Annotated in this window: 56 protein-coding genes and 1 CRISPR repeat array; of the genes, 8 read left to right on the top strand and 48 right to left on the bottom strand. The window is 36.5% G+C overall.

What is annotated here, in order from left to right:
• Positions 1-229 precede the first annotated feature (229 nt).
• The 10 genes from FYJ79_RS07015 to FYJ79_RS06970 all read right to left on the bottom strand — a co-directional run bounded on the left by FYJ79_RS07015 (position 230) and on the right by FYJ79_RS06970 (position 10,539).
• Entirely contained in the window at positions 230-568 is a 339-nt protein-coding gene (locus FYJ79_RS07015; RefSeq protein ID WP_154515985.1) for a hypothetical protein, read from the bottom strand.
• Positions 569-701: 133 nt separating this feature from the next.
• Positions 702-2,498 (bottom strand): ABC transporter ATP-binding protein, encoded by a 1,797-nt coding sequence (locus tag FYJ79_RS07010; protein ID WP_154515982.1) that lies wholly within the window; start codon positions 2,496-2,498, stop codon positions 702-704.
• Positions 2,495-4,300, bottom strand: a complete 1,806-nt coding sequence (locus tag FYJ79_RS07005; protein WP_154515979.1) for an ABC transporter ATP-binding protein — start codon at positions 4,298-4,300, stop codon at positions 2,495-2,497. The genes FYJ79_RS07010 and FYJ79_RS07005 overlap by 4 nt, the downstream gene beginning before the upstream one ends.
• Before the next feature lie 67 nt (positions 4,301-4,367).
• A complete protein-coding gene (locus tag FYJ79_RS07000) occupies positions 4,368-5,138 on the bottom strand; it encodes an amino acid ABC transporter ATP-binding protein (protein WP_154515976.1) in 771 nt (256 codons plus the stop codon).
• Between the two features lie 12 nt (positions 5,139-5,150).
• Positions 5,151-5,801, bottom strand: coding sequence for an amino acid ABC transporter permease (locus FYJ79_RS06995; protein WP_154515973.1), 651 nt, complete (start codon positions 5,799-5,801; stop codon positions 5,151-5,153).
• Positions 5,802-5,842: 41 nt separating this feature from the next.
• Positions 5,843-6,628 carry an amino acid ABC transporter substrate-binding protein gene (locus tag FYJ79_RS06990; protein WP_154515970.1) on the bottom strand — a complete coding sequence of 262 codons (786 nt, stop codon included), beginning with the start codon at positions 6,626-6,628 and terminating at the stop codon, positions 5,843-5,845.
• 47 nt (positions 6,629-6,675) lie between these two features.
• A complete protein-coding gene (locus tag FYJ79_RS06985; protein WP_154515967.1) occupies positions 6,676-6,996 on the bottom strand; it encodes a MerR family transcriptional regulator in 321 nt (106 codons plus the stop codon).
• 15 nt (positions 6,997-7,011) lie between these two features.
• Entirely contained in the window at positions 7,012-8,214 is a 1,203-nt protein-coding gene (locus tag FYJ79_RS06980) for a class I SAM-dependent rRNA methyltransferase (protein ID WP_154515964.1), read from the bottom strand.
• 56 nt (positions 8,215-8,270) lie between these two features.
• Positions 8,271-9,143 (bottom strand): YitT family protein, encoded by an 873-nt coding sequence (locus FYJ79_RS06975; protein ID WP_154515961.1) that lies wholly within the window; start codon positions 9,141-9,143, stop codon positions 8,271-8,273.
• Position 9,144: 1 nt separating this feature from the next.
• Positions 9,145-10,539 (bottom strand): MATE family efflux transporter, encoded by a 1,395-nt coding sequence (locus FYJ79_RS06970; RefSeq protein ID WP_154515958.1) that lies wholly within the window; start codon positions 10,537-10,539, stop codon positions 9,145-9,147.
• 150 nt (positions 10,540-10,689) lie between these two features.
• On the opposite strand from FYJ79_RS06970, the gene FYJ79_RS06965 reads away from it, so the two are divergent.
• From FYJ79_RS06965 to FYJ79_RS06950, 4 genes are all read left to right on the top strand, one after another.
• Complete coding sequence (locus tag FYJ79_RS06965; protein WP_154515955.1) at positions 10,690-11,388, top strand: deoxynucleoside kinase; 699 nt, start codon at positions 10,690-10,692, stop codon at positions 11,386-11,388.
• Entirely contained in the window at positions 11,381-12,013 is a 633-nt protein-coding gene (locus FYJ79_RS06960) for an HD domain-containing protein (protein ID WP_154515952.1), read from the top strand. Before FYJ79_RS06965 ends, FYJ79_RS06960 begins: the two co-directional genes overlap by 8 nt.
• A 54-nt stretch (positions 12,014-12,067) precedes the next feature.
• Positions 12,068-12,580 (top strand): ECF transporter S component, encoded by a 513-nt coding sequence (locus FYJ79_RS06955; protein ID WP_154515949.1) that lies wholly within the window; start codon positions 12,068-12,070, stop codon positions 12,578-12,580.
• 74 nt (positions 12,581-12,654) lie between these two features.
• Complete coding sequence (locus tag FYJ79_RS06950) at positions 12,655-13,359, top strand: gamma-glutamyl-gamma-aminobutyrate hydrolase family protein (RefSeq protein WP_154515946.1); 705 nt, start codon at positions 12,655-12,657, stop codon at positions 13,357-13,359.
• 16 nt (positions 13,360-13,375) lie between these two features.
• On the opposite strand, the gene FYJ79_RS06945 is transcribed toward FYJ79_RS06950, so the two are convergent.
• Complete coding sequence (locus FYJ79_RS06945; protein ID WP_154515943.1) at positions 13,376-14,323, bottom strand: AEC family transporter; 948 nt, start codon at positions 14,321-14,323, stop codon at positions 13,376-13,378.
• The gene (locus FYJ79_RS06940; protein ID WP_195837033.1) at positions 14,316-16,037 is read right to left on the bottom strand and encodes a glycoside hydrolase family 2 protein; all 1,722 of its coding nucleotides are present in this window, start codon (positions 16,035-16,037) and stop codon (positions 14,316-14,318) included. Before FYJ79_RS06940 ends, FYJ79_RS06945 begins: the two co-directional genes overlap by 8 nt.
• 91 nt (positions 16,038-16,128) lie before the next feature.
• Between FYJ79_RS06940 and FYJ79_RS06935 the strand changes: the two genes are divergently transcribed.
• Positions 16,129-17,502 (top strand): aminopeptidase, encoded by a 1,374-nt coding sequence (locus tag FYJ79_RS06935; RefSeq protein ID WP_154515937.1) that lies wholly within the window; start codon positions 16,129-16,131, stop codon positions 17,500-17,502.
• 27 nt (positions 17,503-17,529) lie between these two features.
• Here the strand turns inward: FYJ79_RS06935 and nudC are convergent, their stop codons facing one another.
• Both nudC and FYJ79_RS06925 read right to left on the bottom strand, forming a co-directional pair.
• Positions 17,530-18,360, bottom strand: a complete 831-nt coding sequence (gene nudC / locus FYJ79_RS06930; RefSeq protein WP_154515934.1) for an NAD(+) diphosphatase — start codon at positions 18,358-18,360, stop codon at positions 17,530-17,532.
• Between the two features lie 217 nt (positions 18,361-18,577).
• Positions 18,578-19,393: a TIGR02452 family protein gene (locus tag FYJ79_RS06925; RefSeq protein ID WP_154515931.1), complete on the bottom strand. Its 816-nt coding sequence runs from the start codon at positions 19,391-19,393 to the stop codon at positions 18,578-18,580.
• Positions 19,394-19,613: 220 nt separating this feature from the next.
• Here FYJ79_RS06925 and FYJ79_RS06920 point away from each other — a divergent pair, with 220 nt between their 5' ends.
• Complete coding sequence (locus tag FYJ79_RS06920; RefSeq protein WP_154515928.1) at positions 19,614-20,462, top strand: AraC family transcriptional regulator; 849 nt, start codon at positions 19,614-19,616, stop codon at positions 20,460-20,462.
• Between the two features lie 41 nt (positions 20,463-20,503).
• Here FYJ79_RS06920 and FYJ79_RS06915 read toward each other — a convergent pair whose 3' ends face one another.
• Positions 20,504-20,911 (bottom strand): C-GCAxxG-C-C family protein, encoded by a 408-nt coding sequence (locus tag FYJ79_RS06915; RefSeq protein WP_154515925.1) that lies wholly within the window; start codon positions 20,909-20,911, stop codon positions 20,504-20,506.
• 104 nt (positions 20,912-21,015) lie between these two features.
• Between FYJ79_RS06915 and FYJ79_RS06910 the strand changes: the two genes are divergently transcribed.
• Positions 21,016-21,552, top strand: a complete 537-nt coding sequence (locus tag FYJ79_RS06910; RefSeq protein ID WP_195837032.1) for a hypothetical protein — start codon at positions 21,016-21,018, stop codon at positions 21,550-21,552.
• 48 nt (positions 21,553-21,600) lie between these two features.
• On the opposite strand, the gene epsC is transcribed toward FYJ79_RS06910, so the two are convergent.
• The 26 genes from epsC to hcp all read right to left on the bottom strand — a co-directional run bounded on the left by epsC (position 21,601) and on the right by hcp (position 41,971).
• Positions 21,601-22,527 (bottom strand): serine O-acetyltransferase EpsC, encoded by a 927-nt coding sequence (gene epsC, locus FYJ79_RS06905; RefSeq protein WP_154515919.1) that lies wholly within the window; start codon positions 22,525-22,527, stop codon positions 21,601-21,603.
• Positions 22,528-22,605: 78 nt separating this feature from the next.
• Positions 22,606-23,007, bottom strand: coding sequence for a hypothetical protein (locus tag FYJ79_RS06900; protein ID WP_154515916.1), 402 nt, complete (start codon positions 23,005-23,007; stop codon positions 22,606-22,608).
• Between the two features lie 87 nt (positions 23,008-23,094).
• A complete protein-coding gene (locus FYJ79_RS06895) occupies positions 23,095-23,451 on the bottom strand; it encodes a tetratricopeptide repeat protein (RefSeq protein ID WP_195837031.1) in 357 nt (118 codons plus the stop codon).
• Between the two features lie 61 nt (positions 23,452-23,512).
• Complete coding sequence (locus FYJ79_RS06890; protein ID WP_033162906.1) at positions 23,513-23,833, bottom strand: PTS sugar transporter subunit IIB; 321 nt, start codon at positions 23,831-23,833, stop codon at positions 23,513-23,515.
• Between the two features lie 107 nt (positions 23,834-23,940).
• On the bottom strand, positions 23,941-24,792 hold the full coding sequence (locus FYJ79_RS06885; RefSeq protein ID WP_154515910.1) for a hypothetical protein: 852 nt from the start codon (positions 24,790-24,792) through the stop codon (positions 23,941-23,943).
• Between the two features lie 71 nt (positions 24,793-24,863).
• A complete protein-coding gene (locus tag FYJ79_RS06880) occupies positions 24,864-25,430 on the bottom strand; it encodes an NUDIX hydrolase (protein ID WP_195837030.1) in 567 nt (188 codons plus the stop codon).
• A gap of 13 nt (positions 25,431-25,443) precedes the next feature.
• Positions 25,444-26,292 (bottom strand): DUF2971 domain-containing protein, encoded by an 849-nt coding sequence (locus FYJ79_RS06875; RefSeq protein WP_154515904.1) that lies wholly within the window; start codon positions 26,290-26,292, stop codon positions 25,444-25,446.
• A gap of 71 nt (positions 26,293-26,363) precedes the next feature.
• Positions 26,364-26,933 (bottom strand): nitroreductase family protein, encoded by a 570-nt coding sequence (locus FYJ79_RS06870; protein WP_154515901.1) that lies wholly within the window; start codon positions 26,931-26,933, stop codon positions 26,364-26,366.
• Between the two features lie 519 nt (positions 26,934-27,452).
• Positions 27,453-28,049 (bottom strand): uracil-DNA glycosylase family protein, encoded by a 597-nt coding sequence (locus FYJ79_RS06865; RefSeq protein ID WP_154515898.1) that lies wholly within the window; start codon positions 28,047-28,049, stop codon positions 27,453-27,455.
• Between the two features lie 62 nt (positions 28,050-28,111).
• Positions 28,112-28,498, bottom strand: coding sequence for a DUF956 family protein (locus tag FYJ79_RS06860; protein ID WP_154515895.1), 387 nt, complete (start codon positions 28,496-28,498; stop codon positions 28,112-28,114).
• A gap of 15 nt (positions 28,499-28,513) precedes the next feature.
• Positions 28,514-29,431 (bottom strand): PTS system mannose/fructose/sorbose family transporter subunit IID, encoded by a 918-nt coding sequence (locus tag FYJ79_RS06855; protein WP_154515892.1) that lies wholly within the window; start codon positions 29,429-29,431, stop codon positions 28,514-28,516.
• A 17-nt stretch (positions 29,432-29,448) separates the two neighbouring features.
• Positions 29,449-30,267, bottom strand: a complete 819-nt coding sequence (locus FYJ79_RS06850) for a PTS mannose/fructose/sorbose transporter subunit IIC (RefSeq protein WP_154515889.1) — start codon at positions 30,265-30,267, stop codon at positions 29,449-29,451.
• A gap of 19 nt (positions 30,268-30,286) precedes the next feature.
• Positions 30,287-31,276, bottom strand: a complete 990-nt coding sequence (locus FYJ79_RS06845) for a PTS sugar transporter subunit IIB (RefSeq protein ID WP_154515886.1) — start codon at positions 31,274-31,276, stop codon at positions 30,287-30,289.
• Between the two features lie 666 nt (positions 31,277-31,942).
• On the bottom strand, positions 31,943-32,689 hold the full coding sequence (locus FYJ79_RS06840; RefSeq protein ID WP_154515883.1) for an SGNH/GDSL hydrolase family protein: 747 nt from the start codon (positions 32,687-32,689) through the stop codon (positions 31,943-31,945).
• A gap of 240 nt (positions 32,690-32,929) precedes the next feature.
• Complete coding sequence (locus tag FYJ79_RS06835) at positions 32,930-33,793, bottom strand: urease accessory protein UreD (RefSeq protein ID WP_154515880.1); 864 nt, start codon at positions 33,791-33,793, stop codon at positions 32,930-32,932.
• Positions 33,757-34,371, bottom strand: a complete 615-nt coding sequence (ureG, locus tag FYJ79_RS06830) for an urease accessory protein UreG (RefSeq protein WP_154515877.1) — start codon at positions 34,369-34,371, stop codon at positions 33,757-33,759. The genes FYJ79_RS06835 and ureG overlap by 37 nt, the downstream gene beginning before the upstream one ends.
• A 9-nt stretch (positions 34,372-34,380) precedes the next feature.
• Positions 34,381-35,067, bottom strand: coding sequence for an urease accessory protein UreF (locus FYJ79_RS06825; RefSeq protein ID WP_154515874.1), 687 nt, complete (start codon positions 35,065-35,067; stop codon positions 34,381-34,383).
• Positions 35,060-35,530, bottom strand: coding sequence for an urease accessory protein UreE (locus FYJ79_RS06820; protein ID WP_154515871.1), 471 nt, complete (start codon positions 35,528-35,530; stop codon positions 35,060-35,062). Before FYJ79_RS06820 ends, FYJ79_RS06825 begins: the two co-directional genes overlap by 8 nt.
• A gap of 19 nt (positions 35,531-35,549) precedes the next feature.
• Positions 35,550-37,271, bottom strand: a complete 1,722-nt coding sequence (ureC, locus tag FYJ79_RS06815) for an urease subunit alpha (RefSeq protein ID WP_154515868.1) — start codon at positions 37,269-37,271, stop codon at positions 35,550-35,552.
• Positions 37,268-37,615, bottom strand: coding sequence for an urease subunit beta (locus FYJ79_RS06810; RefSeq protein ID WP_154515865.1), 348 nt, complete (start codon positions 37,613-37,615; stop codon positions 37,268-37,270). Before FYJ79_RS06810 ends, ureC begins: the two co-directional genes overlap by 4 nt.
• Before the next feature lie 11 nt (positions 37,616-37,626).
• Positions 37,627-37,929, bottom strand: a complete 303-nt coding sequence (locus FYJ79_RS06805) for an urease subunit gamma (RefSeq protein WP_154515862.1) — start codon at positions 37,927-37,929, stop codon at positions 37,627-37,629.
• A gap of 15 nt (positions 37,930-37,944) precedes the next feature.
• A complete protein-coding gene (locus FYJ79_RS06800) occupies positions 37,945-38,463 on the bottom strand; it encodes an AmiS/UreI family transporter (RefSeq protein ID WP_154515859.1) in 519 nt (172 codons plus the stop codon).
• Positions 38,464-38,468: 5 nt separating this feature from the next.
• Positions 38,469-38,783 (bottom strand): hypothetical protein, encoded by a 315-nt coding sequence (locus FYJ79_RS06795; RefSeq protein ID WP_154515856.1) that lies wholly within the window; start codon positions 38,781-38,783, stop codon positions 38,469-38,471.
• On the bottom strand, positions 38,780-39,160 hold the full coding sequence (locus FYJ79_RS06790) for a hypothetical protein (protein WP_154515853.1): 381 nt from the start codon (positions 39,158-39,160) through the stop codon (positions 38,780-38,782). Before FYJ79_RS06790 ends, FYJ79_RS06795 begins: the two co-directional genes overlap by 4 nt.
• A 281-nt stretch (positions 39,161-39,441) precedes the next feature.
• Positions 39,442-40,206: an alpha/beta hydrolase gene (locus FYJ79_RS06785; protein WP_154515850.1), complete on the bottom strand. Its 765-nt coding sequence runs from the start codon at positions 40,204-40,206 to the stop codon at positions 39,442-39,444.
• A gap of 133 nt (positions 40,207-40,339) precedes the next feature.
• Positions 40,340-41,971 carry a hydroxylamine reductase gene (gene hcp, locus FYJ79_RS06780; RefSeq protein ID WP_154515847.1) on the bottom strand — a complete coding sequence of 544 codons (1,632 nt, stop codon included), beginning with the start codon at positions 41,969-41,971 and terminating at the stop codon, positions 40,340-40,342.
• A gap of 143 nt (positions 41,972-42,114) precedes the next feature.
• On the opposite strand from hcp, the gene FYJ79_RS06775 reads away from it, so the two are divergent.
• Complete coding sequence (locus FYJ79_RS06775; protein WP_154515844.1) at positions 42,115-42,387, top strand: PF20097 family protein; 273 nt, start codon at positions 42,115-42,117, stop codon at positions 42,385-42,387.
• Positions 42,388-42,456: 69 nt separating this feature from the next.
• Here FYJ79_RS06775 and FYJ79_RS06770 read toward each other — a convergent pair whose 3' ends face one another.
• The 7 genes from FYJ79_RS06770 to cas9 all read right to left on the bottom strand — a co-directional run bounded on the left by FYJ79_RS06770 (position 42,457) and on the right by cas9 (position 55,270).
• Positions 42,457-44,325 carry a DUF2075 domain-containing protein gene (locus FYJ79_RS06770; protein WP_154515841.1) on the bottom strand — a complete coding sequence of 623 codons (1,869 nt, stop codon included), beginning with the start codon at positions 44,323-44,325 and terminating at the stop codon, positions 42,457-42,459.
• Positions 44,322-44,636, bottom strand: a complete 315-nt coding sequence (locus tag FYJ79_RS06765; RefSeq protein ID WP_154515838.1) for a nucleotide pyrophosphohydrolase — start codon at positions 44,634-44,636, stop codon at positions 44,322-44,324. The genes FYJ79_RS06770 and FYJ79_RS06765 overlap by 4 nt, the downstream gene beginning before the upstream one ends.
• A gap of 105 nt (positions 44,637-44,741) precedes the next feature.
• On the bottom strand, positions 44,742-45,347 hold the full coding sequence (gene fic, locus FYJ79_RS06760) for a protein adenylyltransferase Fic (RefSeq protein WP_154515835.1): 606 nt from the start codon (positions 45,345-45,347) through the stop codon (positions 44,742-44,744).
• Between the two features lie 457 nt (positions 45,348-45,804).
• Positions 45,805-49,339: direct repeats of the CRISPR family, unit length 36 nt; unit sequence GTTTTAGTTCAGTCCAAAATAACACAACTCTAAAAC.
• 67 nt (positions 49,340-49,406) lie between these two features.
• Complete coding sequence (gene csn2, locus FYJ79_RS06755) at positions 49,407-50,087, bottom strand: type II-A CRISPR-associated protein Csn2 (protein WP_154515832.1); 681 nt, start codon at positions 50,085-50,087, stop codon at positions 49,407-49,409.
• On the bottom strand, positions 50,084-50,404 hold the full coding sequence (gene cas2, locus FYJ79_RS06750) for a CRISPR-associated endonuclease Cas2 (RefSeq protein WP_154515829.1): 321 nt from the start codon (positions 50,402-50,404) through the stop codon (positions 50,084-50,086). The genes csn2 and cas2 overlap by 4 nt, the downstream gene beginning before the upstream one ends.
• The gene (gene cas1, locus FYJ79_RS06745) at positions 50,394-51,266 is read right to left on the bottom strand and encodes a type II CRISPR-associated endonuclease Cas1 (RefSeq protein WP_154515826.1); all 873 of its coding nucleotides are present in this window, start codon (positions 51,264-51,266) and stop codon (positions 50,394-50,396) included. The genes cas2 and cas1 overlap by 11 nt, the downstream gene beginning before the upstream one ends.
• The gene (gene cas9 / locus FYJ79_RS06740; RefSeq protein ID WP_154515824.1) at positions 51,263-55,270 is read right to left on the bottom strand and encodes a type II CRISPR RNA-guided endonuclease Cas9; all 4,008 of its coding nucleotides are present in this window, start codon (positions 55,268-55,270) and stop codon (positions 51,263-51,265) included. The genes cas1 and cas9 overlap by 4 nt, the downstream gene beginning before the upstream one ends.
• Positions 55,271-55,401: the final 131 nt, after the last annotated feature.

Genomic DNA, 55,401 nt, shown 5'->3' with positions numbered 1-55,401 from the left:
CTGCTTTGGTGGATGACCGTACAGAGGATCGCCAAAATCACAATTGCACAGTCACCCGCCAAAGCATAATTGCATTACATGCATAATTATTCTATATCATATAGGTCCACTGTGCAAATGGGGATTTTTATTTTTATAATAAAAACCCTAAGAGCAGGGTAGTACATTTTGTGTATCTGTACTATCTACCTTTAGGGTATTCTATCATGAAGATATCCTTCTTATTTCTTTATTTTTCTTTCAAAGCTTCAAGCTTTGCTTTCAGGTCTTTAAGTTTTTCCTGATAAACAACATAGTCATTCGTCATATGATCTAGAGAATCTGTAGCTTCTGGAACACCAAAGATTTTTTCTTCGCTTTCAATAGCTTTCTGTGTTGCTTCTTCTTTCATTTCTTCCTTAATCTTATTGATAGCAGCCATGTGGGCTTCACCCTGAGCAATGACTTCTTCTACTTTTTGACGATCAACAATAACATCATTTGTCTTCTTTTCAGTTAGAGGTTCAACATTCTTAAAATATCTTGCATAACTTTCTTTGGCCTTTTCAACAATCTGTTTGTAATCCATACTTCATACCTTCTTTCTTTACAACTTTAATGATAATCATTTTATTACAAACTGCAATACCTGGCATAAACAATTAAAAAACTTTTACAATTTTTCTTCTTATAAAGAAATCTTTTTGTAAAATTCAAGAACACTAGAGAGCCTTTTCTGTCTGTATTTCCTCAAACTGACGGCTGTAAAGTTCATAATAATAGCCATGTTGTTCCATCAGTTCAGCATGTTTACCTGATTCAACAATTTTCCCATCACGCACGACAAGAATAACATCTGCATCCACAACAGTTGAAAGACGATGGGCAATCATAAAGGATGTTCTCCCCTTAATGACTGTCTGAATGGCATCTTGGATAGCTTTTTCCGTCATTGTATCAATTGATGATGTGGCTTCATCAAGAACGAGGATAGCGGGATTTGCGAGAATGGCACGGGCAAAGGATAAGAGCTGTTTCTCGCCTGTTGAAAGCAGGTCGCCTCCTTCTCCAACATCAGAATTTAAGCCATTTCCCATCTTCTTGACAATATCACTTGCTTTAACGAGCTCGAGAGCCTGCCATATATCTTCATCAGTTGCTTCTGGAGCACCATAACGCATATTATCGCGGACACTGCCACTAAAAAGATGTGGTGTCTGTAAAACATAGCCAATATGGGAATGGAGCCACAATGTTGAACGGTCTCTAGCATCCCTTCCATCTATAAGTACTTGGCCACTTGTTGGTTCAAAGAAACGACAAACAAGATTGACAAGTGTACTTTTGCCTGCCCCTGTTTCACCAACAATGGCAACATTTTGTCCTTGTGGGACTTTGAGGTTGAAATGTTCTAAGACCATCTCTTCACCATCTGGATAATGGAAGGAAACATCTCTAAATTCAATATCACCATAAAGTTCTTCCCAGTTTTCTTTCTTAGGATGGAACGTATCGCCATAGCGCTCAATGACATCTTGGCGGTCTGCGACATCACTTTGTGTTTCCATTAAAGTACTAAAGCGTTCAATATTTGCCTGAGCTTGAATCATCGCTGAAAAAACTTCAACAATAGACTGAATAGGATCAATCATCCCAATCGCATAACTCATAAAGACAGAAAGTGTGCCAATAGCCATCAGATGATCCTGACTTAATCGCCCACCTGCCGATAAAACAACAGCTAAAGCTAAAGAACTCATAATAGAGATTGTCGCTACAAAAAGTGCGGAATAGTGTGTCGCATGAATGCTGACTTTCTGCATTTCATTTGAATCTTCTTCAAAGTCATGCTGAACAGTATCTTCAACAACTAATGTCTTGATGCTTTTAGCACCACTTATTCCTTCATTGAAGTTGGCGGTAATAAGTGAATTGATTTCTCTGATTTTACGATTCAAGACAACTAAATGTTTCTGGAAATACATAATCAGTACTACGGCAATAGGAATAAGCACCATCAAGATCAATGTCAGCTTCAAATGAATACTTGCCATAATAACAAAAACAATGACCAGGTAGGATAAGTTCCAGACAAGATCCATTAAACGCCAGCTCACTAACGTCCCAATACGATCCGTATCGCTCATCACTCTCGCATGGATATAGCCAACATTGTTGGTATTGAAATAGGAGAAGGATAGGGTCTGGAGATGATTGAAACTGGCATTTTTCAAGTCCCGGCCGACATAGAGTTCGACTTTGGAAATCATATAACTTGAGATAAAATTCGCAATAACCTGCAAAACTAAAACAAAAATATATAAAGCAATAAAATAGACAATTGTATCAAGTGTCTTTAAGGCAATATAGTGATTCAACACATAGCGATTAAAGAGAGGATAGATACTATCAAACAAACTTGAAACCACCCCTAAAACAACCATGATCACCATTTCTTTACGATACGGCTTAATATAAGGGATAATCTTTCCTAAGCCAAAGAATTGATATTTTCTCATGAAATGTCCTCCCCAATATTCTGAATGTCGCAGATTTTGCGATAAATGCCTTCCTGGCTTCTTAATTGCTGGTGGTTGCCAACCTGAGCAACTTTGCCTTTATTTAAGACAATAATTTGATCAGCCTGCATCAAAGTTGTTATGCGATGACTGATCAAGATCACTGTGGCATCATGGATATTTTCATCGAGTGCTTTGCGAATTTTTGCATCCGTTTCACTATCGACAGCACTTAAAGAGTCATCAAAAATCATGATTGGTGTCTTTCTAATGACCATTTGTGCAATAGCTGTACGCTGTTTTTGTCCACCAGAAAGTGTGACCCCTCGTTCACCAACGGATGTCTTATAGCCATTCTTGAAATGGTTGATGGCTTCATTAAGACTCGCAATCTTGCTGGCTTCTTCGACATCATCCCTTGTAGCCGTTGGGATACCAATGGCAATATTCTCTTCAATGCTTTTAGAAAAGAGATAAGGTTCCTGTAAAACAAGGCCTATATTCTTTCTTAAATAATCACGATTAATATGTTGAATATCAACACCATTAATCGAGATATGACCACTTGAAACATCATAGAGATGATCTAATAAATACATGAGCGTTGATTTACCAGAGCCCGTCCCACCCAGTATACCAAGCGTTGTGCCCTTCTTAATGATAAAGGAAACATCATCTAAGACAAGTGGACTATCTTCATTATAGCGAAAAGAAACATGATCAAAGACAATATCACCATGCATATCAACCTCAATAGCATCCTTGTCATCAACTTCTTCTTCGCTATTCATAATATAACGAATACGATCAATAGAAACATTAGCACGGCTCATATCAGAAATAACACGGCCAAGAGAACGGATCGGCCAGACAAGCATGGTATTATAGGACACAAAAGCAATATAATCACCAGCTGTGATTTCTTTCTTGACAGCAAAATAAGCTCCTAATCCAGCAATTGTTAAGAGCTGCAATCCAGAAATACCATCACCAATGGACCAGAACCAGGTAATCAAGATATCAAGCTTCATAAAGGCTTTAGTATAGATTGTATTCTGGCTTTCAAAACGCTGACGTTCATAGCGTTCTCTGCCAAATGCTCTAACGACTCTGACACCCGTTAAGTTCTCCTGGGCAATCGAGGAAAGGATTCCTTCTTCTTCATCAGCTTTTTCAAAAGTCTCCCCAATACGCTTATGGAAGAAAAGTGAATAGGTCACAATGATAGGAATGAAGATGGCTGCAGCGAGCATCATCTTTGTAGAAATTGTACTCATAAAATAAAGGGAAAGAGCAATCATGATGACAATACGCAGCATCTGAGTCAGCTGCTCAGACAGGAAACGCTTGATTGTTTCCACGTCACTTGTACAGCGCTGAATAATATCACCTGTTGGATTGTGGGTAAACCAGGCAAAGGGCAAATGGACAATATGTTCAAAAAGGCCATCACGCATCACCTTGACAAATTTCTCAGCCCCCTTGCTGTTGAAAAGCCTGAAGAGATAGCGAAACAATGCTCCTATCAATGCAACAATAACAACAAACACCCCAACAAAATAGATATGACTTTTGAGATATGCGATACCGCCGATTCCCTGGATAAAGCCCTTAAAGAAAGCTGGCAAACCTGCTTCTTTAGAACCAATAATACTATCAACCGTAAAGCTTATGATACGGGGATTGATAAGATCAAAAAGGGAAGCTGCAGCAGCAAAGAGAATAGCAAGAATAAAATAGGCTTTAGAGCCTTTTAGAAAATAGAAAATTAATTGACGATTATTTTCAAACTGTTTTTTCATAAATACTCCTCAACACGATTATAACGAATCAGCACCTTTTCTAACAGCAATGTGCAAAAACAGGAAACTAATGTGTTTCCTGTTGATCATAATATTTACCTAAGAACGCTTTCGTACGTTCGTTGTCACTTGTAAACATCTTTTCCGGTGTTGTCTTTTCAACAATGACACCTTTATCCATAAAGACAATCACATCACTGACATCTCGCGCAAACTGCATTTCATGTGTAACGATAACCATTGTCATCTTTTCTTTTGCGAGTTCTTTGATGACCTTTAAGATTTCCAATGTCAGTTCTGGATCAAGGGCACTTGTAGGTTCATCAAAGAAGAGGATTTTTGGCTTTAAGGCTAGCGCTCTAGCAATGGAAACACGTTGCTGCTGTCCACCGGAGAGTTCACAGGGATAGGCATTTTCCTTATCGCTCAAGCCCATCTTCTTTAAGAGCTCACGTGCCTCTTGAATAACTTCCTGCTTATTTCGTTTCTGATTGCGAACAGGGGCATCAATGATATTCTTAAGAACGGTAAAATGTGGGAAAAGGTTGAAGTTCTGGAAGACGAGACCAAAGGTATTCATAGCTTCTTCAATGGCTTTTTTATGATCATAGCTGGCATGATGATTAACAGAAGTCACAACAGGCTTTTCATTATAGGAAAGTGTACCATCGTCCATTGTCTCTAAAAATGTCGCAATTCTCAGTAAAGTTGACTTTCCTGAGCCCGATGGACCGATAATTGAAACAACCTGCCCTTCTTCTACTGTCAGATCTATATCTTTTAAGACTTCATTGTCACCAAATGATTTTTTAATATGTTGTAAATCCAATATCTTCATACAGTATCTCCCTTACTCATAATAACTCATTTTCTTTTCAATCGTCTCCATGACAAACGCCACAACGGCATTGAAAATATAATAGAAAATGGCAGCTGCGACAAATGGCATCATTGAGCGACTTGTTGCAGCAATAGCCTTGGCTTCTGTAAACATTTCAGCATAGGCAATGGAGAATGCGAGCGATGTATCTTTGACAAGGGTAATGATTTCATTTGTCAGTGATGGGAGTATGCGTTTCATAACCTGAGGCAGAATAATGACAAAGAATGTCTGTGTTTTAGAATAGCCAAGAACCTTGGCAGCTTCATACTGTCCTTTTGGCATGCTTTCAATGCCGCTACGATAGATTTCCGCAAAATAAGCAGCATAATTAAGCGCAAAGGCAATTATAACAGCAATACCACGATATATTGGGGAAATCATGATACCAAACATATAATATGGGCCAAAATAGACGACAAGAAGCTGTAACATAAGCGGTGTACCACGCATTATACTGATATAAACACGCACAATATTCTTCAGCAAGAGATGTTTACTCATTCTGCCAAAAGCGACAATGAGGCCAAGAGGCAAAGAAAAGATGAGCGTCAGAAAGAAAATCTGTAGCGTTGTGCCCATGCCACCTGCTAGCTGGACAAATAAATCCATTAAATTCATAAATCATATCCCCCTTAGAAAAAAACCAAGCAACGCTTGGTTTAATTTGCTTTTAAAATGCCATAGTCTGCTTTAAACCACTTCTTACTAATCTTCGCAAAAGTGCCATCTTTAACCATAGCGATTAACGTTTTCTCAACTTCATCACGAAGTTTTGTATTGCCCTTCTTGAAACCTACTGCATATTGTTCAGAAGAAATAGATTCATCAAGAATAGCATATGTGTTTTCTTTACCTTCAATTTGTTTCTTTGCCACAAATTCATCCATGGCTACTGCATCAACCGCACCACTTTCTAAATCCATCATGGCTGTATTGTAATCCGCAACACTTAAATAATTTTTGAAAGAATTCTTTAATGCTTTATTAGCATCAATAGCTGATTGTGCTGATGAATCTTTCTGGACTTCCATAATCTTACCAGCTAAGTCCTTCAGTCCAGCAATCTTGCTTGCTTTCTTGACAACAACAACCTGGCGGTTATTCATATAGGGTTTTGTCCAAGTATATTTATTTTCTCGACCATTCATCGTAAAGCCGTTCCAGATACAATCAATTGTCCCACTATCAAGTTCCATATCCTTAGCATCCCAGTCAATTGGCTGAAGCTTAATTTTCTTGTTCATGCGTTTAGCTGTTTCTTTCGCAAGATCAATATCAAAGCCAGTAAAGTTTCCTTTGTCATCCTTGTAGCCAAATGGTGGGAAATTCTGGTCAAAACCAACAGTAAATGTATCTGCCTTCTTTGAAGAAGAGCCTCCACAGGCTGTTAATCCAATAGCTAGTAATCCTGCTAAAAGGATTGTCCCTAATCTTTTCAACTTCATATTTGTCCTCCCTTTTGGTGCATTATATCATAAATAGAAATGCTTGCCTACCACTGATGAGTTTGCTTTGCTTTCCAACGCTTGTTCTCTTCTACCTTGACTTCATCATTCTGACGATAGATATCTTCATAATAAGAATATCGTGCTTTCTTTAAGATACGATACTTTGTATCATCGGAGATGTCTTGTAAGAACTTTTTAATTTCCTGTGCTTCTTCATGTGTTGAATCCAGGATGGTCACAAGCTCAAGATCTTCTAAATCCTTACGGTCATAGCTTTCTTTGACAGGTACCAAGCCATTTTCTTGATAACGTGCAAAGTTTTCATTTGAAATACCAAGAATATGTTGCATTTCATCAAGACGCATAATTATCTCCCCTTGTTATTTTTCATCCGTTACTTGAAAGATATAAAACTTTAAATAACTTGAATCACTTGCTCCCCACAATATAGGATGATCGGGCGATTGCTGACGAAATTCAATCTGACGTAAACGCTTATGGACAGAGCGTGCTGCCTGTTCAATCGCCTTCACAAAATTCTCATTATCCATAAAATGGGAACATGTACAGCTAGCAAGATAGCCACCATCTTTGACAAGCTTTAAGCCTTCACGATTGATTTCACGATAGCCTTTGATGGCATTCTTTATAGAACTTCTGCTTTTTGTGAAAGCTGGGGGATCGAGAATGACAACATCAAACTTCTTTCCTTCTTCGACAAGTTCAGGAAGAAAATCAAAGACATCATGTTGTTCAAAATGCACTTTGTCTTCAAGATGATTGAGTTTCGCATTATCATTGGCCAGTTCAACAGCCAAATCACTAGCATCGACACCAAGAACATCCTTTGCTCCAGCATAACCACAGTTTAAGGCAAATGTACCAATATAAGTAAAACAATCGAGGACTGTTTTATCTTTGACAATTCTTTGCATCGCGAGACGATTATATTTCTGATCAAGGAAGAAGCCTGTCTTTTGGCCATTTTCCACATCAATATGATAATGTACACCATTTTCCACAATATCAAACTTTGTCGCGAATGGTTCTCCAATAAAGCCTTTCACACGATTTAAGCCTTCTTTATCACGCTCTTTTGCATCGCTTCTTTCATAGACGCCGCGAATGACAATGCCATCTTCTTGCAGCACTTCCTTCATTAAATTGACAAGACGCTCTTTTAATAAATCCATACCCAAAGTCAAGGCCTGAATGACAAGAACATCTTCAAACTTATCAATCACAAGTCCAGGCAAGAAATCCGCTTCACCAAAGACAATACGACAGCTCGATGTATCAACTGTATCCTTACGATACTGCCAGGCGTGAGACAGACGCATCTTAAAGAACGCATCATTTATTTCCTGCTGCACATTGCGGCTAAGCATACGTACGCGTATTTTAGAATTCTGGTTGATATATCCAATACCTAATGGATAGTCATTGTAGTCATGGACTTCGACTAAATGTCCATTCTTGAATCTCCCCTTGATTGTTTCTATTTCATTATCATAGATCCATAAACCACCTTGTTTAAAAGATCTACCTTCTCCTTTTTTAAGTGTTACAATTGTGTTTTCCATTTTTCAATACCTCAAAAGAATTATAAAAAAATATTGCATAAGTGCAATATTTTTTCTTAAGAATTGAGAAATCTTTCTGTTCGATTGATTTTAGTCCAGTCCGTAAAGTTCTCACCTCTCACCTCAGTCACTTTGCTGACAATCATAAAAGCATGCGGATCAATTGCATAGACACCGCTTCTTAGCCGATGTAAGTCTTTCTGGCTGACAACAGAAAGCAAAGCTTTAGATTCATCTAAATGATAGCCTGTTTCAACCTTTAATAGAGTCAGGCCCTTATCAAGATCATGAATGAAAAGATTTCTTAAGGCAGCATACTGACTTGAAATGACAAGCACCTGATAACTTGTATGACCGAATGTCAGAATACGATTCATGATGAACGTTGTTGTAAAAAGCATAATAATACCACAGACTGTTTTGGTGATAGGTGAAAATGTAGCCTGGAACAAGAGTTCTGTTAAATCAAAAAGATTCATCACAACAGCAACTGGCCAATGGAAGAACTTATTGAGAACAATGGGCGGGATATCCATACCACCCGTACTTGCCCCACTTTGAATGACCAAGCCAATCCCTGCACCAGCTAAAATACCACCCATTACACAGGCGACAAGCGGATCATTGGTGAGATGAATCTTGTCAGTAAAACGACTTGTGACTTCAAGTAAGACTGGATAGATGAATGTTGCTAAGAGTGTTGTTGCGGCAAACTTCTTGCCCATGACGATGAAGCCAATGATAAACATGATGACATTGGCAGCAGTAACAACCATATTGAAATTCCAGTGCCAGAAATAGCGGCCTATAATACCTAAGCCAGTTGTCCCACCGGAAATAAAGCCAAAAGGCAATACAAAGACATTAACAGAAAGTGCCAGCAATAATAATCCGATGAGGATCTTCATGACAAATTCAAAACGACGCATGTTATTCCCCCTTTGCTTGTTGATAGGCGTGATCAATCTCCGTTTCGATATTCTTATTTGGCAATTGCCTAAAGAAGTGTATGACAATTGGGACACATGTCAAGAAAGTCAGGGCATCACCAACCAACTGCGAGATTTCTACCCCTGTCATACCTAAGAAGAAAGGTAGAATAATAAGAGCAGGAATATAGTAAAGACCACTTCTTAGTGAAGCAAGCAAGCTCGCTATTTTTGATTTTCCAATTGACTGGAACATCATGTTGCAGACAATGCCTAAAGGCTGCAAAATCAAAGCACAGCACTGAAAACGTAATGCCCTTACACCAATTGCGATAACGGCTTGATCATCTCTAAATATACTAACAAGTTCTTTGGAAAAAAGCAATCCGACAATAGCTGCAATTGTCAAGAGTATTTCGCCTAATCCCCATGTAAAATAGAAGCCCTGACGGATACGTTTATATTTTTTTGCACCATAGTTATAAGCACCTACTGGCTGATAGCCCTGGCCAATACCGACCATCATTGAGGCGAAGAAAGCGACGATACGTCCGACAATGGTCATTGCGGCAATAGCTGCATCACCATAAGGATTGGCTGCAATATTAAGTGTCATCGTTGAAACAGAGTTAAGCACCTGACGCAGTAAACTTGGTAGACCATTTGAGACAATATTACCAATCGCAAGTTTGCGTAAATGAAAATGTCGATAAGAAATCTTGCTGATGGTCTTACCTGAGTAAAACATATAGAAAAGTATCCCAAGTGAAATATATTGGGAAAGAGCTGTTGATAGACCGGCCCCATGAATCCCCATCTTGAAGCCAAACATAAAGATTGGATCACCAATCATATTCAGGACACCACCCAATACCAAGCCAATCATCGCTAATGACGCTTTCCCTTCATAGCGCATGATATTATTTAAGACACAACTTGCTGCTAAAGCAGGCCCACATATCAACATATAATAGCCATAGATTCTCGCATAAGGAAGGATTGTATGCGTTGAGCCTAACATATGCATCAATGGTGTAATAAAAATAAGGGCTGGAAGCGTGATGATTGTCGTGATGACAATGGCCATAAGGAAGGCTGTCGAAGCATAATTGCTTGCTTCATGAACACGCCCCTGTCCTAAAAGACGAGAAATATTCGAACCAGAACCATGGCCACACATAAAGCCAATTGCCTGATAGATTGCCTGAACACTCATTAAAATGCCAACAGCAGCTGCTGCCGCCGTCCCAATCTTGCCCACAAAATAAGCATCAACAAGATTATAAATCATTGATACCATCATGGAAATAATTGTCGGAATGGCAAGCTTAGGAATAATGACTTTAATAGGTGTTAAGACAAGTTTTTCATATTGTTCTTGTGTTTTTCTATCCATACTTATACCTTCTTCTTTTGTAGTATAACACGCTTTACTTTATCCAAAAAGCAACTTCCCAAATTAGGAAATCTTTATTTTCCTAGTTGTTTGATGATGCAAAACATATTATACTCAATAAGATTTCATAAAGAAGGAGTTAAACTATTGATGATAATTATGTCTGGCGCCATTGGCGCAGGTAAAAGCAATCTCACAACATTTGTTTCCAAGCATCTTGGAACAGAAGCATTTTTTGAACCCGTGGGCGATAATCCCATTTTGCCACTTTTCTATAAAGATCCTAATCATTATGCCTTTCTACTTCAGATTTATTTCTTAAATAAGCGTTTTGCGATGATTAAAGAAGCCATGACCAACGACAACAACGTCCTTGATCGTTCCATCTATGAAGACAGTCTCTTCTTTCATATGAACGCTGAAATGGGGCGCTGCAACGAAGAAGAAGTCAAGGTCTATGATGACTTGTTAGAAAACATGATGGAAGAACTTCCTTATGCAGCCCATAAGAAAGCCCCTGATCTTCTCGTGCATATTGATATTGATATCACGACAATGCTTGCCCATATCAAGAAGCGTGGTCGTGATTATGAACAGATTGAGAACGATCCAACATTAAGAGATTATTATATCAACCTGCTTGAACACTATACACCTTGGTATGAAGCTTATGATGCTTCTCCAAAAATGACCATTGATGCATCTCAATATGACTTTGTCAATTCTCTTGAAGACCGCAAGACAGTTCTTAAAAGCATTGATGACAAGCTTCTTGAAATTGGCAAGATTGATGAAGATGAATATGCCAGCTTAATGTTGAAGCTTGAAAGGATGCAGCTTGATGACTAAAGAAGTTCTTGATGGCTTACTTAGCGATCTTCAAGAATTCTTTAAAAATGATTATAGCGGTCATGACTATAACCATACAATGCGGGTCTATAAGCTTGCCTACAATATCGCAATACAAGAGCACGCCAATCTTGAAATTGTCAGCTTAGCTGCTCTTCTTCATGATGTCGATGATGTCAAGCTAACGCAAAGCATCAACTATCAAAATGCCCGCTTATTGATGAATAAATATGGCATTGATAAAGTACAAGAAGAAGTCATTGCGATTATTCAGGATGTTTCCTTCAAGGGCAATCAAAGCAAGTCCCCTTCTACACTTGAGGGCAAGATTGTTCAGGATGCTGATCGTCTTGACGCCATTGGCGCGATTGGCATTGCCCGTGCATTTACTTTTGGCGGCAACCACAACCGACCTCTCTACAATGATGAAAACCCAGTACTCAACATGGACGAAGCAAGCTATCGCCAACACAAATCTAGCACAATAAATCACTTCTATGAGAAGCTCTTGCTTCTTAAAGATATGATGAATACTGACACTGCGAAAGAACTTGCCTATCAACGCCACCAGTTCATGAAGAACTACTTAGAAGAATTCTATGATGAAATAGAAGGCAAAAAATAGATTTATCTTTACAATAAAGAGGATTTTTCTATAATTTGCATAGGAGGCCTCCTCATGAAACATAATCAGACTTATCATATTGCCATATATGGATTAGGTATTGCCATCGTCTTTATTTCAACAATGTTTATTCAAATTCCTATTCCGCTAGGTTATGCGAATCTGGGAAACTGCTTTGTTTTCTTGTTTGCGATGTTCTTGGATGAAAAAGCTGGCTTCATTATTGGTGGTGTTGGTTCTGCTTTGGCAGATTTGCTTGGAGGCTGGAGTATGTGGGCTATTCCAACATTCTTCTTAAAAGGGCTGATGGGCTATCTTGTTGGTAAAATTGGGAAGATGGAGGTAACTTCACTTCGTTCACCCTATCTTCTACTCGCCTCACTCACAGGAACACTCGAAGGTATAATTGGTTATACTCTTGTTGGTGCAACCATTTATCATTCCCTGCCTACTGGCCTTACGCAGGCTCCTGGCCTGATTGTTGAAGGGATTGTGAATATGGTTGCATTCTATATGATTTATGGAGCACTTAATGCTGGAAAAGTGAAACAGTTGTTTAAAAGATAGTCGCTGTGGCTATCTTTTTTCTTGACTCCATATCTATCAAGATATAATGTATGGACAAAAAAGGATGTGAAAATATGAAACCAATTATTGGCATTGTTGCTTTATATGATGAAAAGCTTCATAGCTATTGGATGTTACCTGAATATACAGAAGCGATTAATAAGTCAGGGGGCATTCCCATAATTTTGCCTTATAATGTTGATATTGAAGCCATCTTGCCCCATCTTGATGGTGTGCTTTTTACAGGTGGTCAGGATATCAATCCCCTTCTTTATGGCGAGGAGGTCAACGAGAAGTGTGGACCTTATATTGAAGCAAGGGACTATTTTGAAATGAAGCTGATGAAGAAAGTGCTTGAGCAAGATCTGCCTGCTTTATGTATCTGTCGTGGGCTTCAGCTCTTAAATGTTATTGAAGGTGGAACGCTCTATCAGGATTTGCCGTCCCAGCATCCTTCTCATATTCAACATGATATGGCTAAGCCATATGATGTCCCTTGTCATCAAGTCACTCTCCAACAAGACATACCCCTTCAAAAACTTTTACATGAAGAGACTATTGGTGTGAATTCTAGACACCATCAAGCTATTTCGCGACTTGGGAAACATTTAGAAGCCATGGCTACAAGTGAAGATGGACTTATTGAAGCGATTGCCGTTTCTAATAAATCATTCATCTGGGGTATTCAATGGCATCCTGAACATAGTTTCCATAATGATGAAATGAGCCGTCTCATCTTCCAAGAATTCATCACAAACGCAAAGACTGCTGGCCAATAAGCCAACAGTCTTTTTTTTAAATCGTATGCATTGTTCTCAGCAAGAAAATCCAGAAAGTAAGCGTAAAGGCTGAGAGAATTGTGGTAAGAATGACGGTATTGCTTGTAAGAACACCTTCATGATGCATATTACGACACATGACATAGCTTGATACTGTTGTTGCCGAGCCAAGCATAATCAATATGGCTACAAGCTTGTCATATCTAAAGCCAAGATTGATGGCAATAGGTAAGAAGATGAGATTAAGACCAACAAGCTTAATAAAGGAAGCAACAATGGCATTCTTAAGCTGACCACCAATTTTCTTGATATCAACACTTGCTCCCATCGCCATTAAGCCAAGAGGCGTAGAAAGAGCTGCCACTTCACTTAGGAATTTATCAGGAATCTTGCTCATCGGAAGATTTAAAATGGAATAAAAGAATCCTAAAACAATACCAATAATAATCGGGTTCTTAAAAATACCCAGAATGGTTTTCTTTAAGACAGCCTTGTTGAGCTTTTCTGCTCCTGGCTCTGTTAACGAAAGAACAACAACAGCCATGATATTATAGAGCGGCACAGCACCAATAATCATCAACGGTGCCATTGTCGCACGTCCATAAAGATTACTAATATAGGCAATACCAAGAAGTGCAGCAGATGAACGATAGCTTGCCTGAATAAATTCTCCCTGAAGGTCACGCTGCTTAATGAAAAATCTTGATAAAATCGTAACGATTAAAATGGACGCAAATGTCGCAAAGAAACAAAAGAGGACAAATTTGGTATCCCAGGCTTTAATGAAGTTTGTTGTCGCTAGCTGATGGAAAAGCAGCACAGGCAAAGGGATACGAAAGACGAAGGTATTGAGCTTAGCAGCCAGTTCATCATCCATCCAGCCAATTCTATTAAGAAAATAGCCAAAGACCATCAAAAGAAAGACTGGCATAGTCGCATTTAAACTAAAAATCAGATTATTCATGTTCAACCTCCCTCTCAAAGAGTGCATAGATTCTTTGAGCAATGCCTCGCATGATCTCCTGATCACATTTAATAACTTGTCTGTCATAAGTAATTAAGCCATTAACTTCATCTTCGATATCAGAAAGCTGAGTATAGATACAACCAGAAAGACCGTCGGGGATATGCTTCATGATATCACGTATCATCAGTTTGCGGTAGGCTATCATAAAATCTCTACGGCTAGAAATTTGTTTATAGCCATAATTCTTTTTGCCGTAGAAATGATTCTTGATGAGATAGTTCATTCCACCAAATTCACTCAAAATGATGATTTGTTGACTCTTTTTAAGATGAAGGGGACGGAAGTAGTTATGGATGGAAAGAAAATCCCCTGCGCCCCTATCAAACCATCCTGAGGCACTATCAACAAAGCGCTCCGGATCTAGCTTTTTTATATAATCTGTCACTTCCTGGCTATCAAACTGGCCCCAGCCTTCATTGAAGGCTACCCATGTATCAATAGATACAAAATGTCTGAGATGGTCAATTGTTTCTTTGACCTCACGATAATATTCAGCACGGTTATCTGGATCTGGTCGTTTCATCAAAACATAGTTATGGTCATCGCGCTTGGATTGTAAAACAGGAAATAGATTGGGTTCAACAGTGACAAAGCGGTCATCATATTTCTCTCCCCCATTGACCATATCCTGCATGACAAGTATGCCTAGTTTGTCACAATGATAATAGAAACGACTATTTTCAATCTTGACATGTTTACGAATCGTATTAAAGCCTAATGACTTGACAAGCTTTAAATCATTAAGAACAGCTTCATCACTTGGTGGTGTCATCAGTGTTTCATGATAATAGCCTTGATCCAACAATCCATAATGGAAGATTGGTTTTCCATTCAAGGCCATATATTGATGACCTTTAATTTCTACACGGCTGAATGTACGCATACCAAAATAGCTTTCAACATGATCATTGCCATAAATGAGTTCAACATTATAGAGATATGGCTGATCAGGTGTCCATAGCTGAATATCTTTTAAAGCAATGAATGCCTTCTTGCAGACAGGAATAGTAAATGTAGTTATGTCATGGGAATCTGGTCTATGAATGATCACTTCAACATCTTCTAGATCACCAATGGTACTGACTTCTATATGAACACCTTGTTTTTGCAAGTCGGGCTTGAAGAAGACATCTGTAACATATTGTTCATCAACCCATTCATACCATACAGTCTGCCAGATGCCACTTACTGGCGTATAGTACATCCCGCCATGATGAAGGCGCTGCTTGCCCCTGGCATGATTGCCATAATCCGTATCGTCCTGGACAACCACCTTAATCTCATTCTCACCTTCAACAATCACATCGGTCATATCAAAGCTAAAAGGCAAATAGCCCCCATGATGCTTACCAACGAAATGTCCATTCAGATAGACTTCACAATATTCATCAACTGCTTCAAAATGAAGAAGAAGGCGTTGATGCACATGTTTTGTGAGATGAAAAGTACGTCGATAATGTAAATAATTACCCGGAAGCAAAGTACGTTCAACACCTGATTTTTGACTTTCTGGTGGAAACGGAACGAGAATCTTGCCATCATAGTCATCAATTGTAGGATTGATGGAAAAACCATAATCCCAAAAGCCATCCAATGTAGTATATTGATCACGTCTTAACTGTGGACGTGGATAGTTTGTATTGTCCTGCATTATTATCACCCATCCAAGTATAACATATAGGTTCATTTACTTGAATGTAACGTATAAAAAAGATAGAATAGATAGGCAAGGAGGATTTGAAATGGAAAGAAAATTTTTATGGGAAACATATGATGAAAATCAGTTGGCGAACATGAACGAAGTGAATGAACGTTATAAAAACTGTTTAAATGTTGGTAAGACTGAAAGAGAATGTGTGACCCTCGCTACAAAGATGGCGCAAGAAGCTGGTTATGTCAATTTAAAGGATGTCAAGGACGTTAAGCCTGGCAGTAAAATCTATACGACTTATAATAATAAAACAATAGCTTTATTTAATATTGGTACTGATCCCATTGAAGATGGGATGAATATCCTTGGTGCACATATCGACTCACCTCGTTTAGATATTAAGCAAAATCCACTTTATGAAGCACAGGGCTTTAGTTATCTTGATACACACTATTATGGTGGTATTAAGAAATATCAGTGGGTTACTATTCCACTCGCTATTCATGGTGTGATTGTGAAAAAAGATGGCACAGTAGTCAATGTGTGTGTTGGTGAAAAGGAAGATGATCCAGTCTTCACAATTACCGACTTACTTGTACATTTAGCTCAAGAACAGATGCAAAAGACAGCTAATGTCGTTATTGAAGGTGAAAACTTAGACTTATTGGTTGGTTCTGTCACTGATAATAGTGAAGATGTTAAGGAACGTGTAAAGTCTAATACAATGAAGCTTTTAAGCGATATGTATGGTATTGAAGAAGAAGATTTCTTATCTGCTGAACTTGAAGTTGTTCCTGCTGATAAGGCAAGAGATTTAGGCTTTGACCGCTCAATGGTTCTTGCTTATGGCCAGGATGATAAGATTTGTGCATGGACATCATTATTTGCGATGTTGAATGTTGAAAATCCTACAAGAACTTCATGTACACTTTTAGTCGATAAAGAAGAGATTGGTTCTGTTGGGGCAAGTGGTATGCATTCTCATTTCTTTGAGAACATGCTTGCAGAGATTCTTTACTTAATGGGTAAAGAAAGTGATATTTCTGTAAGAAGAACTTTAGCGCACTCTACAATGCTTTCAAGCGATGTTTCTGCTGGCTTTGATCCACTCTTCCCTGATAAATTTGAAGCTAAGAACTCTGCCTTCTTGGGCAAAGGTATTGTCTTCAACAAATTTACAGGCTCAAGAGGTAAATCTGGCAGCAATGATGCCAATGCCGAATATATGGCTAAGATTCGCAAAGTAATGGATGATAATAATGTTGCTTTCCAGACAGCTGAACTTGGTAAAGTTGATGTTGGTGGCGGAGGAACAATCGCCTATATCATGGCTAACTATGGCATGGAAGTTATTGATGCCGGTCTTGCCGTATTATGTATGCACTCTCCTGCTGAAATCAGTTCAAAGGCTGATGTCTATGAAGCAGTAAGAGCATATGAAGCATTCTTAAGAGATATGAAGTAAGCAAAAGGGGCTCATCACGAGTCCCTTTTAACATGTCTTGCCTTCTTTAAATCTTTGCATCATTTCATTTGTGAGTGAAAGATGATCAGGCTGTAAGACTATATCTTCGCGTCTTACAAAATGAGCAATCTTTAATTCATTACGGTCCATATGAATCGTATTGTCGCCATCAACATCACAATAGAATCCTAGCAATAAGTCATCGACAAATCCCCACGGTTGGGATTTATAGTAACGAATATTTTTTACCTTCAAGCCCACTTCTTCCATGACTTCTCTCTCCACGGTCTGTTCAATCGTTTCGCCGATTTCCACAAATCCTGCAACCAAAGCATTATGTCCATAGCCCTGAGCATATCGAGTAATGCAGATACGATCACCATCAATAATGCCAACAATGACAGCAGGAACAATACGTGGATAGACACGATGCCCGCATGATGGACATGAAAGTGCACGTTCTTCTTTCACCCTAATCATCTTATCGCCACATCTTCCACAATACTGATTATTGTCATACCAGTTGGCAAGCTGATAGGCTGTAACAAGGGCATAAAGGAAACTTGCTGAATGCTTGTCATCCGTTCTTAATGACCAGACATCCTTAAAGACATAGCCTTCTATTTCTTCATTATCACGAATAAGATAACAACGAATATCATCAATCTTGAAAAGAAAGATATAGTCATGTTTTTCTTTTAATTCCTTCTTGACTGGAAAAATAAGATGGTCCGTATGCTCTTTGACAAGAACACGTTTATTGTCAAAAATAAAAATAACATCATCATTTCTTACATCATGTTCATAATCATGATCATAAGGATTGATGAGCTGATGTGGTTCAATATCCTGTATCATAGTTTCACCTCAAAAAAGAGAATACACCAATTGTCTAAGAAAAGAAAATCATTCACGCAAATTTTGAAGGCAAATTTTAAAAAACATCCTGAGTTACTGCATTTATGGTGTCATTCTTCTATGATAGAGGCGTGGAAAGAAGTAGGATCAGGCATATGCCAACAAGATTCTGCTTCTTTACCTTAATAAAGCGCCAAATATTGGCATTTTATTTTTATTATAATTGTGTTTGATGAAAGACTTCCTCGAATGCTTCATAATTCTTGCGTGATGAGGAAAATGTAGGAATCGCAAACACAACCTGATCAAAATGATTCCGATATTCTTCTTCAACAAGAATACTATAAAACATTTTAGCAACTTCTTTTGCATCATGGCCAAAAGCGCCACATCCCCATGCCCCAAGCACGACATTGCGATAGTTGAAATGAATGCAGACATTCAATAAGTCTCTGATCTTGATTTTCATAATGGGCATAAGATAACGCTTTGAAATATGGCCTGCTCGGCCATTGAGATTTGGTGCTGCATAACTGATAACACTTGTAATAAATGAGTCTTCAACAAGCACTCCTTGCGCATCTCTAAAGACTTCTACTCTTGGTGATACCAACATATATTCTGAATCAAAGCCATTCAGGTTCTCAAAATTATAATGATACATTTCACTTGCTTTCTTGTTGCCAATAGAAAAGAAAAGTGTTGAATGACGACAAAGAGCTTCTTCTTGAGCATTGGCTCCTTTTAAAAAGCCACCACCTGGATTAAGCGCATTAGCGAAATTCAGGACAATTGTATCATCTTTAAGACTTCTTGCTGCTTCAAAGCTGTCCTTTCCAACAACTTCAATAACACCTTCCCCTTCATATTCTCTTGCTTCCTCGGACAGTTCTCTAACTAATTCCGGCTTAACAACAATGACTTCATCGATTTCATCTCTTGATAGCTTAAGTGAATGCGCTTTATGATCTATTTCATAATAGCCCTGATTGACAATCTTTAATGTTTCTTTTGCGATTTTTCCAAAATTCATATAAATCCCCCCTGTGACTATTATAAGACAAAAGAGAAGAGCATGACTACTCTTCTCTTTGATATTATTATTTTTTTCTATTCATCATTTCTCTCAAACATCGAAAATAAGAGGATATCTTTTAGCAATACTCAATTTTAATATGTTTCATTCCTATGACATATTATGAAATAGCTTTTCCTGTAGCTTTATCAAATAAGAATCCTATCTGAGATTATATATGCAAGACAGACATTTTTCCATTTTCCCCAATCAGACATTTATTGATTTAACGCTTTATCAGTATGGCGGTGAAGTCTGCAAGCCTTCCTATCTCTTAGGTCCAGCTACAAGAAATCATTATCTTTTCCATTACATTCTTAAAGGCAAAGGAGTGTTGCGTGCTATTAATGATAAAGGGGCTGATGTAAGCTATCGTTTGGAAGCTGGTGATGGCTTCATGATTTTTCCTGGTCAGATTACAACTTATATTGCTGATGCACATGATCCCTGGGAATATATGTGGATTGAATTTGATGGTTTACGGGTCAAAGAAGCATTGGATACAGTCGGTTTAACACTTTCTTCGCCAATCTATCATTATATCTATGAAGATACGCATAAAGAAATGGTCAAACATATGATACATATTGCGACAAGTAAGAATTCCACACCTTTCGATTTAATTGGTCATTTGTATCTGGCACTTGATAATATGATGCGTTCAATCAAGATCACTGAACAACATTCTGGTAATCGTCTGGTTGATTATTATATGCATGAAACAATGGTCTTTATTGAACAAAACTATATGTACGATATCTCCATTGAAGATATTGCCAATAACATTGGTCTCAACCGTTCCTACTTCGGCAAGCTTTTTAAGCGTGAAACCGGTAAAACACCGCAATCCTTTTTACTCAATTACCGGATGATTAAAGCTTGTGAGTATTTAAAAAGAACTGAAATGCATATTGCTGATATTTCTTTGGCTGTTGGCTATGAAAATCAGCTTCATTTCTCCCGTGCTTTTAAAAATATTTATGGGCTATCTCCATTACAGTGGCGAAAAGTCAATCGTGAGCGATAAAACAGGTTAGTGATGGCATAGAAAAAGAGCATACCTGCTCTTTAATCAATTATATGTCTTTCTCTTAGAATATTTTCTACATAACCAATAGCTTCATAAACCATTGCATCACAATGTGGCTTTTTAGCGCCACCTTTTTCAAAGTTCGCTTTAAGTAGATCAGCACAGTTCATCATGCCTTCATGAGCATCTTTGAATTGCTTGTAATACTGGGTTATTGTTGCTGGATCTTCCACACCATATAATCCTAAGGCCATTAAGCCTCCGGTAATTGCACCACATGTACTTGCCATCTTCATTCCTGAGCCGAAGTTTGCTGCAAGCTTGAAGGCTGTTTCTTCATCAAGATGGGCATCCTGCGCAAAAGGCACTAAAACAGCCTGGGCACAGTTATAATGACGGTCAGTACGCGCTCTTAATTTTCTTGCTTCATCTAAATATTTACTCATAACATTCTCCTCTTGTGCACCTATCGTATCACTATCAGGAAAAATTGTATAGCTTTAGTTTGATGGTAAAGAATGATATAATAGATGGGAAAGCGAGTGATAATATGCAATATTTTCAAAATCATCGTCTTAAGATGATGGCAGATCTTTACGAAGAACTTGATCGTGGTGAACTGAATGAAGGTTTATCTGGCTTTAAGAAACATCTCTCACAGAATGAGATTAATGCTATTCAGATTCTTTTTGATTATTTTTATGCCTTTATGCAGCATTGTGAAGAAGAAGGCATTGCACTTGATGCAACATATGCCACTTTACATAACCTTCCCGATGCCTTACATTCTTTTTATGTAAAGCAGGCACGCAGATATCTTCCCAATAAGCTTCATGATATTCTTGCCCGCAGCCTAGCAAGCTATCTTATGATTCTTGCTAGTAACGTTCATCAGCTAGATATCAGCTTTGATAAAAAGGAAGAAGGACTTTGGGCCAATATGTATTCAATATCCATCAACGATATTGACTTACTCGAAAGTGCACAAAAAGTCTTTGGTGAGGATGAATGGCATTTTGAAGCTTTATCAGATGATTACAAGAAACTTGCCAATATCAATCTCATCACATATCTTACTCAAGCATGAATCACTGATTCATGTTTTCTTATACGAAAAAAGCCTGCTAAAGCAGACTTAAATAATATAGAACCAGCTCTTATCATCTTCTGGTAATTGATCACCTTTAATATTGAGTTCCTGATTCTTAATAGAAACTTTTGTATGAGGAGCAACAGACTTCGTTATAAAGGCATTGGAACCAATTGTACTGCCTTGCCCAATAACCGTGTCACCGCCAAGAATAGAAGCCCCTGAATAGATTGTTACATCATCTTCAATAGTAGGATGACGCTTCTTGTTTTTCAGCTTCTGGCCACCCCGTAATGACAGTGCTCCCAGTGTAACACCTTGATAGATTTTAACATTCTTACCAATTGTTGTTGTTTCACCAATGACAATACCTGTCCCATGATCAATAAAGAAGTATTCACCAATCGTTGCACCTGGATGAATATCAATGCCCGTCTGACCATGCGCATGTTCTGTCATGATTCTAGGAATAATAGGAACATTGAGCTTATAGAGTTCATGAGCAATACGATTGACTGTAATGGCATAAAGCCCTGGATAACAAAGAATGATCTCATTCTTATTGAAAGCAGCGGGATCACCATCAAAGCTTGCCTGTACATCTGTCTCAATAAGCGCCCTTATTTTAGGAATGCTTTCAAAGAACTTCTCACAGATGCGACTGGCAAGAATTTCTTCCGTACATTCTGGCTTGTCTTCATTTTCAGGTAATTGTTTTAAAGCTAAAGCAATCTGCTTATTCATATTATAGAAGACATCCTCAATAAGCACGGTTAACTGGCTTGACAGGTTATAAAAACGATAACGACGTTCATTAAAAAAGCCTGGAAAGATAATCTTAATCAGCTTCGCAAGCATATCTTCTACAATGACCGTATCTGGCTGAACAAATAGATTGACCTTGTTGATTGTTCGGTCATCTTGATAATCAATGAGGATATCATTGACAATAGCACTGATTTTGTTATCCATAAAATCCCTCTTTTCATTACATACAGTATACTAGAATGCTGTATGATATTCAAATCAGACGATAAAGAAATCACTTCTCTACTCATATTGCATACGTAAGAGTTTCTTAGCAATTGTTTCTAGGAGGATAAGATTATTCTTGCTCTCTTCATAATCATCCTTTGCTCTTTCCATCTTGCGATAGGCACTGGCTTTTAATTGTCTATAGTGGCGGATATTTTTTTCAAATTGTGGATTGTTGTGAGTTGTTTTTATGCCAGCAAAAGGAATATAAGCACTTTTTTCTATAATATGTAAATAATCACGTTCATAGCCTTCATAGGTTTTCTTTGCCTGCTGGTAGTGCGTTTTATTGCGATCGATGGCAGCTACTGCTTCATTGCGAAGCTGCATATAATATTTCTCAATAAGTTCTGGATTGAGCTGATCCATTGAATCGATCTGCCCAATAAGGGACTCTACTAATGATTCATTGAACACCTTAATCACCTCGAGGACCTATCTTACCACGCTTTGCATTTGTAAGCAAATACTTCTTCTCAAGAAAAAAGCAAGCCATATAATAGCTTACTCTTGATAGCCAAGTTCTTTAGCTTGTTGATAATACTTTTTAGCTTCGTTCTGATCTTTATAAATGCCGTAGCCATATTGATAGTAGTAGGCAAGCTTGTATGTCCCCGCCGGATGATGATTTCTTGCCGCCAACATGAAATAGCTTCGTGCTGTTTCATAGCTCTGATCAACAGTCAAGCCTTTTTCATAAAGCATACCAAGACGGTAGGCACACTCTCCGCTGCCTTTCTGTGCCCCTTCATCGAGGAGTTCTTTCGCTTTTGTCTTGCTTTTCTTCACGCCATCCCCATTCCAGTAACACTCTGCGAGACTAACATAGCTCTCTAAATCTCCTGTTTCGACTTTCTTCATTAATTCCTTAACATTCATATTTTTAAAAAGTGGGACAGACGTCCCACTATGCCTTTCTTTATTATTTCTTCCAGTTTTCAATAGCTTTTAAAGCCTGATCTAATGCCTTCTTGCCGTCCATCATACCATACGTACGCATATCAATCAATTCAACAGGAATACTATTCTCTGTCTGTGTCTTGACCTGATTCATTAAATAACGTACCTGTGGTCCAACTAAGATACAGTCAATCTGTTTTTCTGCATATTCTTTTCTTACTGTAGTTTCAGAAACTGCCCAGATATTGGCTTCCAGCCCTCTTTTCTTAGCTTCGTCCTGCATATGTAGGACAAGTAAACTTGTCGACATACCTGCTGAACATGTTAACATAATGTTGATCATATACAAACCTCCTTGTTTTACCTATATTAAGGTAAGCGTTTTCTATACATATATTATAATTCATCAAAGGCTTGCTTGTTAAGACATATTAGAAATTTCTCAAAACATTACATCTTCTTCCTACCAAAACACTTTTCCATCTTTAAATAGAAATCTTCAAAGGCATGTTTACCTTTTTCTATTTCTGTATTCATCCGACTGACATAAATACCAAGCTTACTCACTTTGTCCATATTTTCATCAAGCTGATCACTTAAGTGTAGTTCATCAAGCTGGTGGAATGCTGATTCAGGATTTCTATTGCCCCTTAAGAAAATAAGGCTTGATAGATTACGATACTGACTTGGAATGTCATGGTGTGAATAGTAGTCTTCAAGCACTTTGTTTTCTTGAAAACGATTTAGTCTTTTTAGCTTGTTTTCTGTCTCTTTGATGACAAGATCAATGCCATTATTTCTATTCTTGATGACTTCGCATTCTCTTTCATAGTGTTCCATTTCTTCTTCATAATGCTTCATCTTTCGTTGATAGATTTCTAATTCTTGCTGATATTTTTTATCCTGACTATGATAATGTTCTTGCGTAGCATTCTTTTCCATCATTTCTTGCTGTTCAAGTTTTTTAAGTCTTAAAAAAACAATTAAGCCTAAAACAATAAGAATGACTAAGCCAAAATAGACAAGTGTTGGCAATGTCTTATGAAAGACAAGCACCACAATCAAAGCCACTATTAATGCCACAAGAAGCACAATCTTCTTTGTCATGAAAGTATGTATTGTCATATCTGGCTTGACTGGTGGTTGAGGTGCCGCCAGTTTATTCTCCGGAGCTTCAGGCAAATCATATTTTGTATGATTCAGCCGTTCTATTTCATCCTCCATAATCTTGCGCATCGCCCTTAATTCATAGGCATTCTTTTCTAACTCAATCGCTTGATCAAGTTCTTCAATAAATTCCATACTGCCTCTCCCTCAAAGCTTCAATCCTTATGTACGAAATCGTACACATCTATTATAATAACCTGCAAGAATCATTGCAACTTCCTCAACTCTTCCCGATAAATTCCTCTATGTTTCAAATACTTTTCCAACAACACATAATCATGTTGATTAATACAGTATCGAGAAGAATCAGTAAGCTCACGATCAAGCTGTTCTAAAGAAATCCAGAATGCTTTTTCTAATTCTTCTTTTTGAATGATGATCTGTGGTTTTTCCTTAAGTTCTACAACATAAACATGCGCAAATTCACGGTCCTTAAACAGGTGATCATGAAAGGTTTTATCATAGTTAATCTTATATACACCTAGTGAAAGAAAATCTGCACTTGTTAGCTTTAAGCCAAGTTCTTCTTCCACTTCTCTTAAAGCGCCTTGAATGAGCGTATTGCCTGCTGAAAGATGTCCTGCGCAAGAGATATCATAGTAGCCTGGATAGCTATCTTTTTGTAATGAGCGTTGTTGAATGAGCACAACATTATGACAAAGCACCCAAATATGTACTGTACGATGCCATAACCCAAGCCTATGTGCTTCTTCTCGTGTCACTTTTCTATGTAAGCTATGACCATTTTCATCATATTCATCAAAATATTCCATTTTCTTCTCCTTATCAATAGCGCAGCTTAAGCTGTGAGAAATAGACTGTTGTATCATAGCCTAAATATTCTAAATAAGCTCTCATGCCTGCTGGCGCTAAATCGACATGATTCTTAGGTGCAACAGTGATTGACATCAGTGGCAATTTACCAACATGGATCTGGATATAGGGCAATAAGAATCCGTCTTTCTCACGAAAACATAATGATTCCTGAGCAGGATTTTCAAAGGCAATACGATATTCCTGTTCACTTTTAAATTCATTTTGCTTAAAGAAAATCGCTAAGCGACTCATATCATATTGGAATCTAGATGTCAGTTCTTGAAAGGCTTTGGTATTTTGTGATTTGATTTCCTCTTCCATAATATCCTTAAAAGTAATATGAAGTTCATCTGGTATTTTTACAAAAAGCAAGTTTCTTAAGATCTTAAGCTGATAGGCTTTGTCATAAATAATATGCCCATGAAGTGTTATGGGGTGATGTTCTTTAATAGCTGTTAATAACAGCTTACCATCAAAGGCCATATTATAGCCTGTTTTATCACCAAACTCAGCCCATAAAGTTAATGAATCAGGTGCTGTTGAAAAGGAAAGCACATAGATATTTCTTTTCGCGAATTCTTCCATTGTTTCAATAATGGAAAGTCTTAAAAGATGTCGATAAGCTTCATTCTCCACTTCACCAATCACCAATTCCACAAGTTCAAGAATATAAGCAAGTTCATTTGTATCATTTAAAAAACTGCTTTTGGTCGCAAAGAAAATACCGCTTTTCAAGATTCCCTGAACACTTTTACAGCTCGTATAATGATACAGCACTTCATCACGATCAATCCCTTTAAACTTCATTAAATCATGCATCACGCTCACCTCTTAACTATTATAAGACAAAAAAAGAATGGGATAAACTCCCACTCTTCATTCAAGATGGATTATTTAGCGATAATAACACGTTCGTTGACATCTTCGCCCTGTTTTTCACCAGCTTCAGCTTCAATCTTACCAAATGGCATTTGAGCAACAAGTGTCCAGTTTTCAGGTAAGTCGAATAATGTTCTTACTGCATCATTGATAACTGGGTTGTAATGCTGAATATTGGCACCTAAACCAGCTTCAGTAAAACGATTCCATAATGTGAACTGAAGCATACCATTAGACTGCTGTGCCCAGACTGGGAAGTTAGCTGCATATAATGGGAAGGCATCCTGCAAGCCCTTTACAACATTTTCATCAATGAAATATAGCACTGTACCATAAGCTGCCTTGAAGCCATCAATCTTTTCTCTTGCTACTTTGCCTTCGAAAGCATCATAGATCTTATCCCAGAGTTCATCCTGTTTAGCACCAGTTGCTAAAACAACTCTTTGTGATCTCATATTAAATGCATCAGGGACAAGTTCTACAGTATCTTTAACGATAGCTTCTACTTCTTCCTGTTTTAAATCAATATTCTTAGATAAAGCATAAATTGTTCTTCTTTTCTTTAATACATCTGTAATCATATTTGTTACACCTCTTTCATGATTTCATTAAACCATAGAATATCGTTTCATGCAAACATAATGCTTACAAATTTACATTTTCATATTCTGAATAATCTTTTGAAAAACTATCTTCCAAGCAAATAGTACCTGTATATGTTTCACTGCTTCTTATAGTCTTATAAAGACATGAAAAAACAATTAAGTGTCTGTTCATGCATATGGATGATAAATTGTGAAAATACATAAAATATCTTGAAATCCACACCATTAAGATTTTCAATTCATCAACATTAGAGTAACGCTCAGTTAGAGTTAAAGCATCAAAATGTTCTGCTATGACTTTTTCTATAGACTGCCATAATATGTGTTTGATAAGCTTATCAATTTTTTTATTAACAAATCTGCCTTAGTTCTTCTACACGGCTCTTTTCTATATATTTGTTGATTCTTTAGAATCTAATGCATTAGGAGATATTTATGGTAAATGATGATTGTGTCTACTTGATAGTCCTTTTCTAATGGTCTCTTTTTGGCTTTCTAGTTTTCTTCATACTTATCCTTCTTATCTAATATATGATGCACATGATCTTGAAGCACAGGTACAACATCCTGTTTAAACCATGGATTCATCTTCTGCCAACGGAAGTTAAGCGGACTTGGGTGGACAATAGGAAAATATTCTGGTAAATAGTCTTGATAACTTCTCACTGTTTCAGTGAGATTCTTTTTGGCCTGCTTGCCTAAATAATGTTTGATGGCATAACTGCCGACAAGAACTACGAGTTGGACCTGATCCATCAGTTCACGAATCTGGGCGTGATATTCTGCCATAAAAGGACGTGGTGGTAAATCCCCTGTCTTGCCTTTTCCTGGATAATAGAAATCCATTGGCAATATGCCAATCTGTTTGGAATAGAATGTCTCTTTATCGATACCAAGCCATTCCATCAATGTTATGCCAGATTGATCATTGAAAGGAATAAGGCTTTCTTCTACCTTTCTTCCTGGTGCCTGACCAATAATTAATATCTTAGCTTCCTTGTTCACTTGGAGAATGGGTGGAATACCTTTTTCTGTATATTTTCTATTACGTGGGTCATTCTTGACTTCATTTATGATCTCTTCTAAATTCATTTTATCAACTCCAAAGCTATTTTAGCACAATCACAAGAGATGTATAAAAAAAACAGCTGAAATTAATCAGCTGCTTTCTTTCCGATATGTAATAAAGCTTTGAAACCTCGACCAATCACCTGAAAGAAACTCAGTGACTTATACATGCGGTCTTCACTCACATATTTTCTCATGGCTCGTAAGAGTTCTTTATTATTACGCGCGGAGAATGCATAGTGGCCATTTCTTTTTGTAAAGATGACAAAGCGATCAATCCATTTATTGAATAATACCCCGGCAGAAATATAATCTACTTCTTCCCAAGGAATCTGGATATAGTCTTCAACATTACGATCATTATAATATTCAAAGGCTTTATCCCCAATCATGATTTGACCAACAGAATTCAAACCTAGAAAACTGCTTGCTTTCACCACATAATCCACTTTCGTATTCTGTGATTGTGCCATAGAGACTCCTTTCTATTACATGAAGCCAAGTACTCTACCGATAATACCTACAGCGAATAATGCTAAGATAATAACGATTGGAGAGACTTTTTTCTTTAATAACTTACAGCATAATAATGTTAATAATAATGCTGCTAAGCCAGGAATTAACTGGTCTAAGTTGCCTTGTAATGTAGTAACTTTTACTTTATCAAGACCTGTAGCACCAAGTTTTGCATACTGAGTTAATGCTTCCTTGATACCAGCAGAACCTGAAGGTAACTTTGCCCAATCAATGTAAGCACCAGCCTGCTGTGTAACCTTAGATACAACTGGTGTGAATGAGATTGATACCCAACGTTGTACTAAGGCACCAATGATGAACATACCAAGGATTGATGCACCTGAAGTAATCTTACCAAGTAAACCACCAGATAAGTCCTTCGTAATTTCTGTACCAACCTTGTAACCAAATTCCTGAGTATACCATAAGAATGCAAAACGAATCACATTCCAAAGTACAAAGAATAAGATAGGACCAACGATTGATCCACTTAATGCCATAGATGCACCTAAGGCACCTAAGATTGGACGTGCAGTGAACCAGAATACTGGGTCACCAACACCAGCAAGTGGACCCATCATACCAACCTTAACACCGTTGATTGCAGTGTCATCGATTGGAGCACCATTAGCTCTTTCTTCTTCAAGGGCCAATGTAACACCCATAACTGGTGCAGATACATATGGATGTGTGTTATAGAATTCAAGGTGTCTCTTTAAAGCGGCAACCTGATCTTCTTTTTTAGGATATAATCTCTTGATTGCTGGGATGATTGAATAGCACCAACCACCATTCTGCATTCTTTCATAGTTCCATGAACCCTGAAGGAACTGATGACGCCAAGCAACAGAGAAACGGTCATGTTTAGTTAACTGAATTTTGTCTGCCATTTGTCTTTCCTCCCTCATTATTCATAGTCATTCAAGATGTCGCCAAGAGGATCGCCTGATCCACCATTGCCTCCACCTGAATTCTTAGCAGATTCCTTAAGTCCAAGATAGATTAAGGCAAGAGATACACCAATAACACCTAAAGCGATTAATGTTAACTGGCTAATAGCAGCTAATACGAAACCAATAGCGAAGAATGGCCATACTTCTTTAGTAGCCATCATGTTAATAACCATTGCATAACCGACAGCGGCAACCATGCCACCACCAACAGCCATACCACCTGATAACCAAGCAGGCATAGCATTTAAGGCACTTGTAACGGCCTTAGCAGGAATGACGCAAAGTGCAGCAGCAGGGATAGCAATACGAACACCCTGTAAGCAAATTGCAGCAATCTGCCAGAATTCAACAGCTTTGAAGTTTGCATCTTCAGCAGCTTTATCCATGAAATGAACCATAGGAATAGCGATTGTACGACAAAGCATAGTTAAGAATAATCCGGCAACAGAAAGTGGAACGGCTACAGCGATAGATGTATTGATAGCTTTAGTAGGATCTGTTGTACCACCCTGTAAACCTAATACCATGATAATTGCTGAGGCAACTGATGCTAAAGCAGCATCTGGTGCTACGGCTGCACCAACGTTTGCCCAACCAAGAGCCATCATCTGTAAAGAACCACCAAGCATGATTCCTTCTGTTGGATGGCCAGTAACTAAGCCGATTAATGTACAAGCAACTAGAGGCTGATGGAACTGCCATTCATCAAGAATACCTTCCATACCAGCGAAGAATGCTACGACAATAACCAGCACGATAGAAATAGCTGACATTGACTTTTTCCTCCCAATATTATAAGCCTAAGCCTTCTTTAGCTTTTTTCATGATTTCATCAAAATTCTCTTCAGAATCAGCAGGGACTTTCTTGACAACAATCTTAACCCCTAACTTCTGAAGTTTTTCAAATGTTTCGACATCATCTTTACCCATAGAAACGGCTTTTGTACATACAACCTTACCTTCACTATGAGCCATTGAACCTAAGTTCAATTCTTTGATTGAAACGCCACCTTCAATCGCTCTTAAAGCATCCTGAGGTGTTTCGAATAATAACATTGCTCTTGTATTACCAAAACGAGGATCCTTATCGACCTTAATCATCTTATCGATTGTTGTAACGTTAGCTCTAACTCCTGGTGGAGCTGCTTGTTCAATCATCTGTTTTCTTAATGCATCATGAGCTACATTATCGCTGACTGCAATAATTCTATTTGGATTTGTAGTCTTCGTCCAAGTTGTAGCAACCTGACCATGTAAAAGACGTGTATCAATACGTGCTAAAACGTATTTGATCTTACCATCACCAATAACTGTTCCTTCTGGAATAGCACCTTTAGGCATAGAATCAGCAGGTTTATCCTTCTTTTCTTCGCCTTCAATCTTGATTGTTTCAGGTAAAACTTTAACGCCGTCTTTTGCTACGCCGGCAACTTTAGCGACGATTTCGTGTGAAGATTCGCTAGAAAAACGAGCTGCATATGCTTCAAGAAGCATTGGCAAGTTAAGACCTGTCATGATTGCCCAATGATCTTCATGACCATTTAATAAGCTAGAAGCCTGGTTAAATGGTGTACCACTCCACAAGTCACACATGAAGATAATTTCCTTGTCGTCATCAAAAGAAGCAATTGCTTCAAGCATCTTCTTCTTGATGTCTTCAGGGCCTTCACTTGGCATTAGGGTAACAGGAGCTACATTAGCTTGTTCACCAAAAATCATCTTACCAGACTGATAAATTCCTTTAGCGAACTCACCATGGCTGGCTATGATAATTCCTACCATAATTAGTATTTCCTCCCAATAAGTTTTATTGAAAGCGTTCTCGTCAGAAGCTTTCAAAATCATTGCACATGAATTCACGCACCATTATTATAATACTAATTCAATAATTTTGAAATAACATTTATCTTTTTTACAAAATATTAATCCGGAATCTCCTCTATTTAGTCGCATTTATAGCGATATTTGCTTTATTTTTTTGATTACTAAGAAATGTAAACATTTACCTTTTTTAGTATATATTCTTTCTTCACAATATATTATTGCTCTTCATTATATATGTTTTCTTTACATATTAACACACACCTATTAAAAAAGAGTTCCTTAGAACTCTACTTCACCATTGTCAGCATAAACATATACATCACAAATAACCATACGGCAAATATTATACGCTTAGGTATTGTAATGCTGTCGGCAAGTTCTGATTTAAATAATCAATCACATAAGGATTACTATCTAGCCCCACAAAAACAAACATCACTACTATGTCAAACTGTCTGATATTGCCATTTACAATCACAAATAAACCAAATCCTAGCATGACAATTGATAAAATAAGCAGTACATAATGATAAATCTTACCGATAACCTTCTCCTTTTCTTTGTTCTATGGAAGAATTTTCTTTGAAGCAACAAAAAAACGAGCACAGCTCGTTTTAAGATTGATTATTTCCAATAGCCTAGGCTCCTGCCAAGTTCATAAACACCATAAGCTTGTGCTGTATAGCCTAAACTATTTAAATGTGTATTATCTTTTTCTACATGTCTTAATTTTTCAGAAATAAGCCCTTGCTTTGCACGTTTAATATCTTCATCATCAAAAGGAATGCCATTGATTGCCAGACCACGCTTAATAAGATATTGACGTCCCTTCAACAAGTGTTCACCAAATGCTTCTTCTAGCGCTTCTTCATACCATGTATCCTCTAAGCCAATAGCTTCATCCGTATAGCCCCAGATCTGATCAGAGTCATTTGGATCATCTGTTGAACTAATGATAATATAGCGATCAGTATGAGCATTGGCAATCATTATCTTATATTGATTAATGAGTGTATCAATATCCTTATCCCAACCACCATTATCACCCATCTCAATAATAAGGATGTCATTGGACTGGTCTCCCTTCTTAAGTGAGCGATTCATAATTTCCTCACTTGTTTCACCACCAATACCATAATTATTTGTTTTGATTCCTGTTAGCTTTTCAAGAACAGCAGGATAGCTAACGCCATCCCCATTGACACCTTCCGTCATCGAATCACCCCAGGCATTGATTTCCGTCATCTTGCTGACGGATTTGACTTCACCAGCGATTGATGTTGAAGCATTGACAAGCTGGGGAACAGAATTTGCAGTAGAAAGGGCGAGAAGTGGAATGAGGGCTAATTTGACTATTGTTGAAGGATTCATGGTATTTTCTCCTATAATCTAATATATAAATGAAATACTAAGATTCAAATCAAGACTATTCTATAAGGGTAAAGAAGCTTATAAGCTTGACTCATCATGACTTTCCAGCACGCGAAATACAGTTTAAAAAGTTTTGTGAACTTTTTGTGAACTCATCCAAAAAACTCTCTATTTAAGATAGTTTTTGATATATTTCACAAAATATTCACATAAAGAAAAAGTCCTCAAATAGGACTTCTCTTAGATATTCATAGAATGGGGACCTTTACGTAAGTTAAGTGGTGTTAAATTAAGGCTACTTCGATATGCACGAATGAACACTTCCATCACACGGTGATTCTCATCCCCACTTAACCCTAGTACACGTAATACCATACCTTCACTTTCAATCAACGATAAGCCATAACGCGAGCTTGAAGAGAGCTCATCTAGAATATGACGATAAGACTCGACTTTTGTGGCATCCAGATCTTCATCAATAATTGTGACTGAATTGAAATTTGTATAGCCTTCAAAATAGCCCAATGACTTCATCTCATCAAAGCGTGGATCAACTAGAAGAAAATCATTCAACAATAAACGCTTGTGACGATAGATTCGTGTTTTAATTGCTATGCGGTCATAGGAAAAGGGTTCATCATTTTCTTCATATCCAGCTGTTAATCCATCAGTAAGAATAAGCTTTGCATGATCTTTAAGAGAGATTTCACTCAATTGATGAAAAAGTGCATGTTGATAGGGAATTGTTTCATCAAAGTAATATTCACATAAAGCATTCTCACCAACTTCTAAGAAGCATTGTTGGAGGGTTGTTTGATTGTGCTCGCATTTATAAATATAATTTGGTGTCTGGGTTGTAAGAATGGCATGCGTGTTATCGTCAAGAATGATGTTTTGAAGATAGTGTTCACCTTCGACATATCCACCGCCTGTAGCAATGAGGAAGTAGTAAGGAACTCCCTCATCATTGGGCAAATTGGCTGAAATGCGTGAATTGCCGTGACGATAAAGCTCATAGGCAATCGTACGTTCACCATAACTGATGAAATGCATGCGTATTTCACCAGCTAAAGGTCTTCGAGTAGACAATCCTTTTTGATCCATTCAACTACATCCTCCAAGCCTTCATCCGTCATAAGATTGGTAAAGACAAACTTGCCATCACCACGAAATGATGCTGAGACTTTACGCATATTCTCCAAGTTTGCACCAACGTATGGTGCAAGATCAATCTTATTGATGATAAAAAGATCCGACTTAATCATACCCTGTCCAGCTTTAGAAGGAATCTTTTCCCCTTCCGCACAATCGATGATATAAATTGAGAAATCGACTAATTCCGGTGAGAATGTCGCCGCTAAATTATCTCCCCCACTTTCTACAAAGATAATATCAAGCGTATGATTAAAGCGTTTCTCTAATTCATCAATTGCGGCAAAATTCATTGAAGCATCTTCCCTAATAGCCGTATGGGGACAGCCACCTGTTTCCACGCCAATAATACGATCTTCATCAAGAACAGAATTCTTGGCCATATATTCGGCATCCCATTTTGTATAAATATCATTGGTAATCACAGCCATAGAATACTCATCTTTCATTCTTCTCGTTAGACGTTCAATAAGCTGTGTCTTGCCAGATCCAACTGGTCCACCAACACCAATTTTTAATGCACGTTTCATAAAACCCTCCTAAGACATAAATAATCTTGCCGCTTGCACTTCATGACGAATCTGTGCAAGCTCTAAGCCTGGTGCATTGGCACCAAGCAGTTCTTCGTCATATGTTGCCACTTCATGATAGAGCTTATCGATTAAAGTTATTAATTCATGAAGAATCACCTGTCCTTCCCGCTGACCTAGAGGAATGGAGCGTACACCATTTTGAACAAGTGTTGAGACAATCGAATAACCATACATTGTAAAGACTTCTTGTGGAGACAAACCCAAGGCATAGGCAAATAAGCTAAAGATGATGGCAGGATTACCATAAGCTTGCTCATTTTCAATCTTTGCGACATAACTATTCAACAAGCTAAATGTATCACCATACATCTTTTGGATGAGGATATACATTTGTCTGGCAATCATTTTTGTGCCTTCTCTTGTCTCTTTGGCAAGTGTTGATTGAGTGATTATATCATCATATGTCAGGATGTCTTCTAAGCTTGCATCATGACAAAGTAATGTAAGAAGGCCTTCACCATAGCGATACTGGGAATGAAAGTAACTTTCTATCCACATCTTGAATTGTGGGGCCTTCTTAATCTTACGTTCAAAGAGATAGTTTTCCATTCCAAAGGAATGATTGAAGGTTCCAATAGGAAATGTTGAGTCACAAACCTGAAAGACTTGCATCATTGTTTTGATATCAGTCATGGTGATGATGACTATGTGCAGAAAGATTGAGATACTGCATTGGACTATCTAGTGCCATCTTCTCAACAACATAGTCAGCTCCTTCCTTCTCCAATGTCTTTTTCACCACTTCATCATAAAGCAATGTAATCTTACCATGGGCAATGGTTACAGGTTTGTGTAGATTGCCAAGCATATGAGCCTTCTTGCCCATATCATCAATATCTTTTGGTGTAATGACAATGACTTCATCAGGAATGACTTCTAAAACAAGCAAATCATGTTCGTCAAGAAGAAAGGCAGAACCGTTTTCTAAGCCCTCACGTTCATCTTCTAGACGAATGCCATAATCATGATGATGATCACTTGTGACTCTTAAAATAGATTTTAATAAATCATCACTCTTCACCATGACTCTTTCAATATGATAACTGTCAAGATCAGGAATATCTTTCACATTTTTATAGACTTTCGTTAATATCATGGTAACCTTCTTTCCTTGATTAGAAGAAATAATAACGCTGTGCTAAACAGATTTCATCGACTGGATCACAGGTAATTTCTTCTCCATCAATAGTAACCACAAAGCTTTGTGGGTCTATTTGTATTGTACTTGGAGCATAGTTATTGAGCTTCATATCACGCTTTGTAAGATTGCGCGTCTTATGAACTGGTAAAACAATCTTATCAAGCCCAAGTTCTTCCTTGATGCCATGTTCATAGGCATATGTGGATACGAATGTAATGCTTGTCTTCGCCATACCCTTGCCATATGCGCCATAGAGATCGCGCATCATACGTGGTTCTGGTGTAGGAAGTGATGATGAGGCATCACCAACAACTCCATAAGCAATGACACCAGCTTTAAGTACGAGCTTTGGTTTAGCACCAAAGAATTTTGGATCCCATATGACAAGATCAGCATATTTGCCTACTTCAATGGAACCAATATAATCTGAGACACCATTGACGATAGCTGGATTGATTGTATATTTAGCGACATAGCGTTTAATACGATTGTTATCGGAAAACTCTGAATCACCTTCAAGTGGACCACGCTGCTTCTTCATCTTATCAGCAAGCTGCCAGCAACGCATAGCAACTTCACCAACTCGTCCCATGGCCATTGCATCACTTGTCATGACCGAAAGAGCTCCCATATCATGAAGAACATCTTCAGCAGCAACTGTCTGCTTTCTCACACGTGATTCTGCAAAAGCAACATCTTCAGGCACTTTTGGATCAAGATTATGACAAACCATGGTCATATCAAATAATTCATCAATGACATTTTGTGTATATGGGTTGGTCGGGTTGGTGGAAGAAGGAAGGATATTCTTCTCTCCAGCAACAATCATGATATCCGGTGCATGTCCACCTCCTGCTCCTTCAGTATGGAAGGTATGCACTGTTCTTCCGGCAAAGGCATTCAATGTATTCTCGACAAAGCCACCTTCATTAAGAGAATCAGTATGTACAGCATAGGAGACATCATATTCATCAGCAGCCTTAATGGAATTATCAATTCCACTCGCAGTAGCACCCCAGTCTTCATGGGTCTTGATGCCAGCCGCACCTGCTCTTACCTGTTCAGCAATGGTTTCAGGTGTAGCCCCTGCCCCTTTGGCAAGAAAGCCATAGTTAAGCGGATCATGGTCAACCGCTTCTAGCATGCGATGAATATGATAGGCACCCGGTGTTGTTGTAGCTGAGTTTGAGCCATCAGCAGGACCAGTCCCACCACCAAAGAGTGTTGTAATGCCATTATCTAAAGCAGCATGTCCTAATCCTGTTGATAGATAGTGAACATGTAAGTCAATGCCTCCGGCTGTAACAATCAGCCCTTCACCTGAGATAGCTTCTGTTGAAGCCCCAACGACAAAATCAATATCATCCATGATATCAGGGTTGCCACCCTTGCCAATCGCAAGAATCTTGCCATCCCTAATACCAATATCAGCCTTATAGATACCTGTATAATCAATGATCAATGCGCCAGAGATGATTGTATCAGCAACAAGCTTATTGCCTTCTCTTGTCATAGTGGCATTAACGCCCATGCCATCTCTTAAAACCTTACCGCCGCCAAACTTGCTTTCCTGGCCATGAACCGTATAGTCTTTTTCAACTCTAGCAAATAGATTCGTATCACCTAGACGGATGGAATCACCCTCAGCTGGTCCAAACATCTGTGAATATTGTTGACGATCCATCTTGAAACTCATTTTTCTACCTCCTGATCATGGGCATGTTTATCTTTGTCAAGATAGCCATTGATCTTATTGTTGAAGCCAAAGACACGTCGAGAGCCACCAAAATCAATGAGTGAAACAGTACGTGTTTCCCCTGGTTCAAAACGAATAGCTGTACCAGCTGGAATATCAAGGCGTTTGCCATAAGTCTTCTCACGATCAAACAACAAGCCACTGTTGGCTTCATAAAAATGGAAATGTGAGCCAATCTGGACAGCACGGTCTCCACAGTTTCTGACTTCTACTTCGATTGCTTCATAGCCTTCGTTGTAATCAACAGGTTCATTTGAAGCATAATGTAATTCTCCTGGAATCATAATATTACCCCCTATCTAATTGGGTCATGTATGGTTACAAGCTTAGTCCCATCGATAAAGGTTGCTTCAACCTGAATCATGGGAATCATTTCTGGTACACCTTCCATGACATCTTCACGTCTAAGAATCTGTCCGCCTTCATTCATTAACTGAGCAACAGTCTTTCCTTCACGTGCACCTTCTAAAATATAACTCGTAATTAATGCAACACTCTCTGGATGATTGAGCTTTAAACCTTTATCTTTACGATTTTGAGCAATCATACCAGCTAGAGAAATCAACATCTTCTCACGTTCACGTTCTGTTAGTTGCATAAAGTTCCTCCTTGATTATTTTGGCCACATATTGATAAGCATCAGGAAACCTGGAATCCAGGCTGTGACCACACCCTCAATAACACTTAAATATGCTGGAAACTTGCCTAAATTCATCTTCAAGTTATTTGTAAGAAAGCCGGTAAGCCAGAGAACGCCCCAGGCCCACCAGATAACACCATAAATCGCATTACCCCCAAATCCACTAAAGCATAAAGCTCCAGCTGGAATACTATTGATGGCGACAAATAAACTAAAATAGCCATATAAACGATTATCAAGATTGAAAATTGTATTAATGGCTGTATATAAATAGGTAAAAGCAAAGAGTAATCCCGTTGCTGAACCAAAGAAATAGGTATTGGGCTTTGATGTAATAATGCCATAGGACAAAGCAACAATATTCAAGATCAAGCTCAACCCTCCGGTAAAGATATTCATCACAGCCATTGATTTATCATTAATGCCCTCAATTGTTGCTAAGCCATTAGAAATTAAAACAATGCCAACATAGAGTAAAACACACCCCAACATCTTCCTTACCTCCCCTGATTGGAAATTGGATGAATGACATGGAGAGGATCTTTCACAAGAATCATCACAAGCCAAATCACTAACGCTAGAACAACAACACTTACCCCTAAAAAAGCATCGTTGATCATAACAGCAGAACTTGGTGTGAAAACCTTAGACTTGACTTCAAGATATTCATAAAAGAGATCCACCATCCACATTAAGCTTGCACCCCAGAACATCAGCACAAGCTTGCCAATATAAAGCCTTCTCGCATGAGCGCTTAAATACCAGACAATTGTCGATAAAATAGCACCAATAAGACATATAAGAAGTGTCATGAATGCACCTCTTCAGACACTTTTGTATAAGGAAGCTGCATCTTGAATGTCACCAAAGTCATCACAACCCATACAAATGTCACAAACAATGCCATCGTCACCCCGACAGTTGCCATTTCTTTTAACATTGCTGTAAATTGCTGTGGCGAAGAGGCTGCTGTAAGGAATGGGAAGAATGGTGTAATCTCACCATGCCACAAATGTTCAAACATCAAAAGAGCACTTCCCCCTAATAACATGCTATTTAACGTTTTCATATTCTTGATGAAATGGATAGTGAGATCACTCGCTTCACTTTCATCAACATAAGCATTCAATTTCTTTGAAGCAACACTTGTCACGATTGCTTCTGTTGTTGGTACTAAAAAACAAGCCATAAATATTTCCTCCTATTTGATGTCCACATGTGTTCTTTGCTTAAGCTTGAGTTCATTATATATGCTTTTATTTTGTTGTCAAATGCGATTTTGATACCTATATTTTTGTCATTTTAACAAATTTAGAGCGCTATTTATGGATTTAGGAAATATATAGTACTAATATACTGTAATATTTCTAAATATAATTAATAATTTTTTATCACTGTGTAGGATATTTATAAATTATTTTTTTAATAAAATTTTATTAATATGAAAAAAGTGATCCAAGGATCACTTCGTTAATGAGATATCGGACTGAAGAAATGAATGATTGCATCAATAGCTTCATCCATGTATTTAGGATTAGAAAAAGGATGGTCGGCATTCTCAACTTCCAAAAGATCAATGACATTGTTTTCTGAGAATTGACGTGTGACTTCAATAGGAACCATTGTATCCTTTGTGCCATGTATCATCAATATATCATCCGCATATTCAAGATAATCATACTGGCTTATATCATGATGCTTTAAATCATCAAAGAATGCCTGATCAAGCTTAATCTTACGATCAAATCCACGTATAATCTCTTTGCCTTTAGCTAGCTTTGACCATTCACTTTCATCAATATCCTGAGTCAAGGAATCATACATCTTGATAGCAGGACATCTCAAAGCTATCTTCTTATAACAGCTTCCTTCTTCATGAATCATTCTTAATAGCACATAAGCCCCAAAGCTTGATGCATAATGATAGAGATCTGTAATGCCCATTTCTTCTTGTATATAGGTATTCACAAGACTTAAATATGTCATACATTCTTCGATGACAAGCTTATTTCTTGCATCCTGCCCATGTGCTGGCCAATCAAAGCATATAACGCCATAATGCTTATATTTACTAGTGATACGCTCACTGAATTTTTCAATAGCTTTATTGTCTTTATTGCCACCAAAACCATATGTTGCCACAACAATACAATTAAGATCATGAAGATTCTTATGATAATAAAGCTTACAGCGTACACTGAATCCTTCTTTATTAATATCAAAATATTTCTGCATACTTTTACCTTCTTTTAGCCAATCTTAAAACAAATTTCACATAGAAGCAACGATGAAATTTCCTCACTTATAAAAAAAGATAACCTATCAAATAGTGCATTTCACACTATTGACAAGTTATCTATAAAATATCTTAGGCTTCAACTAAAAGCTTAAGATCATCATCAACATCACCAATACCCGCAATACCAAACTGTTCAACTAATACATTCGCAACATTTGGAGAAAGGAAAGCTGGTAATGTAGGACCTAAATGAATATTCTTCACACCTAAGTAAAGTAATGCCAATAAGACAATAACAGCTTTCTGTTCATACCAAGCAATATTGTAAGCGATTGGTAAATCATTGACATCATCTAAGTTAAAGATTTCTTTGAGCTTTAAGGCAATTAAAGCTAATGAATAAGAATCATTACACTGACCTGCATCAAGAACTCTAGGAATACCGTTGATATCACCTAAGTTTAATTTATTATATTTGTATTTAGCACATCCTGCTGTAAGGATAACTGTATCATGAGGAAGTTTTGAAGCAAATTCCGTATAGTAGTTACGGCTCTTCTGACGGCCATCACAACCTGCCATCACAATAAACTTTCTAATTGCACCACTCTTGACAGCTTCAACAACCTGATCAGCTAAGGCAAAGACCTGATTATGGGCGAAACCACCAACAATCTTACCTGTTTCGATTTCTTGAGGTGCTTCACAGCTTTTAGCCTGTTCAATTAAAGCAGAGAAATCTTTTGTTTCACCATATGGTGCATCAATATGCTTACAGCCAGCTACCCCTGCAGCACCTGTTGTCCATAAGCGATCCTTGTAGCTTGCACGAGGTGGAACAACACAGTTTGTTGTCATGAGAATAGGACCGTTGAAGCTTTCAAATTCTTCAGTCTGCTTCCACCATGCGTTACCATAGTTACCAGCAAAGTTATCATATTTCTTAAAGAAAGGATAGTAATGAGCAGGAAGCATTTCTGAATGTGTATAAACATCTACACCAGTACCCTTTGTCTGTTCAAGAAGCATTTCCAAGTCTTTGAGGTCATGTCCTGAAACTAAGATACCAGGATTCTTTCTCACCCCAATATCAACTTCAGTGATTTCTGGATGACCATAAGCACTTGTATTCGCTTCATCAAGTAAAGCCATACCATCAACACCATACTTACCAGTTTCAAGTGTTAAAGCCACTAAATCATCAACAGTTAATGAATCATCTAACGTCTTCGCAAGAGCTTCCTGAATGAATGCATCAACTTCTTCATTATCCTTTAATAATGCATTCGCATGCTTGCTGTAAGCAGCTAAGCCCTTAAGACCATAAGTAATGAGTTCTCTTAAGCTTCTGATATCTTCATTTTCAGTCGCAAGAACACCAACTTCTTTAGCTCTTGCGTCATAATCAGTAATTTCTTCACCAGCAGCTTTGACAAGTGCATCCTTGTCTTCTACTTGTGCATATAATGCTTTCTTGACTTCAAGAGTCTTCTTGATTCTACCCTTGATGACTTCATCATCAAAGTTCGCATTTGTGATTGTTGTGAAAAGGTTGACTGTTACAAGATGGTTGACTTCCTGATCAACATTCTTGCCTTCTTTTCTTAACTGTGTTGTGACAGCTGATAAACCCTTTGTGACATAAATTAATAAATCTTGCATGATAGCAGTTGTAGCAGTTTTACCACATACACCCTGAATAGTACAGCCAGTATTACGTGCTGTTTCCTGGCATTGATAACAGAACATTTTGTTTTCCATTGTTTTCTAACCTCCAACAAGAGCTACTTTATCATTTCCTACTATTCTAATATGTTGTAATAACAACATTGCTCTATAAAAACAACAAAATAATTTCTCTATTTTCATTCTTTGATATAATACTCTTAAAGGAGGAGAGTTTTATGGAATGCCCTTATTGTCATCAAGAAATGGAAGATGGCTATCTAAAAGCTCCAGGGAAAGCTATTATCTGGACAACAAAGAAACATCTAAATCCACTCATAACTACACAAGAAGAAATCTGGTTAGATTCCATCAGTCAAATTCAAGTGATCGTACCTCATGCTTATCGTTGTAGTACATGCAAGATCATCATTAAGAAATATCAAGAGCCTGTTGACAAGATCGGTGAAATGCAGAAACGTCTAGATGCATTTTCTAAGACAAACAAATAATCAAAAAAGATAACTCTAAGACACAAGTCTTTTGCTTGTAATCTCCAAAGAGTTATCTTTTTTACTAAATTATTTATTGTCTAGACGCATTTTGAGATATTGAGATAAAGCCTTATCTGTACAGAATATAAAACAGCCCTTTTGTCCTCTCGTCAGCAATGTGCGATAAGTATTCTTTATAATACGATCCGCTTTTTTCAATGCTTCTTCTGGATGTTCTTTATAAAGTTTCTTGATTCCACGTAATGATTGATCTGTGGTAGCACGTTTTGTAAAGTCTGTCACAATATGCCCATCTTCATAGCGCATATCATCACCAATAATTACACCTACATAGTCAAACTCTAATCCCTGGCAAGTATGAATACAACCTATCTCGCTAACAGAGTCTTTATCTATCGCCCATGTAGAAGTAGAGCCTAAATTCCATGACATACCAAAATCAAATTCTGGTATCTCTATATCATGTACTGAGCTATCACCCTTTCCATCTTTAATCCAGTTCCAACAATATCCAGCAACCATTCTTGCCTTATTATTATCATTATGTTTTAAAACTTCTTGATAAACTTCATTCGGATCATCATAGACCCTCACATCATAATCTAAATCAAAGACATCATTAGCAGTTGGTTGTACCTCTAAAACATCATCAATCCAGTTTAAATAACCATCACTACCATTACATCGAAATTGTGATGCAAGTGTATATTCATAAATACTTGTATGATAAAAATTAGCCCATTTCATGATTTCTTCTGTTGAACCAATATCTTTTAAAGTAACTTGTTGGTGATCATCAACAAAGAATACTGAAAGCTTAGCTGCATTAATAAGCTCTTTAACCTGATTTTCACCTTTATTAGAATATAAGCCACTCTTACCATTTAATCGATGTGCTTCATCAATAAACAAACTATCAAAGAAATTTGAAGGGGTATCAATAAAAGACCCCGAACCTTTAAATAAGTTATCTATTGTTGTTTTACGATAATTACCATCTTGGAGTTTTTCACTATATACACTACGGGGTGCCATGTTCTTTGTGACATACATGCTGTTGCTTGCAAGTTCACCCATTGTCTTTGCCAGTAAATTAATGGCTAAAACAGACTTGCCTGTACCAGGTCCGCCATGAATAATGACTGTTCGCTTTTTATTGTCATTGAGCTTTGCAAGAGACAAAACCTGTTCAAAAATAACCTTTTGTTCATCAATCAGTTTAAATTCTTCTTTGCCAGCTAATAGATTGACCATTGTATCTTGCAAGGACTTTGATGGTTTAATACGACCAAATTCTATTTCATAAAGTGTTTTATTATTGGCTTTCTTAATATATTTTGTAATATATTCTCTTAGTTTTAAAGCATCGCCTCTCATAAAGACAGGTGCTCTTCTTGTATAGTAGTAATAAATACGATCTAATAAAGGATCATTTTCTGTTCTTATATAATTATGAAGGTAGGTACATGGTTCTAAGTCAATATGATATTTTCTTACATCTTCATTATAATCCTGGATCATAGAAACATAGGACCAAGCTTGATAAGAAGGATGCGTTGTTTCTCTTAAAGAACCCCCTAATATAGTTCTTACAAGTCCATTCTTATCCGTCACTCTCTGAGCACTTTGCCATTGCTTCAGTTCAATCACAACAGCATTCTCTTCACCATTTTCACCTTCTCCTGCCACAATGAAGTCAACTCTTTTGTTTGAGTTAGGAATACGATATTCAATTGCAACATCAACATCATCAGGAATACTATCTGTATCCATCACCTTGTACATGTATTGCATACTATTCGCCCATGAACGATATTCTGCTTTTCCTGTATGTCGATGCATTTTTTCAATCATCTGATTATTGATTTTTTCTTCAATACAATCATTGAAAACATCTGCAATAAACTGTTTCTTACTTTCTTTATAAATAATCATAACTTATCGTACTTTGTAGCTACTCCTCTAGCTTTCTCAACTGGATACTTTTCTTCATTCTTCTTCATTTTCATCTTAATGATATCATCAGCTCTTACACCAATCTTGTCACACATCTGAAAACAATAAATAAGAACATCAGCTAATTCTTCCTTTACACCCTGCTCATCACCATCATATCCCCATTGATAATGTTCAAGCAGTTCAGCTGCTTCTATCGATATAGACATTGCTAGCTTCTCTGGCTGATGGTATTGATCCCAATCCCTATCATTCACAAATTTATTAATTAATGCTTGTATTTCATCCATCACATTCTCCTCCAAACAACTATCCTAAGTATAACATAAGAACGAAAAGAAAGAGATTCGATTATTGCCTTCTTATAACTTGTTCAGTTAACAGAAATATTGTCCTTAAAGCTCACTCGTCTTAAATGTTGTATATTCTTCGTAATAATAGCTACAATCAATACCTATCATATAAACATCACGGTCATTAATTTTATCTGTCAACGCTTGTCTTAAAATATATTTGATTTCAATATCTCTAATGGGACTACGTTCCATAGATAAAAGATAGTCCTCTTTATCTACACAACTCCAATCGACAACCTGTCCCAGTTCTTTTTTCAAAATCAAATCAAGCCATATTCTCGTACTTCTTCCATTTCCCTCACGGAAAGGATGGGCAATATTCATTTCTACATATTTTTCTATGATTTCATCATAGGTTGATTGGGGCATTTTTTCGATATTTTGTAATGCTGCTTCTAAATACATAACTGGGGCAAAACGAAAATGACCTTTTGCGATATTAACAGATCTTATCTTTCCTGCAAAATCATAAATTGACCCAAACAAGTATTTATGTATTTCAACTAATGACTGAAAAGTTCCAGGCTCAAGACCATCTAAAATGCCACTTTCAAAGAGTTCTACTGCTTTTCTTTTACTGATCCTTTCTTCCACTTTAGCTAATTCAACAGAATCAGTGATACCCAATTTATTATTTAATGTCATCTTGTTTTTCCTTCTATAACTTATCGTACATCTTTTCTTTTGCCTTGTAAGCAAGTGCATCGATAATGGCAATTTCTTGAGTAAAAATAGGCATAAACATCGTATTCTACTTATTCCATGAACAGTAAGAGTATCTGATTATTTCGAAAATAACAGGTGTACACTAAATATTCTAGAAGAAATCGAAATGACTCTACAGGAATAAGAAGCAAAGCAAACAATTGAAGTACAGTCACAAACATATATTTGCTAAGAATCCACCAACCTATCATTCATCATTAATTAAACAAGATGACAGCCTAACATCATCATCTTCTCTAGGCACAAAAGAAAAAACAAACAACTCTTCTATAGCCACAAACTGCTGTTAATTTCATCAAGTGTAAAACATAGGTTTTATTCGGCCATAATAACACAACTCTAAAACGTTCAATCGGGTTCATAAAACAATCACCCAGTTTTAGTTCAGTCCAAAATAACACAACCCTAAAACTGACAGTACCGTCAGATAATACGTGAATGAGTTTTAGTTCAGTCCAAAATAACACAACTCTAAAACGACGGAAAAAGTCGCTGAATAAACCAGGCGGTTTTAGTTCAGTCCAAAATAACACAACTCTAAAACTTTCGTATCCATATAGGCTCACTGTTTTTAGTTTTAGTTCAGTCCAAAATAACACAACTCTAAAACTGAGACATGGGACTTCAATTACGGCGAGAGGTTTTAGTTCAGTCCAAAATAACACAACTCTAAAACTCATGGCTAAGTCTATGAAACAAGTAGAAAGTTTTAGTTCAGTCCAAAATAACACAACTCTAAAACTTGACAATCCTAAACAAAGTGAAGCAATTAGTTTTAGTTCAGTCCAAAATAACACAACTCTAAAACCTTCATACAATCGCTTGATGGTTTCCTTTTGTTTTAGTTCAGTCCAAAATAACACAACTCTAAAACGCTTATAGCTGAGTTTCGTATTATTGAAGTGTTTTAGTTCAGTCCAAAATAACACAACTCTAAAACTGCTGATTTTAGCATATTTGTTGAACCTTCGTTTTAGTTCAGTCCAAAATAACACAACTCTAAAACTAAGTCTCTTAATTATATCAGAAGCCTTGTGTTTTAGTTCAGTCCAAAATAACACAACTCTAAAACGATGGAAGAGAAGCTGGCAATATGCCACTGTTTTAGTTCAGTCCAAAATAACACAACTCTAAAACTAAAGTGATATTTTCGCTTTTGAGTTCTATGTTTTAGTTCAGTCCAAAATAACACAACTCTAAAACCGGCGTTAGCCTTGTGGATCGCCGCCTTGAGTTTTAGTTCAGTCCAAAATAACACAACTCTAAAACTATCCTATGTCTTCTATTCCGGTAATTCCCGTTTTAGTTCAGTCCAAAATAACACAACTCTAAAACGGAATGCATGGAAAGCTTGACATGACATATGTTTTAGTTCAGTCCAAAATAACACAACTCTAAAACTGCCTCCATTCCCACTTCGTCTCCCTCTTCGTTTTAGTTCAGTCCAAAATAACACAACTCTAAAACTTCACTAAATCATCAATAGTCACATTGAAAGTTTTAGTTCAGTCCAAAATAACACAACTCTAAAACGCTCCGCTGCTTGCGATTGCTCTTCTTATCGTTTTAGTTCAGTCCAAAATAACACAACTCTAAAACAGCCTGTTCCAGGCGTTCACGAAGCCAAGGGTTTTAGTTCAGTCCAAAATAACACAACTCTAAAACCGGTTGACTCATCAACGAGATTCTTTGCTGGTTTTAGTTCAGTCCAAAATAACACAACTCTAAAACTGGCGTGAGGGGTGAATTTTGCACAGCAAAGTTTTAGTTCAGTCCAAAATAACACAACTCTAAAACGTAATCATCAATCAATAACAGTACACGAGGGTTTTAGTTCAGTCCAAAATAACACAACTCTAAAACTTCGGTTCATGTTTCCTCCTCTGTACTATTGTTTTAGTTCAGTCCAAAATAACACAACTCTAAAACTTTAATTATACTCTATTTATGGCATATAAAGTTTTAGTTCAGTCCAAAATAACACAACTCTAAAACTCAACAGTTAAATTAAATCTATGTGCTGGTGTTTTAGTTCAGTCCAAAATAACACAACTCTAAAACTCATGTATCTACCATAACGGCTTATCTTATGTTTTAGTTCAGTCCAAAATAACACAACTCTAAAACTCATGAGTGCCACGCTTGAGGAACTTAAGGGTTTTAGTTCAGTCCAAAATAACACAACTCTAAAACTACTAATTCATCATTCAACTTACTAATACGGTTTTAGTTCAGTCCAAAATAACACAACTCTAAAACTTCCAATTGCGTCAATGATTTTCATGAGACGTTTTAGTTCAGTCCAAAATAACACAACTCTAAAACTATTCATAATTTCCACGGTCTTTTGGTATGAGTTTTAGTTCAGTCCAAAATAACACAACTCTAAAACAGAGTAAGGAACTCTCTCAGTGTTCCATCAGTTTTAGTTCAGTCCAAAATAACACAACTCTAAAACTCAGTTGACTCGCTGAACGACTCCCACTTCGTTTTAGTTCAGTCCAAAATAACACAACTCTAAAACCCTTTCTTCAAGATAGCTGATAAGCTTTTTGTTTTAGTTCAGTCCAAAATAACACAACTCTAAAACTAAGATATGCGTATGGAAGCATGTCTGGAAGTTTTAGTTCAGTCCAAAATAACACAACTCTAAAACTCATTAACAGATGTGATATCGACACGTTTTGTTTTAGTTCAGTCCAAAATAACACAACTCTAAAACACAGTGCAACCAATGTATTCAATCAGCTTAGTTTTAGTTCAGTCCAAAATAACACAACTCTAAAACAATGTTTTGTGTTGTCTGGTTCATATAGCAGTTTTAGTTCAGTCCAAAATAACACAACTCTAAAACTGCTGCATCGTTCAGAGTTCCAGGAACTGGAGTTTTAGTTCAGTCCAAAATAACACAACTCTAAAACTTGCTATCGACAACGTATATTTCGTAGTTTGTTTTAGTTCAGTCCAAAATAACACAACTCTAAAACCAATGTCGCAGTAGTTTGATAGCCCAATTTGTTTTAGTTCAGTCCAAAATAACACAACTCTAAAACGATGATATTGATTTAATTACCTATGGTTTTGTTTTAGTTCAGTCCAAAATAACACAACTCTAAAACCTTCTTGTCAGTTTCATAACATTCACTCCTGTTTTAGTTCAGTCCAAAATAACACAACTCTAAAACTACAGAGCCACAGCGTCAGGATCGTAGATAGTTTTAGTTCAGTCCAAAATAACACAACTCTAAAACCTGGAGTAACACGTATAATAACGTAGAGGCGTTTTAGTTCAGTCCAAAATAACACAACTCTAAAACGCCAACAACACCAGTTGCGTGTTCATCAGCGTTTTAGTTCAGTCCAAAATAACACAACTCTAAAACAACTGCCATTCTAAATACTCTTTATCCAATGTTTTAGTTCAGTCCAAAATAACACAACTCTAAAACTTATCCTTTTGATGAAGGTTATTGGATACCGTTTTAGTTCAGTCCAAAATAACACAACTCTAAAACTTCTATTAAGTATAAATATTGGTTACTCATGTTTTAGTTCAGTCCAAAATAACACAACTCTAAAACTGATTAACTCCTATACTAGATATTTTAGAAGTTTTAGTTCAGTCCAAAATAACACAACTCTAAAACTTGTCGCCATGTCGATGACAACCATCCATTGTTTTAGTTCAGTCCAAAATAACACAACTCTAAAACAAAACAGTAGCGTCAAATAATTCAGCAAGTGTTTTAGTTCAGTCCAAAATAACACAACTCTAAAACGACGAGATTCCAAACGCTGGATATGCTTCAGTTTTAGTTCAGTCCAAAATAACACAACTCTAAAACTCAGTATCATGTATACTGAAACGATAGCAAGTTTTAGTTCAGTCCAAAATAACACAACTCTAAAACCTCAAATTGATGTATTTAGAGTTTTTTTCGCCCAACGACAAGCTAGTTATCATGAACTGATTTGTAATTATTCTATCACTTGAAATAGATCTTCATCAATAATATATTTAGTTGCTTCATCAAAGTTACTTAAATAAGATTCAATAAACAAAACATTTAAATGCTTGTAATTTTTATATTTACAGATTTCTACTATTTGATCATGTTCAAAGTATTCTAGACAATTAGCTATGATTAATACTGAATCAGGAAGTAATTCTGAGATTAATTCAAGATAATTTATGAATGTATTATACAATGGTTCATCCATATTCTTTACAACCTTTAATCCAATTGCTTTTAGATAGTTCTCAACAATAAGTTCCTGATCATAATCGAAATCAAGATTATAGTCTTCTAAACTATTTTCTATGATTTGATTAAGAAATTGGATATGTTCTTTGAATTCAATGTCTAAATCTCCATCATCAATAATCTTTGACTGTATGTCTGTATAGATAGCTTTTAATAAAGGCTTTGAATTTAAGTCTAATTCAAATGGATTGAGTATGAATAATGATTTGGGTAAGATATTCTTATCGTTATCATCTAGTAATACTATTTCATTGGTTTTATTTTTATCATTGATTATTGTTGATATTGTTTTTAATACGTGTGAATAGAATTTTGGTTCTTTAATGATGAGTACAGTATTGGAGCAGTCATTAAACTCAATACTTTCATCTAGCCCCATAATATTCAATTTCATAATACAATTAACCTATTTTCACTATCTTCAGTTTCATTTTTCTTTTTACCAACAATATAGTCTATTTGTGAGAACTGTTTTTCTGTAATAACCAACAACTCTACATCACCTTTAGGTGGTTTGTGTGCTTCTAATCTTGTTCTTTCTGCTTTAACTATCGAATTATTAAGTGCCAACTTACAATAAACACTTTCTTGCATCATAATAAATCCATCGTTTATTAAGAACTTTCTAAACAGAGTATATTCTTTTCTATCTAAGTAAGTCTGTGTAGGCAAATCAAAAAACAATATCATTCTCATATATCTATAACTCATAATCAAAAAACTCTATTTCATCAACATCTTTATCCTTTAAAGCCTTAACAACACTCTTGACATATAAACTAATGGCATTAGATACATATTGGTTACTATTACTAATATGAACACGATGATTTAACACATCAATAAGCTTCAACTTCATAGTTCCATCAAACACTTCATTCATGTTTTCATATACTATTCGATCAACTAATGGACGAAATGGTTCCATTAAATCTGATGATAAATTAAACGGATTAAATTCATTTCTATGTTTAATACCTAACTGTGTTAAACATCCCTGAGCAACAACTTCTCTATTAAACTGCGAAAGTATGATTGAATATCCGTAATCCAATGCCGCATTAACATCTATCTTCGCATCCCTGGTAAATTGAAGACCAAACAAACTATTAAAATATACCTTAGCAGAATGACCTTCTCTATTTGTTTCATCATTAAACTTGACATTATCACAATACGAATAAAGCATATCTGCTTTATCTTTGTCTTCAATTTCAAGAAGCTTAGCTTGATTATAGATTTTTTCTTTTATTATCCGTGTCCAGATTAATGTTGAGTATTCTTTATCCCAAGATAACTGTTCTTGAATACGTTTGGATGAGTTATGACAACCATAGTAAGATACAATTTCACCTGCTGGATTACGCTTTTCATCACAAAATACAACCTTTATCTTCCTACATAGTAATTCATTAACTAAGTAGGAAGTAATAACGGTTGCAGTAGAATTGATAATAATTGTATTAATCTCAGATAAATGAATCTTTTTTATTTCTTCATTTCTTACAATTAAATACCCATTCTTATATGAGAGTTTTGCCTTATGATCGATAACTACTATCCGCCAGCTCATAACTTATATTTTTTAGAGAACAATCCAGTAACAGAAGTTGAGATAAAGGTTGTTTTATTAAGGTCGATATTTTTTGAATTAAGCCTACCAATACGATTGCCAATCTTGAAATCATCAAATGAAATATTGCCATTCATAGGACCCGCATGCATAACAATTAAAATTTGCTTTATAACATCACATTTCTCAACAACATCGATATTTTTGAAATCTTCAACTCCATCCAAGAACTTTTTCGCAATTCCTTTATAAGCCGGATATAGCGTATCCATCTTTTGTAGTAGTTGAAGATATAAATCATAAATTTCTTCTTCATCCAAATACTCATAACGCTTTTTTAACATTGCTGCATAGATTTCACTAATTAATTTACAGCTTTGTTCATTAAGTGATAATTGTCTTGCAGTTACGTATTCTGTGGGAGATGTGACATAGTAAAGACCACCATCAATTTCCATTAACTGATTCTTGAGTATTTCTTTAATAATTTTTACATCAGTTAAATCTTCATGTTCCGGTGAGGCGATATAAGAAAGCTGCTCCTCAACTGGGGCATTCTTTAAATGCAATGGAATACTTGTAAGCTTTCTCACATTGCTTAGCTTCTTGCCCTTTTTCTTTTTTCCTTCTATAGCGACGATAATAGATTGTACATTTCCGAAGCCACCATATTTATGGACATTTGCACGATATTTATTGAGAGGTACCGTTGCTGCAGTTGTTCCCTTTTCTGAATGAGCATCATTTGGTAATACAGTTACATTGAATAGAGTACCTGAATTTTGTTCCAATTTCTTCGTCACATAAACATCTTTATAATAGAAACAAGATTTAATCTTGCCAATTTGATTAGGGTCCCAGATCACTTCACCCGTATCACTATTAGAATGCAAATGATTCATGCTATTAAGAATGAATCCATAGTTATTATGTTGTTTTGCATCTTTCTTATAATTCTTTTTATATTGACCATAAATGATCTTTGCATCAAGATGCTCATAATTTTGATGCATGAATTGGCCAACAATACATGCAATATAAGCATCATGAGCATGATGGAAATCATTAATATCACGATTTTTATAAATGTTATACTTTGCTCTAAATTGATGTGAGAGATCTGCTCTTACTGTCACAACATTTGTATTTGTATAATGATCATTTATAATAACTGCAACATTCTTAATGATTTGTCTTGTTTCAACTAATTGTCTATTAATAAAACGCTCTTTGTCTTTGTCACTAAAATCCGTTCGCATAAGTGAGAAAAACTTCTTGTTAGACATCAAGCCATTATCATGAAGTTTTTGCCAGAATCCCATCATTTTATTTCTTATTTCAAATGGTACTGTTTCACTGTCAAGTTTCCATTGATTTTCTTCTGGCAGAACAAGCACTCTATTATCAAAACTATCATCCTTGATAAGAGATTGCGGAAGAATGTGGTCTATCTGATATGTACTGAGCTTATCAATATCAAGAGGCTTGCCTGAATACATACTCTTTCCCATCTGCAAGTAATATAGATAAAGTGCATCTGTCTCTATTCTCTTCTTTGCATCTTCTTTTTTCAATGATTCATAAACTTGCTGATCTTCTTTTGTCTGTAGATTTAAGCTTTCATAAATTTTCTGTAGCTTTGCTATTTTTGATTGTGTTCTTGCTTTTTCTTGCTCTTCGCGTGCAAATTCAATATAGATATGACTTGGTTCATGTTTCATGAATTTTGTGATTTCCTGAACTACAAGTAGTGCTTGCCATATTCCTCTCTTAATTGCCGGTGAGCCTGCAAGCTTTTTCACCTCATCATATTTGAAAGGTCCTTCAATATCTTGCATATTACTCTCTTCAATGATTTGTTTATATCCAAGTTTTTCATCATTAATAATTTCCATTAAATTCTTATTAGAATTCTCTAATACAAATAAAACAGTTGCTTTAGATCCAAATTTATTATCAGCAGTAATACCAGTTAAGAGTTTTTCTGATAATCTTGACCATCCCGTATATTTCAATTTTAAGATTTTATCAACTAACAGGTCATCAAGTTGATAAACCTTCTTGAGTCTTCTTTTAAGAATTTTCTTGTCTTCAAAAATAGAAATATCATAAATGATTTTTTCAATTAATTGATAATTTGAGGAATCAATCTCACCAAATATCTTTGTGAAATCAATCCATGGAGCTAAAGAGGTAGAGAATTGTAGATCTTTTTGACATCCTTCTATCTTCAACTCTTCATTTGTATCATAGTATTGATGTGTTACAAGCCAATCCTTCAGTTTTTTATCAGTAATTGTCTTGTTTTTCATAAATAGGTCTGACAGTATTGCTTTTTTCGTATCTACTGCTATAAGCTTGCCGTTAATACGAATCTTGTTCAGTTCATTCAAGACTTCAAACTTGCTTACAGTAAGAGAATTCTTCGCCATTACAGGTTCATCAGGAAAGTATGTTCCCGTATTCTTCATACGTTCTATAAAGCCTTCTGCAGTTGCATCAACATCTACAATTTGATCATAATTCCATGGCAGTATTCTTTCTTTTTGTTTATCCTCAAATTTCTTGATCCAAGCAAATTCTGAATGTGCATTTAATGGACCAAAATAATATGGGATTCTAAATTCAAGAATAGAGATTAATTTTTCCCTATTTTCTTTTAATTGTGGATAATAAACAGACTGATTATCAATTATTTGAATCATTTCATCTTTCTGCATTTGATATGGAATTGATCCATTTGTTCTTGAGTTCTGTTTTAACATGAACTTTTCTAGATTAATACGTTCTAAAATCTTTCTGGCATCATCTGTTTCAACCTTATTCAGCAGTTCTTTAATATACTTATAAAAATCTTCAATAGTTGTATCCTTAGGATACTTGATATAGCCTAAATAGTTATGAAGCTTACGATTGTCTTTTTTAAATACTTCATTATATTTTTCAGGCAGTTCTTCACGAATGACCTTCTTTAAAAGCTTTAAGTCCTCCTTATGCTCTTCATATCTTTCCACCATTGCAGCTGAAATAGACGGATTGTCTGTATGTGTTGCCCCAAGAATAGCTTGCAATTCAACCCAACTATAAACATTATGAAGCATTTCAACAAATTCAATATATTCACTTAATTCTGACTGTAAATCATCTACTGTATTATCATAATTCGCATTAGAGAACTCTAGTACAATATCTGCATCACCTTTTTTCACTTCTTGAACAAGAATCATTTTGGACACATTGAACTTTAAGCCAACCAGTGCCTTAGAAAACTCCTTATAAGCAGCTTTTTCTTCTTTAGTAGGATTCATTATTTTAAGTAGATCGTCTGCTTTCTTTGATCTTTGATAAATCTTAGATAATATTTCAATCATTGAGTTGATATCGTTATATGAGATATGATTATCAAATTCATTAATTGACATGAATTTTTCAATAACATCATTCAATCTTTCTTCAATATCGGTATTATCCATTTTAAAATTTTGGCCTTCATACAAGAAATTCCCACGATATTTGACAATATGATGTAACGCTAAATAGATTAAGCGAGGATCAGCTTTTTCTTTATTCTCACATAACTCTTTTCTTAAATGATAGATTGTTGGGTACTTATCATAATATGTCTTATCATTAAAATCCTTATCGATAAAAAGATTATAGTTATCTTTGTAATCATTACCTAGGTTCTTCTTTTTATCGTCCTTATCTAAGAATGATACATTCAATAAGCGAATAAAGAACGTTGGATCAATCTCCATAACCATATCGCTAAGTAAGTCTCTAAGCAATCTTATTCTTTCTCGTCTCTTATTATAGCGTCTTCTTATTGAACGACTTGCACGTCTCTCTGCTGCTGGTTTAGCTGCATCAAATAATCTTGATCCCCACATATGATGATTTCCCTTTTTCAACAGTTCATAGTGTTCATCCATAACTGCCCAGCCTACAGAATTCGTTCCTATATCCAATCCTACACTATAACTTCTATCCTTATTTTTAGCCATGAACTGTCAAGCGAATTTGAAAATGTCCTGAATATTTTTAATTATGAGCACCATATAAATGAGCTTTGATTGAAGAAGAATATAACTTCCAGCTGTTCTGTCTCCAAGGATGGTTTACTGGCGGTATATAC

This window comes from Sharpea porci (assembly GCF_009695655.1).
GTDB classification, from domain to species: domain Bacteria; phylum Bacillota_I; class Bacilli_A; order Erysipelotrichales; family Coprobacillaceae; genus Sharpea; species Sharpea porci.
This window is presented reverse-complemented; position numbering and strand designations above follow the sequence as displayed.

Coding starts and splice junctions, on each gene's coding strand:
- FYJ79_RS06875 (WP_154515904.1), bottom strand. CDS start 26,292: ATGCATGATTTAATGAAGTTTAAAGGGATTGATCGTGATGAAGTGCTG.
- FYJ79_RS06765 (WP_154515838.1), bottom strand. CDS start 44,636: ATGGATGAAATACAAGCATTAATTAATAAATTTGTGAATGATAGGGAT.
- FYJ79_RS06805 (WP_154515862.1), bottom strand. CDS start 37,929: ATGCAACTAACAGAACGTGAACGTGAGAAGATGTTGATTTCTCTAGCT.
- hcp (WP_154515847.1), bottom strand. CDS start 41,971: ATGGAAAACAAAATGTTCTGTTATCAATGCCAGGAAACAGCACGTAAT.
- FYJ79_RS06950 (WP_154515946.1), top strand. CDS start 12,655: ATGAAACCAATTATTGGCATTGTTGCTTTATATGATGAAAAGCTTCAT.
- FYJ79_RS06835 (WP_154515880.1), bottom strand. CDS start 33,793: ATGGATCAAAAAGGATTGTCTACTCGAAGACCTTTAGCTGGTGAAATA.
- FYJ79_RS06925 (WP_154515931.1), bottom strand. CDS start 19,393: ATGAATTTTGGAAAAATCGCAAAAGAAACATTAAAGATTGTCAATCAG.
- FYJ79_RS06965 (WP_154515955.1), top strand. CDS start 10,690: ATGATAATTATGTCTGGCGCCATTGGCGCAGGTAAAAGCAATCTCACA.
- FYJ79_RS06960 (WP_154515952.1), top strand. CDS start 11,381: ATGACTAAAGAAGTTCTTGATGGCTTACTTAGCGATCTTCAAGAATTC.
- FYJ79_RS06890 (WP_033162906.1), bottom strand. CDS start 23,833: ATGATCAACATTATGTTAACATGTTCAGCAGGTATGTCGACAAGTTTA.
- FYJ79_RS06785 (WP_154515850.1), bottom strand. CDS start 40,206: ATGCAGAAATATTTTGATATTAATAAAGAAGGATTCAGTGTACGCTGT.
- FYJ79_RS06795 (WP_154515856.1), bottom strand. CDS start 38,783: ATGACACTTCTTATATGTCTTATTGGTGCTATTTTATCGACAATTGTC.
- cas9 (WP_154515824.1), bottom strand. CDS start 55,270: ATGGCTAAAAATAAGGATAGAAGTTATAGTGTAGGATTGGATATAGGA.
- cas2 (WP_154515829.1), bottom strand. CDS start 50,404: ATGAGTTATAGATATATGAGAATGATATTGTTTTTTGATTTGCCTACA.
- FYJ79_RS06915 (WP_154515925.1), bottom strand. CDS start 20,911: ATGAGTAAATATTTAGATGAAGCAAGAAAATTAAGAGCGCGTACTGAC.
- FYJ79_RS06790 (WP_154515853.1), bottom strand. CDS start 39,160: ATGGCTTGTTTTTTAGTACCAACAACAGAAGCAATCGTGACAAGTGTT.
- FYJ79_RS06880 (WP_195837030.1), bottom strand. CDS start 25,430: ATGGAATATTTTGATGAATATGATGAAAATGGTCATAGCTTACATAGA.
- FYJ79_RS06935 (WP_154515937.1), top strand. CDS start 16,129: ATGGAAAGAAAATTTTTATGGGAAACATATGATGAAAATCAGTTGGCG.
- FYJ79_RS06920 (WP_154515928.1), top strand. CDS start 19,614: ATGCAAGACAGACATTTTTCCATTTTCCCCAATCAGACATTTATTGAT.
- FYJ79_RS06940 (WP_195837033.1), bottom strand. CDS start 16,037: ATGCAGGACAATACAAACTATCCACGTCCACAGTTAAGACGTGATCAA.
- FYJ79_RS07000 (WP_154515976.1), bottom strand. CDS start 5,138: ATGAAGATATTGGATTTACAACATATTAAAAAATCATTTGGTGACAAT.
- FYJ79_RS06800 (WP_154515859.1), bottom strand. CDS start 38,463: ATGTTGGGGTGTGTTTTACTCTATGTTGGCATTGTTTTAATTTCTAAT.
- FYJ79_RS06885 (WP_154515910.1), bottom strand. CDS start 24,792: ATGGAATTTATTGAAGAACTTGATCAAGCGATTGAGTTAGAAAAGAAT.
- fic (WP_154515835.1), bottom strand. CDS start 45,347: ATGACATTAAATAATAAATTGGGTATCACTGATTCTGTTGAATTAGCT.
- FYJ79_RS07005 (WP_154515979.1), bottom strand. CDS start 4,300: ATGAAAAAACAGTTTGAAAATAATCGTCAATTAATTTTCTATTTTCTA.
- FYJ79_RS06825 (WP_154515874.1), bottom strand. CDS start 35,067: ATGACTGATATCAAAACAATGATGCAAGTCTTTCAGGTTTGTGACTCA.
- FYJ79_RS06955 (WP_154515949.1), top strand. CDS start 12,068: ATGAAACATAATCAGACTTATCATATTGCCATATATGGATTAGGTATT.
- FYJ79_RS06980 (WP_154515964.1), bottom strand. CDS start 8,214: ATGGAAAACACAATTGTAACACTTAAAAAAGGAGAAGGTAGATCTTTT.
- FYJ79_RS06895 (WP_195837031.1), bottom strand. CDS start 23,451: ATGAAGAAAGTCGAAACAGGAGATTTAGAGAGCTATGTTAGTCTCGCA.
- FYJ79_RS06775 (WP_154515844.1), top strand. CDS start 42,115: ATGGAATGCCCTTATTGTCATCAAGAAATGGAAGATGGCTATCTAAAA.
- FYJ79_RS06870 (WP_154515901.1), bottom strand. CDS start 26,933: ATGATTACAGATGTATTAAAGAAAAGAAGAACAATTTATGCTTTATCT.
- FYJ79_RS06990 (WP_154515970.1), bottom strand. CDS start 6,628: ATGAAGTTGAAAAGATTAGGGACAATCCTTTTAGCAGGATTACTAGCT.
- ureG (WP_154515877.1), bottom strand. CDS start 34,371: ATGAAACGTGCATTAAAAATTGGTGTTGGTGGACCAGTTGGATCTGGC.
- FYJ79_RS06975 (WP_154515961.1), bottom strand. CDS start 9,143: ATGCGTCGTTTTGAATTTGTCATGAAGATCCTCATCGGATTATTATTG.
- FYJ79_RS07015 (WP_154515985.1), bottom strand. CDS start 568: ATGGATTACAAACAGATTGTTGAAAAGGCCAAAGAAAGTTATGCAAGA.
- FYJ79_RS06970 (WP_154515958.1), bottom strand. CDS start 10,539: ATGGATAGAAAAACACAAGAACAATATGAAAAACTTGTCTTAACACCT.
- FYJ79_RS06845 (WP_154515886.1), bottom strand. CDS start 31,276: ATGGTAGGAATTATCATAGCCAGCCATGGTGAGTTCGCTAAAGGAATT.
- FYJ79_RS06855 (WP_154515892.1), bottom strand. CDS start 29,431: ATGGCAGACAAAATTCAGTTAACTAAACATGACCGTTTCTCTGTTGCT.
- FYJ79_RS07010 (WP_154515982.1), bottom strand. CDS start 2,498: ATGAGAAAATATCAATTCTTTGGCTTAGGAAAGATTATCCCTTATATT.
- FYJ79_RS06810 (WP_154515865.1), bottom strand. CDS start 37,615: ATGATTCCAGGAGAATTACATTATGCTTCAAATGAACCTGTTGATTAC.
- csn2 (WP_154515832.1), bottom strand. CDS start 50,087: ATGAAATTGAATATTATGGGGCTAGATGAAAGTATTGAGTTTAATGAC.
- FYJ79_RS06995 (WP_154515973.1), bottom strand. CDS start 5,801: ATGAATTTAATGGATTTATTTGTCCAGCTAGCAGGTGGCATGGGCACA.
- FYJ79_RS06865 (WP_154515898.1), bottom strand. CDS start 28,049: ATGAATTTAGAAGAGATCATAAATGAAGTCAAGAATGACCCACGTAAT.
- FYJ79_RS06840 (WP_154515883.1), bottom strand. CDS start 32,689: ATGAATCCTTCAACAATAGTCAAATTAGCCCTCATTCCACTTCTCGCC.
- FYJ79_RS06850 (WP_154515889.1), bottom strand. CDS start 30,267: ATGTCAGCTATTTCTATCGTGCTGGTTATTGTCGTAGCATTCTTCGCT.
- epsC (WP_154515919.1), bottom strand. CDS start 22,527: ATGGATAACAAAATCAGTGCTATTGTCAATGATATCCTCATTGATTAT.
- FYJ79_RS06860 (WP_154515895.1), bottom strand. CDS start 28,498: ATGGCACAATCACAGAATACGAAAGTGGATTATGTGGTGAAAGCAAGC.
- FYJ79_RS06820 (WP_154515871.1), bottom strand. CDS start 35,530: ATGATATTAACGAAAGTCTATAAAAATGTGAAAGATATTCCTGATCTT.
- cas1 (WP_154515826.1), bottom strand. CDS start 51,266: ATGAGCTGGCGGATAGTAGTTATCGATCATAAGGCAAAACTCTCATAT.
- FYJ79_RS06770 (WP_154515841.1), bottom strand. CDS start 44,325: ATGATTATTTATAAAGAAAGTAAGAAACAGTTTATTGCAGATGTTTTC.
- ureC (WP_154515868.1), bottom strand. CDS start 37,271: ATGAGTTTCAAGATGGATCGTCAACAATATTCACAGATGTTTGGACCA.
- nudC (WP_154515934.1), bottom strand. CDS start 18,360: ATGATACAGGATATTGAACCACATCAGCTCATCAATCCTTATGATCAT.
- FYJ79_RS06945 (WP_154515943.1), bottom strand. CDS start 14,323: ATGAATAATCTGATTTTTAGTTTAAATGCGACTATGCCAGTCTTTCTT.
- FYJ79_RS06910 (WP_195837032.1), top strand. CDS start 21,016: ATGCAATATTTTCAAAATCATCGTCTTAAGATGATGGCAGATCTTTAC.
- FYJ79_RS06985 (WP_154515967.1), bottom strand. CDS start 6,996: ATGCGTCTTGATGAAATGCAACATATTCTTGGTATTTCAAATGAAAAC.